Origin of the sequence: Bordetella sp. H567 (assembly GCF_001704295.1) — a bacterium.
In the GTDB taxonomy this organism is placed as follows: domain Bacteria; phylum Pseudomonadota; class Gammaproteobacteria; order Burkholderiales; family Burkholderiaceae_B; genus Bordetella_C.
In genome coordinates, this window is sequence record NZ_CP012334.1 from 5,193,376 (window position 1) to 5,249,860 (window position 56,485).

A 56,485-nucleotide genomic window follows, 5' to 3' on the forward strand; every position below is an offset into this window, starting at 1 on the left:
TGGCCAGTTCGAAATCGCCGCTCATGCCCATGGACAGCCGCGTCATGTCGACGCCTTCGATCGCTTCGTCGCGCAGCCGGTCGCGCCAGCCGCGCAGGGCGCGAAAGCAGGCGCGGACCGCTTCGGGATCGGCCGAATTGACCGCCAGCGTCATCAGGCCGCGTACGCGCAGGCCGGCATAGTCGCGCGCCAGGGTGCGGACGAAGGCCGGCAATCCGGCCGGATCCAGGCCGTATTTGCTGGGCTCGTCGGAGGTCTTGACCTGCACCAGCACATCCAGCGTCCGCCCCTCCTGCTGCAGGCGCCGGTCCAGCGCCTGCGCCAGGTCCAGGCGGTCCAGCGACTGCACTTCGGCGGCCAGCCGCGCGGCGTCCTTGGCTTTGTTGGTCTGCAGATGGCCGATCACCACCCAATCGATGGGGCAATCGGCCAGCGCGGCGGCCTTGTCGCGGATCTCCTGCATCTTGCTTTCGCCGAAGCGGCGCAGCCCCAGCCCGGCGGCCGCGCGGATGCGGTCGGCGCCGAACGTCTTGCTGACCGGCAGCAGGGCAACCTCGCCGGGGTCGCGGCTGGCACGGTCGCAGGCAGCGGCAATGCGGGATTGCAGCTCGGCCAGGCGCGTTGCGAAAGTGTCAGAGGTCGGCATGAGTGGAATCGGCAAGGTTGTTAACGATCATTAGCAGTTATCAAGGCGCTAGTTTAGAATCTTCCGGCATCCGGGCCGCCCCCAGGCGGCATCCCATTCCTGGACCAGCGCACACCACCATGTCGCCCCCTTCCGTGCCCGACTACGCGTTCGCGGCGCCCTTCCGTGTCCCCGCCACGTCCCCCATCCGCTCGCTGGCAGTCTACGCGAACCGCCCCGGCACGATCAGCATGTCGGGCGGCTATCCCGCCACGGAATTATTCGACGTGGAAGGCCTGAACGCCGCGTCGGCCAAGGTGGGCGCGCGGCTGTCCAGCTGCCTGCAGTACTCGAATATCGACGGCCAGGCGTCCTTGCGCGCGCAGCTGGCCCGGCTTTCGGAGGAACGCGGCATACGCTGCGATCCCGATACCGAACTGGCCGTGACCGGCGGTTCGCAGCAATCGTTGGCGCTGCTGGGCCGTGTGATGCTGCAGCCGGGCGATGCCGCCATCATCGAAAGCCCCTGCTTTCCGAATTCGCGCCAGGCCCTGCACTACACCGGCGCCACCCTGCACACGGCGCCGTCCGGACCGGACGGCGTGGACGTCGACGCGCTGGAGGAACTGGTCCAGCGGGTCAAGCCCAAGCTGGTCAGCGTGGTCGCCACCTTCTCCAATCCCTGCGGGGCCACCTTGAGTCTCGAACGGCGCCGGCGCCTGGTTGAACTGGCGGCACGGCATCGTTTCCTGCTGGTGGAGGACGACCCCTACGGCGAACTGCGCTTCGAAGGCGTAACCATTCCGCCGCTGCTGGCCCTGGCCGAGGGCGAGGCGCGCGATTGGGTGGTGTATATCTCCAGCATGTCCAAGACCATGGCGCCGGCGCTGCGCATCGGCTGGATGATCGCGCCGGCCGAGGTGCGACGGCGCTGCGTCAGCGCCAAGGCGTCCGACGATATGGCGTCGTCGGCGTGGATACAGGAAATCGTCGCGCAATACGTCGAGGACGGCCGCTATCACGTCCATGTGCCGCGCATCCGCGCCGCCTACGCCGCGCGTGCCGCCGCCCTGGCCCAGGCTCTGACGAAGGAACTGGGCGAGCAGGTGACCTTCCGCAAGCCGCAGGGCGGCATGTTCTGCTGGGCGCGCCTGAACGGCGACATCGACAGCACACGACTCCTGCCTTACGCCATCGAACACGAAGTGGTTTATGTTCCCGGCAAGGCGTTCTATATCGACCCCGCCCAGGCCGACATGCAGGCGATGCGGCTGTCCTTCGCCACGATGAACGAAGAACAGATCCGCACCGGCATCGTGCGTCTGCGCCAGGCGCTGCAAGCCTGTGCCGAGGGCAAGGCCGTGACAGTGGCCCTGCCGGCATAGCGAGGGCCGCAACCCGCAAGCGCGGCTTGCGCGCCCGCGCAAGCCGCGCGCGGGCACGCCGGCCTCAATGCCCCAATACCTGCAGATCCCAGGACAACAGGGAAGCCTGGTCGGCGCGAGGATCCCGGACATCGACGACCTGGAGCTTCCATTTGCCCTTGGCGTTCTCGTCCAGGAAGGCATTGGTGGCTACCCGGTTGATCGAAAAAAATTCCTTCACGTGGGACCCGTCGGTCGACTCGAAGTTGTGCGAGAAGCGCGTGAGTCCGGTCAGCGGCGGCAGGACGATGCTGCGCGTGCCCGAAGGAGATACCAGGGCGATACGGAGATTGCGCGGTGTTTTGTGGGTGGTCTGCAAGCGGATCTGCACCGCCTCCACGCGCATGTCGCGCTCGAAGCGCATCGCCGAATAGCCGGCGCTTTCATCGCGATAAGGGATGGGCACGGGCTTGCCGGTGGTGCGCTGCCAACCGGAATCGATGGCGGGCGCAAGCCCGCGGAAGTCGCGCGCGGCGTCCACGGCGCGCTTGGCGTCCACCAGGCCGAAGCCGTACCAGTTGCTGAACGGGCGCTTGGCGGCATTGACGACCCAGCCATCCTCCAGCGTCATGCCTTCCCACTGTATGGGTTGGCGTTCGGCGTCCACTTTGCGTGCCGTAATGGCCAGCAGGTACTTGATGTCGCGCCACGTCAGCGCGGGATTGACCTGCAGCATCAATGCCGCCACGCCGGTAACGGTGGGCGCGGCCGCGGATGTGCCATTGAACAGGCCCGTATAGCGGCAGTCGGGATTCAGCTCGGACGGCGCGCCGGTCGCCATCCCATTGATGAACCTGTCCGGTCCCGGGTTATCCGAGTATTCCCAGCCCCAGCTGCAGTCCGTGACATCCGGCGCGATGATCGCCGCCCCGTGGATTGCGTTGTCCGGCATGTGCTTGTCGTATCGCGAAACATAACCGCCCTTCTCCCGGCCGAACTCCCCGCCCAGTCCGGAGACCCAAAGCGAGGAGCCTGTCCGCGAGTAGGAGGACTTCCGGCCTTCCGCGTTCACCGCGCCCACGTTGACCACATTCCAGCGGGAAGCCCGGACGTCCGTGTTGGCGGACATGTACCCTACGTCGGGCCGGGCGTCGTTCGCGCCGGCCTTGGCGCGCCGTCCCGGGCCGCCTTCCATGAATTCGTTCCCCGCGGCTCGCACGATCAGGGAAGCATCCTGTTGGGCATCCTTGAAGACCTTACGCTTGCGATAGGGGTCGAACATATTCTGCTTGGCGCCGAAGCTCTCGTTGATCAGCGCTGGACGAGGATGCATCCGGGCTTCGAATCTTCCCAGGTCCAGGATCTTGGCCTCTGGCGCGACACCGCGGCCTCCTTTTCCATTGCCGCCTACCGCCGCGATGATGCCCGCGACGCTGGTCGCATGCGAGGACGGTTTCCAGTCTGATCCGGGCCGGTAATCACGGGCGGGCAGCACCATGTTGTCGGCCAGGTCTTCATGGCCGGCATGGATGGTCGCCATCCGGGGCTCGCTCACGCCCACGACGACGCCTTTACCGGTGACGCCGGTGCGGTGCAGGTTGCCGATGTTCAGGTCGACGCCGGGCGTGGGCCTGTCCCGCGCAATTGCGTGCTGGCCTCTGTTCTTCAAATGCCACTGATACCGATAGAGCGGATCGCGTCCCTTGAGCGGCGCATTGCCGATCGCATCCAGCGGCGGGTCGTCCGTCGACGGGGCGGACGGCACGTCCGGCCGGGACGCCTCCGCGTTCTCGAATTGCCGCGCGGCATGCGAGGCCGCGCCATCCAGGGCAAGCGCCGGGCCGTCTCGGCCATCCGAAACGGGCACCGATCCAGCGACGCCGTCGTTCGTCGCCACGGGGGAAAGTAGGGAGAAAGTCGCTTGCATGAGGCCTACCGGTGGAAGAGGCCGCGTAAGTGCGCGATGGCGGGCGATCGTCCCAAAAAAGGCGGGCAAACGGCCAAATATCGGACCAGTCCTACAAAACAGGCACGCAGGAAGAAAATCCGCCCGCGCGGGCGGCGTCATCCTGCGTCGGCGAGCAGCTCGACGAACAAACCGGGGGGCCCCATTTGCCCGCCTTTGAGCATCAATTCCACCTGATCGGCGGAATGCCCTGGCGCGTGGACGCGGCAGACGGCCACGCCAGGACTGGGCGCGTAGGCGAAGGTCAGCGCCCGCGCGCCCCAGGATTGCACCGCCAGGCTGGACGTATCTCCACCGGCAAAGCCGGCCCGCGCCAAGGGATGCCGTGCCAGCACGTCCGTCATCAGGCGGCCGCAGGCCTCGGCCAGCGCACGGGTAAAGCCCGGCCGCGAAGCGCCGCTGTCGTCGCTCGATGTGCTGTGCGCCACCACGCTGCGGCCCTCGCGCAGCGCCTGGACGATGCGGTTCGCCAGCGCCTGGGCGTAATCGCCATCGCGCCCGGCCATGGCCGCCGCATCCAGGACCAGGGAGACGAAACCGGCCTGCTCCGCCGCGGCGACCTGCCGGGCCGTGATGGGAGAGCGGCTGCCGGCGATGATGAAGGTCTGGCTTACCGGACGCCCGGCGGCCGGTAAGCCGCCGGGGGCCGAGGCGGCCGCCGGCGCGATGGACCCGTCCGACCCCGCGCCGGCCATGTCGGCCGTGTCGGCCGCCAGCAGGGCCTGCACCGCGCCTGTCGGCCCCACGGTCAGCAAGGGCCCCTGGCCCATGGCTTGCCGATGCCATAGCAAGGCGCCGATGCGCCGCAGGTCCGCCGTGCGCGCCACGTCGAACAGCACGGCCGGCGCGCCGGCGCCGATCAGCGCATCCAGTCGGGCCACGCGGGCCGACTCGTCCTGCGCCAGCATCTCCGTATCGAAGGACGCCACGCCCGCCAGCCCTTGCCGTGCCAGGTGCACGCGCAGGTCGGCTTCGTCCATGGGCGTGACGGGATGCCGGCTCATCGTGGGATGACGGTCCAGGCGATACACCTGTCCACCCTGGCCGGCGCGAGCGTACAGATTGGCGAAGATGCAGTAGCGCCCCAGGTTGGGCTGCCCGCCGACGATATAGGCCGGCCGCGTCCCGAGTTCACGCCAGGCGATGGCGACCGCATGGCCGATGCTGCCGATGTGGGGTGCGCTGTCGAAGGTCGAGCAGGTCTTGTAGTGGACGACATCCGCTCCCGTGGCCGCCAGGCCGCGCAAGACCCGCGGCAGCGCCTGGTCCATTTCGACGGGCGACATGGCGCGCGCCGTGCCGGCCACGCCGACGCAATCCAGGGGACCGAAACAGGCCAGGTCGTCGGCCGTGGGGACATCCAGGAACAGCGCCGCGCGCCAGCCGGCCGACACCACCGTCGCCAGCGTGTCGGTGGATCCGGTGAAGTCGTCTCCGTAATAGGCCAGCCGTACGCGCGGCGGCCTATCGCCGTGGTGCGCCGCCTCGCCTTTCGTCGTGCCTATCGGCATCCGCGCCATCCTTTTCCGCATCGCGGCCCGGCCCCGCAGGCGGACACCGCTTCAACCATAGAAAGCCAGGGCCCGCGCCAGCGCGGGGCGATCGCGCGCGAAGTCCGGCAGGGGCACGCCGGCACGCGCGGCGTCCCAGGCGTCGCGGATGCTCTGCACGCCCGCGGCGGCGCCGTCGGGATGGCCCAGGATACCGCCGCCCGACAGGAATATCAGGTCGTCGCTGCCCAGCCCGGCGAAGGTGGCCGGCACGGTGCCGGCCCACTGCCCCGAGGAAAACACCGGCATGACGGCATCGCCGCCCGCCATGGGCGCCAGGCAGGCGCGCGCAGATGCGATGACGCTCTCGTCGCTTTCGTAGAACTTGCCGCCCAGTCCGTTGACATGCAGCTGGTCCACGCCGGCCAGGCGCCACAGTGCCTGGTAGGCCGGAAAGGCGATGCCCAGCGCGGGATGCCGCGACATCATCGCCATGCCGTTGCGATGGCCGTGGATGGCCAGCGGCGTGGTGCGTCGCAAGGCCTGGATGGCGCTGTAGCCGCACCAGTTCAGGCTGGCCATGACACAGGTGCCGCCGGCGGCTTCCACGCGCGCGGCGTGGCCGCGCATGGCGTCCAGGTCGTCCGAGATATTGAAGGCGTACATGACCTTGCGCCCCGTGCGCTGGGCATGGTCGTTGATCACCCGCATGACGGCCTCTACTCGCCGCGCCAGCGGCGAATGCGGCGGGTTGGCCATGCATTCGTCGTCCTTGATGAAATCCACGCCGGCCTCGCACAGGCCGGCCACCACGCGGGCCGTTTCCTCGGGCGTCATGCCGACGTTGGGCTTGATGATGGTCCCCAGTATGGGACCATCCCGGCGGCCGGCCAGCGCCCGCGTTCCGTCCACCCCGTGGCGCGGTGCGTCGAACAGCCGGACGTAGTCCGCCGGCAGATCCAGCGCAAGCAGCTTGACGCCGGTCATCTCGCCCAGGTCGTAGATATTGCCGCCCACCGTGGCCGCCAGCGTCGGCAGGTTCGCGCCCACGTTGTCCACCGGAAAGGACACCGTGATGACAGCCTGCCGGAAGGGTCCCTGCACGCCACGCCGCGCCAGGAAGGCATTGGGCAGGCTGGGCGTATCGGCGACGCCGGTCTGCTCGATGGACTGGACGATGGCGCGCGAACGGCGGCGCAGGTCGTCGGTTTCGCCGGCCACCCGCACGAAGGTGCCGCTGGACTGCTCGCCCGCCAGGACCTCGGCGGCCTGTTCCAGCGGAAAGGGAGTTTCGATGAAATACGTGGCGCGGAAATCGCGCCGCTGGGTGTCCGTCATGGCGCGTCTACAGCGTGGAAAGATCAGGAAAGGGGCGCACGGGATCGCTGCCGTCCCAGCCGATGGACGCCTCGCGGATCATGCGGAACAGGCGGCCCTTGGGACCGGCGATTTCGGACAGTTCGATGACCGTGCCGGGATGGGTTTCGGTTTCGTAGTAGACGTAGCGGCCGCGTTCGCCGACCTCGCCGCTCATGCCGACCTTCAAGCCGTGCTGCGCCAGGCGGCGCACGTCCTCGTCGAAGTTTTCCGTCCAGTACGCCAGGTGCTGCAGGCCGGTGTGGCCGGCGTCCAGGAAGGCCTTGTACATGGACGGCGCGTCGTTGCGCTGCTGGATCAGCTCGATCTGCAGCGGCCCGGAATTCGCCAGCGCCACGGAGACCTCGATGGGCGAGGGCTGGCCGCGGTACATGAAATTCCTGACCGGCACGCGGTCGGCGTAGAACCACGGGCCGATGCCCAGCGTCTCGCTCCAATGCCGCATTTCCTTATGGATATCGCGCACGACGTATCCCGCCTGCCGCACTTCGCCGAACAACCGACTCATGGTTACACCTCGATCAGAGAAAGCCCGTGGAGATCCACGGAATGAATGCCACCAGCACCACCCCCGCCGCCAGCGCGGCCAGGTAGCCCCACATATACGGCATGGCCTCGTCCGGGCTGACCTTGCTGATGGCGCAGGCGCCGTAGTAGCCGACGCCGAACGGCGGCGCGAACAGGCCCAGCCCCATCGACAGGATGACGACCATGGCGTAGTGCACTTCGTTGACGCCGACGGCCCGGGCGATGGGGAACAGAAGCGGCCCGAACAGCACGATGGCCGGGATGCCTTCCAGCACGCTGCCCAGGATGACGAAAGCCACGATGGACACGACCAGGAAGCCGGCCGTGCCGCCCGGCATGCGGCGCATGAACTCGGCCAGGTCCTGCGAAAAGCCCGACTGCGTCAGGCCCCAGGCCATCGCGGTCGCGGCACCGACGATGAAGATGATGGCGCCCGACAGCGCCGCCGTATCCAGCAGCATCGAGGGGATGCGGCGCCAGTCGAAGCGGCGGTACAGCAGCAGGCCGGCCAGCACCGAATAGGCGATGCCGATGGTGGACACTTCCGTGGCGGTGGCCACGCCTTCGACCACCGCGGCGCGGATCAGGAAAGGCAGCAGCAACGCCGGCACGGAAACGCAGAACAGCCGGGCGATCTCGCGTCCGGGGGCGCGCCGCACGCCGGACAAATCCTCGCCGCGGCTGCGGCGCCAGACGATGACCGCCAGCGCCAGGCCCAGCGCGACGCCGGGCAGCATGCCGCCGGTGAACAACGCCGCGATCGATACCCCGGTCACCGAACCGATGGTGATCAGCACGATGCTGGGCGGTATGGTTTCGGTCTGCGCGCCGGTGCAGGACAGCAGCGCCGCCAGATTGCCCGGCCGCGCGCCGCGCTGCTGCATTTCCGGGAACAGGGCCGGCGCCACCGCGGCCATGTCGGCCACCTTGGAACCCGATATGCCGGACACCAGGTACATCGCGCCGATCAGCACGTACGACAGGCCGCCGCGCACATGCCCCAGCAGGCTGGCCAGGAAGCCGATCATGGCGCGCGCCATGCCGGTCATTTCGATGAGCAGGCCCAGCAGGATGAACATGGGCACGGCCAGCAGGATCAGGTGCGACATGCCCTCGTCCATGCGCCCCACCATGACCATCAGCGGCGTATGCGTGGTCAGCGCCAGGTAGCCGAAGGTGGCCAGGGCGAAGGAAAACGCGATGGGCACACCCAGGAAAACATTGGCCGCTACCAGCCCGACGAAGAAGACCAGCAGGTTCGCCTTGCCCAGCGTCGCCAGCACCGGCTGTGCCAGCAAGAACAACCCGGCGATGATGGCAACGGTGGCCACCGCGCCCGCCACCTGCCGCCATGAGCCCGCGCGCGCCAGGCGCAGCAGCGCGAAGGCCGTCATCAGGACGAAGCCCACCGGCAACGCCGCGGCGCGCCACGCGTTCGATATTTCGAGCGCGGGCGTGGTCACGACGGCTTCCTCGTTGGCGTATTCCCAGGCGTGCGGCAGCACCATCAGCATGAAGCATAGCGAGGCGGCGATGGCGGCCACGTCCAGCCAGGCCCGCGCGGCCGGCGAGGCGCGCGACACCAACGCCGTCATGCGCATATGTTCCCCGCGCCGCAGCGCCACCACCGCGCCCAGCATGGACAGCCACAAGAACAGGATGGACGCCAGTTCGTCGCCCCAGACCAGCGGCGAGTGAAAGACATAGCGCGCGATCACGCCCGCCAGCAGGACGACGATTTCGGCCAGCACCAGCAGCGCCGCGGGGACTTCGACCAGCCGTCCCAAGGCGCGGTCCAGCCCGTCCAGGCGACGGGCCGCCGCGCCGCCGGACGCCGCGGGCCGCGCGTCTTTCAACGCGTCCTTCGCATAGTAGCCAGCGTGTGTCTGCATATCGCCTCCGCCAGGGGCCGGCGCGGCAGGCCGTCCGGCCCGGCCGCGCCGCGGCCTGATTCATCTTCCCGTATTCGTATACGCGCGCCTCGGCGCCTTGCCGCGGCCCCTCCGGGCCGCCGGGCTGGCCGCATCAGGCCAGCTTGCCGACCGCGCCTTCGAGCAGGCCCCAGGCCTCGTCGCCGAACTTGCCACGCCATTCCTGGTAGAAGCCCGCCTGGCGCAGCCGCGCCTGGAAAGAATCGGCCTTGGGCCGGTTGAACTTCAGGCCCTTGGATTCCAGGTCGCTCTGGATGGACTGGTTCATCTTCTTCAAGTCTTCCCGCTGCAGCATGCCGGCGTCGTTGAACGCGGTTTCCCACAGCTTTTGCAGGTCCGGCGGCAGGCGGCGATAGGCGCGGCCGTTGGCGATGAACCAGTAGCCGTCCCAGATGTGGTTGGTCAGCGAGCAGTACTTCTGCACTTCGTACAGCTTGGCGGCCTGGATGATGGGCAGCGGATTTTCCTGGGCGTCGACGATGCGCGTCTGCAGCGCGGAATAGACTTCGCTGAACTGCAGGCTGGCCGGCGCGGCCGACAGGGCCTTGAACATCGAGATGGAGAGCGGGCTGACCGGCACGCGGATCTTGGTGCCGTCCAGGTCCTGCGCATCGGCGATGGGCTTGCTGCTGGTGGTGATCTGGCGAAAGCCGTTGTCCCACATCTTCTGGAAGGCGTACAGGTTGGCCTTGGCGATCTTGTCGCGCACGTGCGCGCCCAGCGCGCCGTCCATCGCCTTCCACACCTGGTCGTAATCGGAAAACGCGAAGCCCACCGCGTTGATGGCCGCCACCGGGACCACGGTGGCGATGACCAGGGCCGACGGCGTGAACAGCTCGATGCCGCCGCTGCGTACCTGCGACAGCATGTCCGTATCGCCCCCCAACTGGTTGTTGGGGAAGATGGTGATGTCCAGCCGGCCGCCGGATTCCTTGCGTATGCGGTCCACGGCTTCCTGCGCCCGCAGATGCAGCGGATGCGTCATGGGCAGGTTGTGGGCGTACTTGTAGGCGAATTCGGCCCCGGCGCGGGCCAGGCCGGGCACGCCCAGCGCGAGCGCGGGGCTGGCCGCCATGGCGCGCAGCAAGGTGCGGCGGGTCATCGTCGTCATGGTTGTCTCCTTGGCGCCGGTTAGGTGTTGTAGGTGCGGTCCGGCAACGCGCGGCGATCGTGTAGGTGACGCCACGCCCCGGACCGTTCACGCGCGCCGTTGCAACGGCGCGGCGGGGTCGAATGCCCGGAAACTGGCGGCGCACGCGGGCGGCTGGCCGGCCCGCAGCAGAAATGTAGCGTGGCGACTAGAATCGGAGAAGCCGAAAATTTGGATCGATTAAGCGATGAAAGAGATAAATCTCTCGACCCGCGACTTGCGCGCTTTCCTGGCGCTGGCGGAACAGCGCAGCTTCACCCGCGCCGCGCGGCAGTGCCATCTTTCGCAATCGGCCTTCAGTTCGCTGATCCGTACCATCGAAGAAACCCTGGGATATCGCCTGTTCGATCGCGATACCCGCAATGTGGAGCTGACCCCGCAGGGACGCTTGCTGGAAGCCTCCGCCCGGCGCGTGCTGGACGATTTCGACGGCATGATCGACGACTTCCGCGGCCACGCCATGCTGGACAAGGGGCGGGTGTCGGTGGCCGCGCTGCCGTCCATCGCATCGGGCTGGCTACCGGGGGTCTTCGCGGAATTCCGCCAGCGCCATCCCGGTATCGAACTGGAACTGGCAGATGTGCTGTCGGCGCCTTGCCTGGAACGGGTGCGGGCCGGCCGCGCGGACCTGGCGCTGGCGTCATCGGGCATCCCGGCGCAGGACCTGGACGCGCGCCTGCTGTGCAACGACCGCTTCCACCTGGTGTGCCGGGCCGACCATCCGTTGGCGCGGCAACGCGAAGTGGGCCTGCCGGACCTGTCGGCCGCCCCCTTCATCCACCTGGCCCGGTCGCACAGCGTACGCCTGCAGCTGGAGCGGGCCTTTCATCCGTATCCGATGAAGACGGTAATGGAAGTGGAGCAACTGGCGACGGTGACCGGCATGATCGCCGCCGGCATCGGCATCACGGTGGTGCCGGCGCTGACGCTGTACGAATTCGAGCGCCCCGACCTGGTCAGCCGGCCGCTGAAGATCGCGGGGCTGGTACGCCGCATCTACCTGATCACGCGGCGCGGCTTGAGCCTGCCGCCCGCGGCCGAACGGCTGCATGCCCTGATGCTGGAACGCCGTCCGGGACAGCGGCGGCGTGCCCGCACGGCCGCCTAGACGCGCGGCCCGCGCCTTCCGCCCCGCCGGCCACCGGCGGCAAGACCGGCCACGCCGGCAGGCGACACGGCTACCCCCTAAGCGACCCGGGTGCCGCCATCGCGCGCCCACTGCACGGCGTCTTCCACGCGATCGTTGCCCCAGAACATTTCATCGCCGGCGAACATCATGGGGGCACCGAAAATGCCCAGCGCCTGTGCCCGGTCGACCTGCGCGCGAAAGGCCTGCTTGATTTCATCGCTGCCCGCGCGGGCCAGCACCGCATCGGCATCCACGCCCAGGCCGCGCAGGCGATCCCGCACCACGTCGGGCTGGTTGATATCCACGTCATCGACGAAATTGGCGCGGAACATGGAAAGGCAGAACGCCTTGCCCCACTCCGCCTGGAGCCCGATCAGCGCGACCCGCGAGGGCAGCACGCCCACGCGCGGGAAAACCGTGGGACGCCGGTAGCGCACGCCGTACTTGCCGGCCAGCCGGGCCACCTCCCGCATCATGTATTCGCCCTTGTCCGGAAACAGGCGGAAGGGCGAGTCGTCCCAGCCCCGCGCCTTGAATATGGGGCCGAGCAGGAAGGGCCGGTAGTCCACGAGCACCCCCTGCGCCGCGGCGATCGGCTCGATACGCTCGATCGCCAGGAAGCTGTAGGGGCTGGCGAAGTCGAACCAGATGTCCAGCCGCTTCGTGCCATCGGATGCGCCGCTTGCTTGCGTCATGCTGTCTCCTTGCCGATGTATGCCGTATTCCTGGGCCGGCCGCCGCCTGCCGTACTCGTCGGCCCGCCGCCACCCGCCGTATTGCCGAGCCCGCCGCCGAGCGGTATTGCTCAGCCCGCCGCGACGTCGACGCCGGGGTCGCCCTGCACCATCCGGCCCACGACGGCGGCCTGCGTGAAGCCTTGTTCGGCCAGGACGGCCAGGACCCGCGGCGCGGTATCCGGATCGCAGGCCACCAGCAGGCCGCCGGAGGTCTGCGGGTCGGTCAGCAGCGCGCGCGATACGTCATCCACGCCGGGGGCCAGGGAGATCGCATCGCCATAGGACGCCCAGTTGCGGCCCGACGCACCGGTGATCATGCCGGCCTGCGCCATCTGCCGCACGCCGGGCAGCCATGGCAGCGCGGCCAGGTCGATGCGGGCACGCAGTCCCGCGCCGCGGCTCATCTCCAGCGCATGGCCCAGCAGGCCGAAGCCGGTGACGTCGGTCAGCGCATGCACGCCCGGCAGCGCGGCCAGCGCCGGGCCGGGGGTGTTCAGCCGCGTCGTGCTGGCGATCATGGCCTGGTAGCCCGCCGCGTCCAGCTGGTTCTTCTTGAGCGCGGCCGACAGGATGCCCACGCCCAGCGGCTTGCTGAGCACCAGCACGTCGCCCGCGCGCGCGTCGGCATTGCGCTTGACGCGGGCTGGGTGCACCAGGCCCATCGCCGCCAGGCCGTAGATGGGCTCGACCGAATCGATGGTGTGCCCGCCGGCCACCGGGATGCCGGCCTGCGCGCACACATCCTGGCCGCCGCGCAGGATTTCCGCGATGACTTCGCGCGGCAGCACATTGATCGGCATGCCGACGATGGCCAGCGCCATGATGGGCGTGCCCCCCATGGCGTAGACGTCCGACAGCGCATTGGTCGCGGCGATGCGGCCGAAGTCGTAGGGATCGTCCACGATAGGCATGAAGAAGTCGGTGGTGGCGATCAGCGCCTGCTCGTCGTTCAGGCGGTACACCGCGGCGTCATCGGCGGTTTCGGTACCCACCATCAAGCCGGGGAAGGCCTGCGTGGGCGCGAAGCGGGCCAGCAGGTCGGCCAGCACGCCGGGTGCGATCTTGCAGCCGCAGCCGCCGCCATGCGAAAGCGAAGTCAGGCGCGGGACCACGCCGGCGCTCGCGTCTTGGGTCATGAGAGTCTCCAGGGAAGCCGGAAAAGGATAGCACCGCCGCGACCCCGCGCGGATCCCGCGCGCCCGGCACACGCCGGCCCCACCCCTACTAAGAGTCATCAAAACGGCCTACTATCATGGTCCTTCCATGCCTATAAGCGCGCATCCGCGCCTGGACCCGAACCGCCATGGCCACTCTGCTTGCCGACTGCCCGCTCTGCCAGACGCATGGCGGCACCCTGCTGTGGCAGGGTACGCACATGCGCGTGGTGGAGGTCGAGGACCCGGACTATCCGGGCTACACCCGGGTCATCTGGAATGCGCACATTCCGGAGATGACCAGCCTGTCGCGCCATGGCCGGGAACTGATGATGGAAGCCGTCTGGCGCATCGAGGAAACCCAGCGCGAGATCCTGCGTCCGGACAAGGTCAATGTCGCGTCACTGGGCAATATGGTGCCGCACCTGCATTGGCACATCATCCCGCGCTGGCGCGGCGACCGGCATTTTCCGGATGCCGTCTGGGCGCCGGCGCGCATCCCGCGCGGCCAGGAACCGCCGGAATGGGCGCCGCGCATGGCGGCGATCCAGGCCGTCATGCAGCGCTATCGCAACCGCCTGCTCGACACCTTGAACGCCCTGCCCCGCCATTGATCCGTCGCCGTCGAATTGATGATTACGCGTGCCATGAACCCTCGCTTTTCGGCCACCCCTTTGACGCGGCTGGCCGCCGCCCTGGGCCTGGTGGCGGTCGCACCCGCCTGCCTGGCGGCCCGGCCCGTCACGACCCCCTGCCCCGCCACGCTGCAGATCTCGCAGACGTCGGTGAGTACGCCCGGCGGATGGTCCGTGATGCCCGACCCGCGCCGTGATGCCGACCATCGCCTGCAGGGCATCACCTTCTTTTCGGGCGATCCCCGCAACATGGTCGCGTTGGCGCCCGACACGGAAAAGCGGTCCACGCACGGCTATGCGTCGACCTGGCACTTCCAGCCCGGCGACCAGGGCTACTGGATCGGATGCAGCTACACGGATACGAACCTGCTGGCCGTGCGCAAGCTGGCGGACAACATCAGCCAGTGCGACATGATGCAATACCTGGCCGATCGCCGCCGGCCCGGCGGCGCGGTCGAAGTGGTCTGCTACTGAATGGAAAACCGTCTCCGTACCCCCTTGTCCGTATTGGCTTCCCAACTGCCGCCGGAGTGGGCGCCTGCCCTGGCCACCCCCGCCGCCGCGCGGGCATTGCCGGAAATCTGCGGCCACGTCGACCGCCGGGTCGAGGCTGGCATCACCGTCTATCCCTGCGCGCCCTTCCGGGTGCTGGAGCTGCTACGGCCGCGCGACGTCAAGGTGGTGATCCTGGGCCAGGACCCCTATCACGGCCCCGGCCAGGCCCAGGGACTGGCGTTTTCCGTCCCGGACGGCTGCAAGCGGCCGCCCAGCCTGCGCAATATCTTCAAGGAAATCGCCGCGGAGTACCCGGACAAGGGCATACCGGCGGGCAACGACCTCACGCCCTGGGTAGAGCAAGGCGTGCTGCTGCTGAATACCTCGCTCACGGTAGAGGACGGACAGCCCGCCTCGCACGCCAAGCGCGGCTGGGAGGCCATCACCGACGCCCTGATTTCGCTGGTGGCCCGCCAGCCACAGCCCAAGGTGTTCATGCTGTGGGGCGCGCACGCCCAGTCCAAGCGCGCACTGTTGCCACAGGACCACAACACGCTGGTGCTGATGGCCAACCATCCGTCGCCCCTGTCCGCATCGCGTCCACCCGCGCCGTTCCTGGGCTGCGGCCATTTCCGCCAGGCCAATGAGTGGCTTCTGACGCGCGGACAGGAAATTGTCGATTGGGGTTTGCCCCAGAAAACGCTGGCGCCGCAGCTTCAGTTCGGGTTATGATTTGCGCGCTGCACAAAAAGAACGGCATTTTTCCGCATTACTGTTAGTCCGCCGCCAGCCTCGCTGACGGCCTCGAAACAAGTCACGGTGTCCGCAGCCTACCCGGGTAAAACAAGCCCGGCGATGCCGGTCTTCATCGCTTCCTGACCCCTTTCCTTTCGCCAGCGCCCCAACATGGGGACGCGACATGCGCATGGTTGATCCGGTCGGCGTCGATGCTCCATCAACCAGCGCTGGATCCGGCACACACACCCCGGCCCGGCTCGATATGTGCCGCCAAAAGCGGCAAGGATAAGTCATGTCTTTCGAATCCCTGGGACTCGCTCCCACCCTGTTGTCCGCTGTGCAAGAAGCGGGCTTCGATACCCCCACCTCCGTCCAGGCCGCCGCGATCCCGCAAGCCATCGCCGGCCATGACCTGATGGTCTCGTCGCAGACGGGCAGCGGCAAGACCGCCGCCTTCATGCTGCCGGCGCTGAACCGCATCGCGCAGATGCCGGCCAACAAGGGCACGGGGGTGCAGGTGCTGGTGCTGACGCCGACGCGCGAACTGGCCCTGCAGGTCAACGACGCCACGCGTCTGTACGGCAAGAACCTGCGCGACCTGCGCACCGCCACCGTGGTCGGCGGCATGCCCTACGGCGCGCAGCTGAAGGCGCTGTCGCGCCGCGTCGATGTGCTGGTCGCCACGCCGGGCCGCCTGATCGACCATCTGCAGGCCGGCCGCGTCAAACTGAACACCGTGCACACGCTGGTGCTGGACGAAGCCGACCGCATGCTGGACATGGGCTTCATCGAGGATATCGAGACCATCATCAGCCGCCTGCCGGCCGAACGCCAGACGCTGCTGTTTTCCGCGACGCTGGACGGCACGGTGGCCAGGCTGGCCGCGAAGATGATGCGCGACCCCCAGCGTATCGAGATCGCGGGAAGCAAGGAAAAGCATTCCAACATCACGCAAAGCCTGCTGTACGCCGACGACGCCACGCACAAGATGCAGCTGCTGGACCACGTGCTGCGCGACACGGCGCTCGATCAGGCCATCGTCTTTACCGCCACCAAGCGCGGCGCGGACGATCTGGCCGGTCGCCTGAGCGACCAGGGCTTTGCCGCCGCGGCTTTGCATGGCGACATGAATCAGCGCCAGCGCACGCGCACCCTGGGCATGCTGCAGCGCCGGCAATTGAAGGTGCTGGTGGCCACCGACGTGGCCGCGCGCGGCATCGACGTGCAGGGCATCAGCCACGCCGTGAACTTCGACCTGCCCATGCAGGCCGAGGACTACGTGCACCGCATCGGCCGTACGGGCCGGGCGGGCCGCAACGGCCTGGCCTTCACGCTGGCCACGCACGCGGAACGCCACAAGATACGCCGCATCGAGCATTTCATCGGCCAGACGCTGACCCCGCAGATCATCGCCGGCCTGGAGCCCAAGCGCACCGCGCGCCCTGCCTACGAACGCACAGGCAAGCCGGGCTTCGGCAAGCGGCCGTCGTTCAACCGTGACAACCGCGGCGGCTTCGGCGGCGCGCGTCCCTTCGAAGACCGTCCCCGCCGCGATGCCCGCGACGGCGCGGCCACGCCCCATCGCGACCCGGCGGCGGGCGACCGTCCGCAAGGCGACCGCCCCTTCCGCGCCGACGGTGAATTCCGCGGCGCCGAGCGTGGCTTCCGTCCCGAAGGCGGATATCGCAAGCCGGGACAAGGCTTCCGTCCGGAAGGCGGTTTCCGCAAGCCCGAGGGCGCGCCGCGTCATGCGGAAGGCGGTTTCCGTCCGGCCGAACGCGGCTTCCGTCCCGAAGGCGCGGCCCGTCCCGAGCGCGGCTTCACCCATGGCGACCGCCCGCAGCAGACCGAAGGTGCTTTCCGCGCCGCGCGTTCCGAAAGCGGCGTGCGCGCGGACAAGGTCGCCCGTGAAGGGAACGCCCCTGGCAGCCGTTCCACCGAAGGCTATGCCCGTCCGGCCGGCAGGCCGTCTTTCGACAAGCGGCCCAGCCGCCCGGGCAAGCCGTTCAAGCCTGCCTACGCGGGCCCCCGGGATTGATCTGCATACGCATGGCGGGGTAACCCGCCGGCATGGCGGGCACTGACGTGACCCGCACATAGAACACGGCGCGGGCTGACCGCGCCGTGTTCGTTTCCGCTCTTCGTGATGAGAAGCGCACGGGCCGCGCTTTCGCCTTTTCACCGGAGACCGTATTGCACATCGTCGCCCTTCTGATCCTGCTTGCGGCCATGCCGGCCAGCGTTGCGGCCCATGCGGCCATCACGCTGCAAAACGCGCTGTGGACCATCGAACTGCGCCCTGACACGCTGGCCATCAAGGCCACGCCTGCCCCGGACGGGCCGGCCCTGTCCCATGTGCCGGACGGCGGACCCGGCACGGAAGGCAGCAGCCACCACGGCGCATCGCCGCAAGCGAATGCCGCTGCGGCCCTCCGCGCCCCGGCCGGCGTCGACGTGTCGCGAGGCGGCCCGGCCCATCGGACACAGGATGTGCGCGCCACGGCAACCCAGGCCGCATGGCAATGGGATCAAGGCAAATACCGCGTGACGGCGCGGCTGGACGGCCGCGACCTGGCGCTTTCCATACAGGCCCGGGATGCTGGCCCGCTGGCCATCCTGCGCCAGCCGGCCGCCGCGATGGGCCGGGCGCTGGCGCTGCCGCTGGCCGAGGGCCACTACATAGCCGGCGACAGCACGCACTGGCGCGACTTCCTGCCACGGGAGCTGGCCGCATTCGACACGTCCGCGGACATCAGCCTGCCCCTGTGGACCATGGATCACGGGGCCTACACGCTGTCGTGGATCCTGGAGAACCGCTACAACAATACGGCCGGTTTCCAGCGCGACGGCGGCGGGCTGGCGATGTCGCTGGACCACCTGTTCACGCCGCTCGACCGGCAGCCGGATAGCGCCCTGCCCGATACGGGCACGCGCGGTACGCCCGACACCGCGCCGTTGACGCCCATGTCACTGATCCTGCACCTGGGCGGCCCGGACCCGCTGGCGGGCGCCAAGCGGTATCGCGCTAGGCTGATCGAGCAAGGCCGCTACCGCCGGCTGGAAGAAAAGATACGCGCCGTCCCGCTGGCGGGGCGGCTGCCTGGGGCCACCCACCTTTATCTTTGGGGCAATGGCCTGCTCGCGGACAAGGACGTCAGGGACTGGCCAGGCTTGCTGTCGCGCCTGCAGGGCGACGGCGGCTTGTCCGCGGCGCTGCGCGCGCGCATGGACCAGGACATGAAAGCCGCCATCCGGAACGCGGCGGACAACCCCGTGCCAGCCCACCGGCAGTGGGCGATGCGGGCCATCAACACGGCCTTCGATGCGCTGGCACGGGAGGCCTGGCAAACCGCGGCGCCCGACATGCACGTGCTGTCGAGGCGGTATGGCGAACTTCGCCGTGAAGCGGCACAGGCCTTCGGCGCGACGCTGTCCGCGGATCCCGCCCGCTGGGGAGCGGGCGTGTCCATCGATACCATCGAAGCCCTGCGCCGGGCTGGCCTGCAACGCCTGTGGATAGGATTGGGCGAAGGTTGGGAAGGCGGCCTGTGGCATCCGGAAGCGATAGGCGCCGGCGCCGATGCGGGCTATCTGCTTGCGCCCTACGACTCCTACGAAACGGCGCTGCCGCCGGGCCAGCAGCCCAGCTGGGCCTCGGCCCAACTTGGCTTGGCGGCATACCGCGATTGCGGCATCACCCGCCTGGATGGACGCCTGCAAGCCGGCTTCCAGGGTGCCGGGCACTACACCGATCCGGCCTGCGTCAGGCCCTTGCTGCAAGCCCGCGTGCGCGCCATCCTGCGGGCCGTGCCGTTCAACAGCTGGTTCCTGGATGTCTATGCGACCGGCATGGCGTTCGACAACCATGCTCCACACCGCGCGCTGCCGCAGGCGCGCTACGTCGCCGAAAGCGCAGCCAGCCTGGCCTGGATGACCGACACGCTCCATCTGCCGGCCGGATCGGAGGGCGGCAACGCCGCGGCCGACGGCATTCTGTTCGCGCACGGCATGCAGACGCCCGTGATCGGATGGACGGACCCGGACCTGCAACGCAATGCAGGGTCCCCCTACTTCCTGGGCGCCTGGTATCCGGAAGACGAGCCGGCCAGGTTCTTCAAGCCCGTCGCCGCGAAACCCCGCCATGCCGCGATCCATTTCGATCCGGCCGCGCGCCTGCCGCTGTACCAGGCCGTTTATCACGGCGCCGTCATCACCACGCATCACTGGCTGTTCGACAACCTGAAGCTGCGCAACGTGGGCCGGGAGAACACGCTGGTCCAGCTGCTGTACAACGTGCCGCCGCTGTTTCATCTGAGCGCCGGGACGCTGCCGCGCCGGCTGCCGGAAATCGTGCGCCACGACGCGTTTTTCCGGCCACTGCACGAGCGCCTGGCGACCCAGGCACTGGTGGAATTTTCCTGGTTGACGGCCGATCGGCGGGTGCAACGGACGGTCTTCGAGGACGGCACCCGCCTGGTCGCCAATTTCCGCACGACGGACTTTTGCCTGGCGGATGCCTGCATACCCGCCGGGTCGATCGCGGCATTTCTTCCTGGCGTCCCCCTGCCCACCGTCTATCGCGCCGAGCCGGCGCGGCACGGATTTCCGGACGGCTGGATTTCCTGAAACAATGGCGGTTCCCTTCCGCTTTCCGCCCTGGCTTCATGTCGCAGACCTTCCCCCCGCCCCTGGATGCCGCATCCCGCGCCCATGCCGAGCGCACGGCCGCGCATCTGCGATCGGCGATCGCCCAGGCGGGCGGGTGGCTGTCCTTCGAACACTGGATGGCCGAGGCCCTGTACGCGCCCGGCCTGGGCTACTACGCCGCCGGCAGCGCCAAGCTGGCGGAATCGGCCGGCGACCCGCAGCTGGCAGGGGACTTCATCACCGCGCCCGAGCTGACGCCGCTGTTCGGCCAGGTACTGGCCGCGCAGGCCGCCCAGGTGCTGCGGCAGACCGGCACGTTGAACGTACTGGAGTTCGGCGCCGGCACCGGCGCGCTGGCCGAACAGGTGCTGGCCAGCCTGGACGCCGAAGGACTGCACGTGCGCTATTGCATCGTCGAGGTCTCGGCCGACCTGCGCGCACGCCAGCAGGCGCGGCTGGCGGCGCATGGCGAACGGGTCGCCTGGCTGGACCGGCTGCCGGATGCATTCGAAGGCTGCGTGCTGGCCAACGAAGTGCTGGACGCCATGCCGGTACAGGTGTTCCGTTGGGACGATACGGGCGCGCTGCTGGAACGCGGGGTCGTGGCAACGCCGGAAGGCGGCTTTGCCTGGTCGGACCGCCCGGCGCCGCCGCGCCTGGCCCAGGTCATGGCCGAGCGCATGCCACCCCTGGAAGGCTATGTCTCCGAAGTCAATCTGCGGGGCGAAGCCTGGGTGCGCGGCATGGGCCAATGGCTGCGGCGCGGCGCCGCGCTGCTCATCGATTATGGTTTTCCGCGCCATGAGTACTACCACCCGCAGCGCGCCGCCGGCACGCTGATGTGCCACCTGCGCCATCATGCGCATGCCGATCCCTTCCTGGCGCCCGGCCTGCAGGACATCACCGCGCACGTGGATTTCACCGCCATGGCCGACGCCGCGCTGGCAGGCGGACTGGACGTGCTGGGCTATCTGTCCCAGGCCAAGTTCCTGGTGAACGCGGGCCTGATGGAACGCATGGCGCAGCTGGATCCCAACGATGCCGCCACCTATGCGCGCGCCATCGCGCCCGTGCAGAAGCTGCTGTCCGAAGCCGAAATGGGCGAGCTGTTCAAGGTACTGGCCGTGGGCCGTGACGTGACACCGCCGCTGGCCGGCTTCCGGCGCGGCGACCGGCGCGCGATGCTGTAGCGCCCATCGCCAGGCGCGCGGTGGCTATTCCAGGACTTCGCGCACGGCTCGCAGGCGCGCCTCGCGCAGCGCCTCCTTGATGCAATCCGGCTGCTTGGGGTACTGGCGCGCGATGGCGCCGGCATCGACGCCGCGCATGGCCTGCAAGGCGGCTTGCCAGGCCGCCGGGTCCACCGCCGTCCGCACGCCGGCCGTACGCAGCAGCTCGATGAAGCGGTCAGGCTTGCGCAAGGCGTCGCAGCGTTCCATCAGCGCCAGGCGCCGGGCGGCGTCATGGGGGACGCCCGGCCCGGCCGCCAGGGCATCCAGGCCGTCCAGCACCACGGGCAGCAGCCGCGCGTGGTCCGCGCATTCCGTGGGGACGCGCAGCCGCGCGGAGAGCTCCGCTCCTTGCGGCGACGCCCGGCACAGCAGGGCGTAGCGCCCCGGCAGGGGCAGATCGCGGCGCGCGGCTTCGTCCAGGTCGGCCTTGACCGCATCGTCCACGCGCAAGCCGGGCAGGATACGCGGCAAGGCCTGGGCCTGCGCCAGCACGTCCATCATGCGCGAGGGCTGCGCGGCCATCAGGCCACGCGACAGCTCTTTCCATACGCGCTCCGGCACCAGCGCGTCGGCCTCCCCGGCATCGACCATGGCACGGCACAACGCCAGCGTTTCCGGCGCCACGCTGAAATCCCCGAAACGCGCGGCGAAGCGCGCCAGCCGCAGGATGCGCACGGGATCCTCGGCGAAGGCCTCGCCGACATGGCGCAAGACGCGGGCGTGGATATCGCGCACGCCACCGAGCGGATCGATGAGGCGGCCGTCGGCGTCGCGCGCGATGGCGTTGACGGTCAGGTCGCGCCGCGCCAGGTCTTCCTCCAGCGTCACGTCGCTGCCGGTGTAGAACGTAAAGCCCTTGTAGCCGCGCCCGGATTTGCGTTCGGTGCGCGCCAGGGCATATTCCTCGTGTGTCCGGGGATGCAGGAATACGGGGAAATCGCCGCCCACGGGCACGAAACCGCGGCGGGTCATGGCTTCGGGTGTCGCGCCCACCACCACCCAATCGCGGTCGCCCGCCGGCAGCCCAAGCAGCTCGTCGCGCACGGCACCGCCCACGATATAGGCACGCAGGCCGTCCAGCACCGGATCGGTCACCAGGACACCCGCGAGTGGTGGCGGCCGCCCCGTTTCACGGCAGGTCCGTCCGTTCCGGCGGCTGCGGCGCGATCTGCCCCAGCCGCTGCTTGAGCGATTGCGGCTGGCCGGTGAACATCGCCGCGTAATACGTGGCGTTGGCCATGACGTTCTTTACGTAGGTACGCGTTTCGGTGAAGGGTATGGTCTCCGCGAAGATCGCGCCTTCGACTGGATGGGTCAGCGTCGCGCGCCAGCGGATGGAGCGACGCGGACCGGCGTTGTAGCCGGCGCTGGCGAGGACCTGCGAACCGTCCAGGTCCTGCAGCACCATGCTCAGGTAGGAGGTGCCCAGCAAGGTGTTGGTGTCGAAGTCGTTGACCTGCCCGGGCGTGAAGTTGCTCAAGCCGATCTTGTTGGCCACCCATTTGGCCGTGCCCGGCATCAGCTGCATCAGCCCGGATGCACCCACGGAGGATCGCGCGTCCATGATGAAGCGCGATTCCTGGCGGATCAGCCCGTAGACCCAGGCGGGATCCAGCGCCACCTGGCTGGCCTTGGCGGCGACGCGGCCTTCGAAGGGAGCGATGTAGCGCTGCGTGAAGTCGAACTGCTTTTCGGTTCGATCCGAGGTGTTCACCACACGGTCGTAGATGCTTTCCCGGCGCGCCAGTTCAGCCGCGGCCAGCAACTGGCGGTCGTCCATGCCGCGCAGGGCGTAATTCCATTCGGGCACGGCTTCGCCGCGCCAGCCCAGGTGAAAGAGCGCCACCGCGCGCTGCAGACCCGCATTGGCGCGCGCCTGCGCCATTTCCTGCGGCGTCGGCGGGGCGGCGCGCGGCGGCACGGTGATGGTGCGGCCCAGTTCCTCGGCCGCCAGCTGGCCATAGAAGGTGAACTGGCCGGCGATGCGCTCGTATTCCCGCTGCGCCTCTTCGCGCCGGCCGATGGACGCCAGGCCCCGCGCGTGCCAGTAGATCCACGCGGGTTCGTCGCGCGCCTCCGGCGACATGGCATCGATGGACGCGATCACGCCTTTCCAATCGATGCGGGGCTGCCGCAGCGCGGCGCGGATCTTCCATTCCTCGTTGTACTGCGTCAGGCGGATATGGCCGGCCTCGACGTACCAGTCGTGCGCGCGCGGATCCTGGTTCAACACCGCCACCAGCGCCAGCTGCGCCCGCACCCATGCCAGATCCTGCCGCGGCAGCGCGCTGGCCCATTCGCGCCGCACATAGGAATCGGCCACGTCCAGATTGCCGCGCGCCAGGCGTGCCAGCGCGAGGGTGACCAGCTCGGTCTCGGCCTGCGTGCGCGGCGTTTTGGGCTGGCGCACCAGCCACTTCATCGGGTCCTTGATCATCGCGTCGTAGGCTTTCTGTTCGGGGGGTTCGAACAGATAACCCGCATACCGGCGCGCGTCGGCCAGCTTGTTGTCCTCGATCGCATCGCGCAGCCGGGGCTGCAGGTCGTTCCAGCCCAGAACATGATTGGCGACCAGGTCATCGTACAGGGACCAGCACCAGACCCCTGGGGCGAAGGCGCGCATGGCTTCCGCGCCGCTGACTTTCCTGCCCGTCATGTAACGGGCTTCCAGCGTGGCGCAATCGGTCTGCGCGTTGCCGTTCTTGACCGGCGCGAGCTTGTTGACGGTGTCATAGTCGCCCGAACGCGCGGCGGCCAACAGCCAGTCGGCGCGCAGCTTGTCAGCCAGGTAGGCGTCGGGATTGCGCTCGATGAAGCGCCGCAGCTGGTCCAACGGCCATTGCGCGCGCGGCATGTTCCACACCTGATAGCGCAGCAGCCAGTATTCCGGGTAGATGCCCAGGATGTCCTCGCGTGCCTGCGGCACGACGACGGCCAGGGCCGACCATTGCTTGCGCGTCATGGCGTCGCGCGCGGTGACCACGGCCTGACGCGCCGGGGTCAGCGGCTCGGTGGCCAGCAGCGACACGTCTTCGGGCCGCGCGCTGGCGGACGGATCGTTGGCCAGGGTGGTGACCGGAACGGCAGGAGCGACCGCGGCGGCGGGGGCATTGCCGGCGGCCGGCAGCGCGGGGGAATCCTGGCCCGCGCGCTGCTGGGCGTCCACCGGCGCGCACGCGGAGGTCAGCAGCACCAGCAGCGGCAATGCGCGACGCAACAGCCGCCCGGCGTCGGCCGCGGGCGATTTCTGATAACGTCCCGATTCCCCCCTACGCATCAGTTCTCCTTAACACCTGCACCGAATGATCACGAAAAATACGCTGAAGGATAACGCAGTACCGCTGCGCAAGCGATTGCGGGAGGCCCGTGCATCGTTGAACGATGCGCAGCGCCAACGCGGCGGCCTGCTCATGCGTGGCCGGCTGTTTACCTGGGTGGCGCTTGCGCGCGATGCCGCGCGCAAGGCCGGCCGCCCGGAACTGTCCGCCATCGCGGCGTACTGGCCGCTGCAGGACGAGCCGGATCTGCGGCCGCTGCTCAGCCAGTGGGTGGAAGAGGGAATCACCGTGGCGCTGCCCGCCGTGCGGGCCCCCGGCCAGCCGCTGGAGTTCCGCCCCTGGACGCCGGACGCGCCCATGCAGGAAGGCGCCTACGGCATCCCGGAGCCGCTGGCCGGCCCCACCGTGACGCCGGGGCTTATCCTGGTCCCCACGCTGGGCTACACCGCCCAGGCCGACCGAGTCGGCTATGGCGGCGGCTACTACGACCGTACGCTGGCGGCGCTGAAGGACGCGGGACACGCGTTCACCGCGATCGGCGTCGCCTGGACGGTCGGGCGCCTGGAGGACACGCATGTTCCCGAGCCGCACGACGTGCGGCTGGACGCCATCCTCACACCGGACGGCTGGGTGCCCAAGGCGCCCTGAAGTTTTCGGGACGGATCCCGGGCTGCCCTTTTTGCCCGGGTTTATTAAAATGCCAGGATTAACCCCTACCCAGCATCCATGACTTATTGCGTCGCGGCCCATTTGCACGCCGGCTTGGTGTTCCTGGCGGATTCACGCACCAACGCGGGCGTGGATCAGATCAGCGTATTCCGCAAACTGAACGTGTTCGAGCGTCCGGGCGAACGGGTCATGGTGCTGATGACCTCCGGCAACCTCGCAATCAGCCAGTCCGTCGTGAACACGCTGTCGATGCACGACAGCGCCGACCCGGGCTCGATCTGGAGCGCGCCGAATATGTTCGAGGCCACGCGCATCGTAGGGGACGCCATACGGGAAGTGCATCGCCGCGATGCCCGCGCCCTGCACGAACAAGGCGTGGAATTCAATATCACGCTGATCTTCGGCGGCCAGATCGGCCGCGAGCGCTGCCGCCTGTTCCAGGTCTACGCGGCCGGCAACTTCATCGAGGCGCACGCCGAATGCCCTTATTTCCAGATCGGCGAAGCCAAGTACGGCAAGCCCATCCTGGATCGGGTGCTGGAGCCCGACACGTCGCTGGACGAAGCGGCCAAGTGCGCACTGATTTCCATGGACTCCACCCTGCGTTCGAATATCTCGGTGGGGCTGCCGCTGGACCTGCTCGTCTACGAAACCGACGCCTTGCGGGTGACCCGCTTCGCGAACATCGACGAGAACAACGCCTACTTCCAGATGATCCGCAATCGCTGGGGTGAAAAGCTGCGCCAGGTATTCGCGGAAATCGATGCCCCGGTCTGGACCAACCCCTGCTCGCCGGACACCCTGGTGCCTCCCGGGCGCACGCACCAACCCGTGCGGGTGCGGCCCGGCAGCACCGAGCCGACGGATGTCGTGCCGGCGCAGGCGCTGGCCGAGGGACGCGATACGTCGCAGCAGGAATGATGCGGGGCTGGCGCCCCGGCAGGCGCTACCTTCCCGACCGCGCGGCCACGCCGCCTCGCCCGATGGCGCAACTATCGTCCAGCAGTTCTTCGGACGCGCCGTGGTTGCCGGCAGCCGTACCGTGCCCCTGCCGGACGTCCTGATCCGCTTCGCTATCCAGGAACGCAAAACCCTGCCGGCCGTCCGGCAGGGTCACGGGCGCCATGAACAGCGTGTGCGGCAGCATGGACCCGCGCGGATACACGTCGCCCGCCAGCAGGCGAACCGGATCCGTGCGCGCCAGCGCGGCGTCGTCCGTCAACAGGGCTCGATAGCGGTACGACTTGCCCGCCATCGGCGGGAGCCAGGTCCAGTGCCTGTCGCTCAGCGTGCCGATATGGTCGGCCAGCGTGGCGGCCACGTCGGGCCGGATGCAGCTGATGTGGATATGCAACTGGTCCTGGGTGCGGCCGTAGATGGAATTGGCCGCGAAACCGACCTGGGTGCGGCGCAGCGGTCGCTTCAGCACCTTTTCGACGTACCGCCAGTTCGCGTAGGCGGCACGCCAATAGTTGGTGCCGCCGGTCACCCACAGCCGGGAGTCCTCGATACCCGTCACCCGGTCGGTGGGCAACAGCAGGAAGGCGTACGGCTTGGCCGGGCTGTGGTCCTTCAGGACGACATAGCCCGCTTGCGGATCCACGCGCGCGCACGCGTTGGGCCGCGATACTTCATCGGTTCCGTCTGGCGGACCGCCGCCCTGGGCGCCCCGGGCCGGCGCGTTCGCCACGCACTGGCGGACCACCGTCCACAGGACGCCGCGCCGGTCCATGACGGCCCAGCCCGGGCCCGGCACGGGACGCGAGGCGGCGCCCGGCTCGGATTCTTCCGCCACGGCGGCCGCCATGGCCAGCGCCCCGCCCAGCGCCAGCGGCAGCGCCCATGCCAGCGGCGCGGCCACTGCCCATACGCGCGTTATCGAAACACCACTCGGTCTCGCGATCCATCCCATCGACATTGCCCATCATCCGCATATGGATGCCCGGGGCCATGCTATCGAAGGGAAATGACAATCACGTGCTGGTCAGGTTCTTCCAGATCGCCATCGGGGCTTCCGCGCTGTTCAGCGTGTAGAAGTGCAGGCCAGGTGCGCCGCCATCCAGCAGCTTGCGGCACAGGTCGGTGACCACGTCGACGCCGAAGGCGCGGATGGATGCCTTGTCGTCGCCGAATTCGGCCAGGCGCAGGCGAATCCAGCGCGGGATCTCCGCACCGCACATCTGCGAAAACCGCGCCAGCTGGGTATGGTTGGTGATCGGCATGATGCCCGGCACCACCGGCACCGAGACCCCCTTGGCCGCCGCCCGTTCGACGAAATCGAAATAGGCGTCCGGATTGAAGAAATACTGTGTGATCGCGCTGTTGGCGCCCGCGCGCACTTTGTCCACGAAATGATCAAGATCGCTGGACGGGTTGTCCGCCTGCGGATGCATTTCGGGATAAGCGGCGACCTCGATGTGGAACCAGTCGCCGGTTTCCTGGCGGATGAAGGCCACGAGGTCGCGCGCGTATTTCAATTCGCCGGCATCGCCGCCCATGCCCGACGGCATGTCGCCGCGCAGGGCGACCACCTGGCGCACCCCTTCGTCGCGATAGGACGCCAGGATGGCGCGCAGGTCCTCGCGCGTGGCGCCGACGCAGGAAAGGTGCGGGGCCGCGTCCACGCCCAGATTGCGCAGCATGCGCACGGTGCCGGCGGTGCCCTCGCGGGTGGAGCCGCCCGCGCCGAAGGTCACGCTGACATAGCGCGGGTGGATGGCCAGCATCTGCTTGGCCGCCCGCAGCAGGCGTTCCTGCGCGGCGATATCGCGCGGCGGGAAAAATTCCAGGCTGTAGGCCGGCGTAGTGGTATCGGTCATGAGACGAGCAGCGTGGAGAGCAGGCCGGAGATGATGCTGTACAAGATCGCACCGATCACCGCCCACCAGAAGCCGTTGACCTGGAAGCCTTTCAGGATGGACCCGGCGAACCAGAACAACAGCGCGTTCAGGACGATCAGGAACAGACCCAGCGTGACGATGGTGATCGGCAGCGTCAGCAGAACGAGCACCGGCTTGACCAGCATGTTCAACAAGCCCAGCACCAGCGCGGCGATCAACGCCGACCCAAAGCTGGCCACGGCAATCCCGGGCAGCAGATACGCGACCACCAGCAGGGCCACCGCGTTCAGGATCCAGACGAGGATCAAGGTCATGTTCGAATCTCCCGCATCGTATGGTTGAAAAGGACGGCGCCGTCCGCTGGACGATGCCGTCCCCACAAGACTACACCATCAATAGCGGTAGTGATTGCTCTTGAAGGGGCCGTCCACCGGCACGCCGATGTAGGAGGCCTGGTCCGGACGCAGCGTGGTCAGGTTGGCGCCCAGCTTCTTCAGGTGCAGGCGAGCCACCTTTTCGTCCAGCTGCTTGGGCAGCACGTAGACCTGGCCCTTCTCGTAGGCGTCGTTGCGCGTGTAGAGTTCGATCTGCGCGATGGTCTGGTTGGTGAAGGACGAGGACATCACGAAGGAAGGATGGCCCGTGGCGCAGCCCAGGTTCACCAGGCGGCCCTTGGCCAGCAGGATGATGCGCTTGCCGTCCGGGAAGATCACGTGATCGACCTGCGGCTTGATCTCTTCCCACTTGCAGCCGTCCAGCGACGCGACATCGATTTCGTTATCGAAGTGGCCGATGTTGCAAACGATGGCCTGGTCCTTCATGCGGTCCATGTGGGCGCGCGTAATGACGTTGTAGTTGCCGGTGGCGGTGACGAAGATGTCGGCCTTGTCCACGGCTTCTTCCATGGTCACGACCTTGTAGCCTTCCATCGCGGCCTGCAGGGCGCAGATGGGGTCGATTTCCGTGACCCAGACCTGGGCGCGCAGCGCCTGCAGGGCCTGCGCGCAACCCTTGCCGACGTCGCCGTAGCCGGCCACGACAGCAACCTTGCCGGCGACCATCACGTCGGTGGCGCGCTTGATGCCATCCACCAGCGATTCGCGGCAGCCGTACAGGTTGTCGAACTTGGACTTGGTCACCGAGTCGTTCACGTTGATGGCGGCGAAGGCCAATTCGCCACGCTGCGACATCTGGTACAGGCGATGCACGCCGGTGGTGGTTTCCTCGGTCACGCCGCGGATCTGCGCCAGGCGGGTCGAATACCACTTGGGATCGCGCGCCAGGGTGGCCTTGATGGCGGCGAACAGCACGCGCTCTTCCTCGCTGCTCGGCTTGGCCAGCACGGAGAGATCGGACTCCGCCTTCGCGCCCAGGTGCAGCAGCAGCGTGGCATCGCCGCCGTCGTCCAGGATCATGTTGGCATGCTGGCCATTGGGCCATTCGAAGATCTTGTGGGTGTAGTCCCAGTATTCGGTCAGGGTTTCGCCCTTGACGGCGAAGACCGGCGTACCGCCTTCGGCGATGGCGGCGGCGGCGTGGTCCTGCGTCGAGAAGATATTGCAGGAAGCCCAGCGCACATCCGCGCCTAGCGCCTTCAGCGTTTCGATCAGCACGGCGGTCTGGATGGTCATGTGCAGGCTGCCGGCGATGCGCGCGCCCTTCAGCGGCTGGGCGGCGGCGTACTCTTCACGCGTGGCCATCAGGCCGGGCATTTCGGTTTCGGCGATGGCGATTTCGCGGCGGCCCCAGCCGGCCAGGCCGATATCGGCGACGATGTAGTCGGAAACGGATTTTTCGGAAACGGTGTTCATGGGTTGGCTCCACGTATAAACGGACGGCGCCACACCGCGGCCCGAAACGTGCGCAACGCCCCGGCCTGTTTCGGGCCGGGATGACACCAGATAGCTTGGCGCGCCCGCCTCTGCCACGCATGCGACAAAGGTGAGCGCCGTTGCATGCCGCCACGCGATGCATGGACAGCCGAACTTGAGCCTGAGCCTGGCGGGGGACACACACCGTGCATGCTTGCCATGCACATTGCCGCGCGCATGGTCCTGCGCATCGGCCTGGCTGCGGCCTTCCCCGTCGCAACGCTCCTCAGGCGTGGGCGATATTGTAGCGGGTCGCCGAAGTCAGCGGAACCAGCGCGTTGAGCAGGTCCGTGGCGATGGCATCCCAGGTCCGTGTCAACGCATGCTGGCGCACGACGTCACGGTCCAGCGAGTGGGCCTGCAGACAGGCCTGGCGCAGGTCGTCGCGCAGGCAGCCCGTCACGCCGTCCTCCAGGACCGCCATCGGCGCATCGGTGCGGAAGGTGGCTACCGGCGTACCGCAAGCCAGCGCTTCCAGCATCACCAGGCCGAAGGTATCCGTCAGGCTGGGAAAGACGAACACGTCCGCAGCGGCGTAGTACCGGGGCAACACATCGTCGGCCTGCATGCCGGTGAAGCGGACATTGGGGTACTTGCGACGCAGGCGCTCCTCATCCGGTCCACCGCCCACGACGACCTTGCTGCCGGGCAGGTCCAGGGACAGGAAAGCGTCCAGGTTCTTCTCGCGCGCCACCCGGCCCACGCTCAGGAAGACCGGCCGGGGCAGGTCCCCGAACGCGTCGCGCGCGCCGGGCTGGAAGCGTTCGGCGTCCACGCCGCGCGACCATACCTGCAGGTTCTTCAGGCCATGGCGCGCCACGGTGTCGCGCACCGTGGGCGTCGGTACCAGCACCCGCTGCGAGGGCTTGTGAAACCACTGCATGTAGCGCCAGGGCAGCCACGCGGGGATGCCCATCCGTGCCTGCAGGTAGTCGGGAAACATGGTGTGGAAGGAAGTCGTGAAGCGCCAGCCGCGCCGCAGCGCCATGCGCCGCGCGGCCAGGCCCAGCGGGCCCTCCGTGGCGATGTGCAGCGCATCCGGCACCACGTCGCCCAGCAGCCGCTTCAATTGCTTGGCGGGCTGGATGCACAGGCGCAGGTCGGGCTCGGACGGCGCGGGGACCGTGCGGCTGCCTTCCGGGCTGATGACGATCACCTCGTGGCCCCAGCCGGCCAGGATCTTCAGCATGGTCGTCCAGGTACGGACGACGCCGTTCACTTGCGGATGCCAGGCATCCGTAACCAGCGCGATGAGCATGGGCTTTTCTAGGGATAACCGGAAAGCCCTTATTTGGCGCCGGGTTTATGACATCGTTGAGACAGTCATGACGAACGGCGGGGATATCCCTGCGCCTTGATGCGGCGCCAGACCGCCTGCTTTTCCTCGTCGCTCATGGACACCCAGTTCGCGACTTCCATGGCGGTACGGCCGCAGCCGCGGCAGACCTCGTCGAACAGGGTGGAACACACGGCCACGCAGGGGGAATCCGTGGCGGTAAAGACGCGTTCAGGGTCCTTGGCGGACGGCGGGCAAAGATCGGGAATAGGGTCTGGCATGCCGCAAGAATAGCACCGGGCCGGAACCGCCCTGGCAGGGCCCTGGACACGGCCAAGTGGTCTTGTCCGGCTATCCGGCCCGCCAGCCTCTAGCCAAAAAAGCGCAGCGCCTCTTCGCTGATCTGCTCGGGCAGTTCTTCGGCCAGGTAGTGGGCGCCGTCGACGGCATGGCCCTGGACGTCCTGCGCGACGTTGCGCCACAGGGCCAGGACGTCGAAATTGCGGCCGACCGCGCCGCGGGCGCCCCACAGGACGCGCAGGGGACAGCGCACGCCGCGGCCATCGGCGCGGTCCTGGCGATCGTGCTCCAGGTCTATCGTCGCCGAAGCGCGGTAGTCCTCGCAGATGCCCACGGGCAAGCCCGGGAGCACGGCGCAGCGCTCATATTCAGCCAGCGCGCGCGGATCGAAAATCGCCAGGCCGCCGGGACGTCCCCCCATGATCGAACGCACGTAGAACACCGGGTCGCGGCCTATCATGGTTTCCGGCATCGGCGGCGGCTGGATCAGCCAGAACCAGTGGTAGTAGGCCTGCGCGAAGGCGCGCGTGGTGTTCTCGTACATGTCCAGCGTCGGGGCGATATCCAGCAGCATCAGGCGTTGCACGCGCTCTGCGTGATCCACCGCCAGCCGGTGCGCGACCCGCGCGCCGCGGTCGTGCGCGAGCACGTTGAAGGTCTCATGGCCCAGCGCCCGCATCACCGCCGCCATATCGGCGGCCATGGCGCGCTTGGAATGCGCCGCATGGTCCGGCGCCGCGGCGGGCTTGCCGCTATCGCCATAGCCGCGCAGGTCCGCCGCGATGCAGGTGTAGCGCGCCGTCAGCGCCGGCCACACGCGATGCCACATCGCGCTGGTCTGCGGGTGGCCGTGCAGCAAGAGCAATGGCGGCCCATCGCCCGCGATACGGGTGGCGATATGTGTGCCCTGTCCGTCGAACCGGCGCACCGGCAAGTCGAAAAACGATGTCATGGATGAACCTCCCGATACTGCGGACCGAGCTTACCCTGCCTTTTCCCGGAGATCACGGCGAGGCGGCGGACAAGCAAAAAAAAGCCGCGGACGTTGCCGTCGCGGCTTGGGGTGGATACGGCAGCCGGATGGAATACCCTCCGGCGCCGGTATCGATCAGGCGGCTTTCTTCAGCGCCTGCACCTTGTCGGTGGCTTCCCAGGTGAACTCGGGTTCCGAACGGCCGAAGTGGCCATAGGCGGCCGTCTTCGAGTAGATCGGACGCAGGAGGTCCAGCATGTTGACGATGCCCTTGGGCCGCAGGTCGAAGTGCTCGCGCACCAGCCTGGCCAGTTGCTCGTCCGGAATGACGCCGGTACCGGCGGTGTACACCGTGATGTTGATGGGATCGGCCACGCCGATGGCATAGCTGACCTGGACTTCGCACTGGCGGGCCAGACCGGCCGCGACGATGTTCTTGGCCACGTAGCGCGCGCCATAGGCGGCGGAACGGTCGACCTTGGACGGATCCTTGCCGGAGAACGCGCCGCCGCCATGGCGGCAGGCGCCGCCGTAGGTGTCGACGATGATCTTGCGGCCGGTCAGGCCGCAATCGCCCTGCGGGCCGCCGATGACGAAACGGCCCGTGGGGTTGACCAGGAAGCGCGTCTTGGTGGTGATCAGGCCGGCCGGGAAGCAGGGCTTGATGATGTCTTCGATGACGGCTTCGCGGATGGTTTCCTGGGACACTTCAGGCGCGTGCTGGGTCGACAGCACCACCGTATCGACTTCGACGGGACGACCGTCGACATAGCGGAATGTCACCTGCGACTTGGCGTCCGGACGCAGCCACGGCAGGCGGCCATCCTTGCGCAGTTCGCTCTGGCGCTGCACCAGGCGGTGCGAATACCAGATCGGCGCGGGCATCAGGTCCGGCGTTTCGTCGCAGGCGTAGCCGAACATCAGGCCCTGGTCGCCGGCGCCCTGGTTCAGATAGTCTTCCGAGGTGCGGTCCACGCCCTGGGCGATATCGGGAGACTGCTTGTCGTACGCGACGAGGACGGCGCAGCCTTTGTAGTCGATGCCGTATTCCGTGTTGTCGTAGCCGATGCGGCGGATCGTATCGCGTGCGACCTGGATGTAGTCGACGCTGGCGGACGTGCTGATTTCACCGGCCAGGACGACCAGGCCGGTATTGCACAGGGTTTCCGCGGCCACGCGGGCGTTGGGATCCTGCGTGAAGATGGCATCCAGGACCGCGTCGGAGATCTGGTCCGCGACCTTGTCCGGATGGCCTTCGGAAACGGATTCGGAAGTGAAGAGGTAATCGCTATGTGCCACGGTTTAGCTTCCTTGCTGGACCGGCGGGACGCGAGCGACCCGCGGCCGGATTGACGAAAGGTGCGTTGCACCTGGGATCGCAATCAGCAAGACCTTGACCATGGCGCGACGCTTTAGCGGATTTTGCGTGCGCGGTGCCGTCGGCATGCAATCCCGTCGGACCCGGCGCGCGTCGCCCCGCAAGTTGTCGGTTAACTCGGCGACCTTTCGTATTTTAAGCGAAAATGACGGCTTTCATCCGTCCCCATCGCATGCTGCTCGTCGCCCTGTTCCGCCTGCTGGCCCGCCTGCCGCTCTCCGTGCTGCATGGCATGGGGCGCTTCTTCGGCATATTGGCCTATCTCTGCCCGGGAAAATACCGGGAGCGCCTGCGCGCCAATGCCGCGCAGGCGGGCTATCCGGACGCGGCCTTCGCCCGGGAAGCCGCGGCACAGGCCGGCGCCATGATTTTCGAGATGCCCAAGGTCTGGTTCCAGACCGACCAGTGCCTCGCACGCGTGTACTCGGACGACGAAGCCGTCGTGGAGGCCGCGCGCGCAGAAAACCGCGGCGTCGTCTTCATGACGCCCCATCTGGGATGCTTCGAGATCACGGCCCGGCACCTGACCCGCCAGCTGCCGCTGACGGTCATGTTCCGCCCGCCGCGCCAATCCGCCATCGCGCCCCTGCTGGACGCCGCCCGTAACACGTCCACGCTGCGCGCGGTACCCGCCACGATGCAGGGCGTACGGGAATTCGTGCGCGCCCTGCGTCGCGGCGAAGGCGTGGGCATGCTGCCGGACCAGGCGCCCAAGGAAGGAGACGGCGTGTGGGCGCCCTTCTTCGGCCGCATGGCCTATACCGTGACACTGCCAGGCAAGCTGGCCGCCCCACACGACGTCCCGGTCGTTCTGACGGCGGGCGAACGGCTCCCCCGCGGCCGCGGCTGGCATGTCCACTATATCCGCGTGCCGGGCCCCCTGCCCGATACGGCCGAAGCGCAAGCCGCCCTTTTCAATGCCGCCATGGAAACCCTGATCCGCCGCTTTCCGGAGCAATACCTGTGGAGCTACAACCGCTACAAGGCGCCACGCGGCGCGCCGCCGGCACCCGATGCCGTCGCCCGGTCAGCCGCGAGCCCCGGCGAAGGTAGCCGCAACGGCGACACCGCCGCCGTTGCCACCCGCGAGACCGGCGCGACCGCGGGCTCGGGCGGTAACGCCAGCAGTGGCACGCCCGCGTCGCACAGCCGCCCCCCGGCCGCTGGTTCGGACGGCGCACCGGGAGACGGCTCACGATGAGCCGCCTGAAGCATCGCGCCCTGGTCGCCCTGTTCTCCTGGTTCGGCCGGGCCCGCCCCGCCACACGGCTGCGCGCCGGCGCCATCCTGACCTGGTTCACGCTCGTATTCGCCCGCCGCCGCCGACGCATCGTGCGCATCAACCTGGACCTGTGCTTTCCCGAGGAAAGCCGGGAAACACGCGAGCGCTGGCTGCGGGAACATTTCCGCGCGCTGTGCCAGTCGGTGGTGGACCGGGGCGTGCTCTGGTACGGCACGCCGCAGGCCATCCGCGACATGGTCACCGTGTCCGGCCACGAGGAATTCCTGCGCCTGGGCCGCGAGAAGCAGCCACTGATCCTGCTCGCCCCCCACTTCATCGGCCTGGACGTGGCGGCCACCCGCCTGACGATGGAATCCCCCACCGGCGCGACCATGTACACGCCGCAACGCGACCCGGACGTCGACGCCATCGTGCGGGCAGGACGCACGCGGTTCAATGAAGTCCATCTGGTCAGCCGCAAGGAGGGCGTACGCGGGCTGATCCGCCATCTGCGGGAGGCCCGGCCGGTCTATTACCTGCCGGACATGGACTTCGGACGCGACGGCGCCATCTTCGTGCCCTTCTTCGGCGTACAGGCGGCCACCATTCCGGCGACGGCCCAGATCGCCCGCAAATGGAATACCCCCGTCATTCCCGTCATCGAGTTCTGGGATCCGGCAAGCGGCCGCTATCACGTGGATGTCCTGCCCGCCTTGGAGAATTTCCCCGGCGACGACACGCTGGAGGAAGCGACCGCGCGGCTGAACCGGGAACTGGAACTATGGGTGCGCCGCTGCCCCAGCCAATACTATTGGGTGCATCGCCGGTTCAAGACACGGCCGCCGGGAGAAAGGAAGTTCTACTAGGGCCGTGCCGCACGCCAGCGCGGCACGGCGCCGGGCCCGCCGGGCAGCCGTAACGGACGCGGCGGATTGGGCGATAATGGCGCGATGATCTGGCACTTCACCAAAATGCACGGCGCCGGCAACGACTTCGTCGTCCTTGACGGCGTGCGGCAATCCATCGACATGACGCCCGAGCGCGCCCGGGCGCTGGGCGATCGTCACTTCGGCATCGGCGCGGACCAGATCCTGCTGGTCGAGCCCGCGACGGTACCCGACGCGGATTTCCGCTATCGCATCTTCAATTCCGACGGCAGCGAAGTCGAACACTGCGGCAACGGCGCACGCTGCTTCGTGCGCTTCGTCCACGAAACCGGCTTGTCCGACCGCAACCCCCTGCGCGCCCAGATCGCCACGGGCGTCCTGCTCCTGGACGAAGGGGACGACGAACAAGTCACCGTGGACATGGGGCGCACCCGCTTCAGCCCCATCGACCTGCCCTTCGATGCCGCCGGATTGGCGTCGCGCAAGGAAGGCCTGGACACGCTCTACACCCTGCCGCTGGCCGCCGCGCCCGATGCGCCGGCCGCCCTGCCGGCCAGTGTGGAGATCGCCGTGGTGGCCATCTCCAACCCGCACGCGGTGATGCTGGTGGACGACGTCGACCACGTGCCGGTGCATGCCATCGGCCCGGCCGTCGAATCGCATCCGCGCTTTCCGCGCCGAGTGAACGCGGGCTTCATGCAAATCGTCGACCGCCACGACATCCGCCTGCGCGTGTACGAACGCGGCGCGGGCGAAACACTGGCCTGCGGCACCGGCGCCTGCGCGGCGGTCGCCGCCGGCATACGCCGCGGCCTGCTGGACACGCCGGTGCGCGTGCAGGCGCGCGGCGGCATCCTGACGGTCGACTGGGACGGCCAGGCCCTGCGCATGAGCGGGCCGGCCACCTCCGTCTATACCGGCACGGTCGATATCGACAAGCTCGTCTTTTCCATGGCCCTGAACCGTTAAGCGGACCGTACCCCACTCATGACCGATCACGCCCTCAGCCCGCAGCAGGTCGCCGATTTCCTGCGGGACAATCCGGATTTTTTCACGTCGCACGCCGACGTTTTCGCCGCCATGCACGTGCCGCATCCCCACGGCATCGGCACGATATCGCTGGGCGAACGGCAGATCCTGATGCTGCGCGAGCGCAATCGCGAACAGGAATGGCGCCTGAACGAACTGATCCACAACGCCAACACCAACGAGGGCATCAGCACGCGGCTGGCGCAATGGTGCGCGCGCCTGCTGGCGGAAACCCAGGTCGACCGCATACCGGCCGAGATCGCGCTGGGCCTGGCCCGGGAATTCGAGCTGAACGAAGTCGGCCTGCGCCTGTGGCGCCTGCCTAGCGTGACGGAAAGCGGCTACGGGGAGCCCGTATCCGAAGACGTGCGCACCTTTGCCGATAGCCTGAAATCGCCCTACTGCGGCACCGATACGGAATTCGAGGCCGCCAGCTGGCTCAGCGCCAAGCCGCGTTCGCTGGCCCTGATCCCGCTGCGTCCCGGCGCGGAAGCGCCGACCGTGGGCCTGCTGGTGCTGGGATCCAACGACCCCGAGCGCTTCGCCCCGGACATGTCCACGACCTTCCTGGACACCGTCGGCAAGCTGGCCTCGGCGGCGCTGCGCCGGCTGGCCTGAACGACCGCGGCACGCACGCCATGGACCGCCCGCTGCCCGCCCCGATGCAAGCGTGGCTGGCGCATTTGGCCGCGCATCGCCGCTATTCGGCACACACGCTGGACGGCTACGGGCGCGATCTGCGGCACCTGGCGCAGCTGGCGGGCGACATTCCACTCGAACGCCTGGCCAACGGCCATATCCGCCAGTTCGTGGCGCGCCTGCACGCGCAGGCGCTCGGGCCGCGCAGCCTGGCGCGCGCCCTGGCGGCATGGCGCGGCTTCTACCAATGGTGGGCGCCGCAGGCCGGCCTGCCGGGCAATCCCGTCGCGGGCGTGCGCGCGCCCAAGGCGCCGCGCCCGTTGCCCAAGGCGCTGTCCGTCGAACAGGCGCAGGCCTTGCTGGACCGACCCGCCGCGGATGGCGGCCACGACCCCGTGGCCCTGCGCGACCAGGCCATGGTGGAACTGCTGTACTCCAGCGGGCTGCGCCTGTCCGAACTCACCAGCCTGGACTGGCGGTATGAACGCGGGCCCGACCATACCTCGGCCAGCTGGCTGAACCTGGACGAAAGAGAAGTCGTGGTACTGGGCAAGGGCGGCAAGCAACGCGCCGTGCCGGTCGGCGGCGCGGCGGTGAAGGCGCTGCAGGCCTGGCTGCCGGCCCGCGCCGCGCTGCTGGGGCCGCGCTCCACGCCGGCCGATGCCGCCGCCCTGTTCCTGGGCGCACGCGGCCATCGCATCTCGCCGCGCGTGGTGCAGGCGCAGCTGGCCAAACTGGCCCGCACCGCGGGCTTGCCGGTACACGTGCACCCCCACGTGCTGCGCCACAGCTTCGCCAGCCACGTGCTGCAATCCGCGCAGGACCTGCGCGCCGTGCAGGAAATGCTGGGACACGCGAACATCTCCACCACGCAGATCTACACCCGGCTGGACTTCCAGCATCTGGCCCAGGTGTACGACAAGGCCCATCCGCGCGCCGGCCGCAAATCCTGAAATGTCGCGGGCCGTGGGATCACGGCACGCCGCGATCGCGATGCGCGGCTTCAAGGCCTCAAGGCTTCAATGCCGCCATGAACGCCGACAGGTTCCATTCGAACATGCCCAGGTAGGTCGCGGCCGGCAGCCCTGGCTTGGCCAGGGCATCGGAGTACAGCGTACCGCCCAGCCTGGCGCCGGTTTCGTGCGCGATACGCTGGCCCAGCCGTGGATTGCTGACGTTTTCCAGGAATACGGCGGGCACTTTTTCGCGTTTCACCTGGTCGATGATGCGCGCCACATCGGCGGCCGAAGGTTCGGCGTCCGTGGAAACGCCCATGGTGGAAATGAATGTGACGCCATACGCCTGGCCGAAATAACCGAAAGCGTCATGGGACGTCACCACGCGCCGGCGCTCGGGCGGCAGTCCCGCGAATGCCTGCCGGACGCGCTGGTCCAGGGCCTGCATGCGGGCAACGTAGGCATCCGTGCGCTGGCGATAGGCGTCGGCATGGGGCGGATCCGCCTCGGCCAGCGCCGCGCCGATATTGCGCGCGTACAGCACGCCGTTGGCCAGGTCCTGCCACGCATGGGGATCGACCCGGGCGGCGCGGGCGCCATGACCGGCATCGCCGCCGGCCTGTCCGCCGATGTCGTCGCCGCCGAAGTCGCGCGGCCGCACGCCCTCCGATGCCACCACCGTGACGCCCCTGAAATTGGCCGTCTTCACCAGGTGGCTCATCCAGGTCTCGAAGTTCAGCCCATTGACCACCAGCAGCTGTGCCGCGCTCAAGGCGCGGGCGTCGGCCGGCGTCGGCTCGTATTCGTGTGCGTCGCCATCCGGCCCGACCAGCGTATCGACCTTTACGTCGCCGCCGCCGATCTGCCTGACCATATCGCCCAGGATGGAGAAACTGGCCACGACGTGCAGGGGAGCGGCGTCCGGCGCGGCGTCCGGCGCGTCCGCGGCGCGTGCGAGCGGCGCGCACAGGACCAGCGACAAGGCGCCCAGCCATGCCGCCAGCCGCGCCCACCGTTGGCGTGGTGTATTGCCGATTGCCATATCCGTACCTCCCGACTGCTTAATGCACCCTGCCGCGCGCCCGGCGCGACAGATCCAGCAAGCCGCCCTGCGGGCCGCATGCCACCGAAAACAGGTAGACGACGCCCGCGCTCAGGATAATGGCCGGCGAAGCCGGCACGTTGGCGTGGAACGAAACCAGCAATCCCGCCAGCGACGAGGCGGCGCCCATTAGCGCGGCCAGGGGAATCTGCCCGGCGGCGCTCCGCGACCAGAACCGCGCCGCCGCGGCCGGCAGCATCATGATGCCCACGACCATCAGTGTCCCCAGCACCTGAAAGCCGGACACCAGGTTGAATACCACCAGCATCAGGAACGCCATGTGCACCCGCGAGCCACCGCCACCGGCGGCGCGCAGGAAACCCGGATCCATGCACTCGGCCACCAACAGGCGATACAGGGCAGCCAACGACAGCAGGGTGATGGTGGCGCAGGCGGTCACCAGCAGCAGCGCGTCGTCATCCAGGCCCAGCACCGTGCCGAACAGCACATGCAGCAGATCCATATTGGAGCCGCGCAGCGATACCAGCAGCACGCCTAGCCCCAGGGAGATCAGATAGAAGGCGGCGAAACTGGCGTCCTCGCGCAAGGGCGTCAGGCGCGACACCAGCCCGGCCAGCAGCGCCACGGCCAGGCCGGTGACGATGCCGCCCAGCAGCATCGCGGTCAGCGACAATCCCGACAACAGGAAGCCCGCGGCCACACCAGGCAAGATGGCGTGCGACATGGCGTCGCCCATCAGGCTCATGCGGCGCAGGACCAGGAAAACCCCCAGCGGCGCCGCCCCGAACGACAGCGCAAACGCGCCGGCCAGCGCCCGGCGCATGAACCCGTAATCCATAAAGGGCGACACCACCCAATCCATGATGCTCATGGGTGTGTGACTCCCCCGTCGCTGCGGATCAGTGCGTTCATGCGAGTTCCCGGTCGCGGAGTTGGCGGGCGGTGTGCAGGTTGGCGTCGGTCAGCACGGCCGAGGTGTCGCCCCAGGCCACGACGTGGCCGGACAGCAGCAGGGTTTGCGGAAAGTGCGCACGTACCAGCTCCAGGTCGTGCAGCACCGCGACGACCGTGCGGCCCTCGGCATGGCATCGGCGCAACAGGCGCATCAGGTCGTCGACCGTATGGGTGTCCACCGCGGCGAAGGGCTCGTCCAGCAGCAGCACGTTCGCATCCTGCAGCAGCAGGCGCGCGAACAGCGCACGCTGCAATTGCCCGCCGGACAGCGTGCCGACGATGCGATCGCCCGCGCCGTCCAGTCCCACCGCCGCCAGGGCCTGCGCCACGCGTGCGCGTTCCGCCTCGCTGAAACGGCGCCATGGGCCGACCCGGCGCCAGGCGCCCATCGCCACCAATTCATGCACGGTGATGGGAAAGCCGCGGTCCAGTTCCGCCGCCTGCGGCAGCCACGCCAGATCGCGGCGGCCCGCGCCGTCCAGCGCCACCCGGCCCGACATGGGTCGCAGCACGCCCATCACACCCTTGATCAAGGTCGACTTGCCGGCACCGTTCGGGCCGACGATCGCCGTCATCGAACCCGGCAGGAAGGCGCCGCTGACCTCGTTGACCGCACGGCGGCCGCGCCAGCCGAACGATGCCCGTTCCAAGGAGATGCGCGCGGGCCCGCGCCGTGCGTCTACCACCATCCCATGGCCCACGCGGTCATCGCCCACAGCGCCACGCTGATCAGCGCGGCAACCCCCAAGCGCTGCACCGCGGATGCCAGCAACCATGAGCCCCGTCCGGCACGATGCCGCTGCGCGTCCGGACGCGCGCGCGCGGAATCGCCATGCCCGGCGGTGGACGGTGCCATGGGCGCGCCGTCCGGGTCGGACGAATGGGCGTGGACGGGATCGGAACTCATAAATAAAGGATGAAAAACAGCGTAAGTCACCGCGGGCAGGCCTGGCGGGCGGGAACGCCGCCCTGCGGACGCCCCTGGCGGAGACACCGGGACGGCCGCAGGTGAGCGCGGGCCGCCTGGCGTGGAAGCGAGGGCGGCTACGCGGCGGCCGTCTGCGCAGTGTTATATCATAACAAAAGCAGGAACCAGGCCGCGGCTGCATTCCCGGCCATCATGCGGTGCCAGGTCTGGAAAACGGGCGCGCTCACGGCGACCGGCCGGCCCAAGGCGCCTTGTCGGGTATTCTCTCTCCCATCATCGTCCGGCTTGCGCCGGCCCCGCTCTCGCTATGCCCTCTTCCACCCGCCCGACCCACCCCGACAGCATCGGCGCCCAATTGGACGTCGCCGAAACGCTGTGCGCGCAACGCGGTCGCCGGCTCACGCCCATACGGCGCAAGGTGCTGGAACTGCTGCTGCGGCATGGCCGCAGCGTGAAGGCCTACGATCTGCTCGAAGCCATGCGCGCCGTCCATCCCGGTGCGGCGCCGCCCACGGTGTACCGGGCGCTGGACTTCCTGATGGATGAAGGACTGATCCATCGCCTGGACGCGGTCAATGCCTGGATCGCCTGTCACGATGCAGGCGGCGCGCGGCATGACCTGCTGGTGGTGTGCACCGGCTGCGGCGCGGTCGCCGAACTCAGCGATCCGGCGATGAGCCGTCAATTGGAAGAACGCGTCGCGCGCACAGGCTTCGCCTTGAATTCGCACGAAACGGAAATCCGCGCGCTATGTCCCGCCTGCCAGCAAAAGCGCGCCGCCAACGATCCCAGCGATGAGGAGCGCGGCGGCCACCCGCGGCACGGCGCGCACGGACACCCGCATACGCACTAGTGCGTATGACGGAATATTCCGATCCCAGTATTGAAATCCCCGTATCTGCCCCCATTTGGCGGCAATCTTCCCCTTAAACAAGGGTAGGCCCGGGGTTTGCCCGGCGTCGCCGACTGTGCTGTAATCCTGCGTCCGGGCGGGAACGCAGCCCTTGCGACGGCGGCCCGAGACATCCCCGTGCCCTCCGCGCTTCGCGCAACGCCCAGGCAACCCGCCAGGGCATTTCGCCGAGGCATTTATTCGGCAGTCATTATGAATACCTTGCGCAGTCTGGACGAAATGGTCCCCGTCACGATCCTCACCGGCTTTCTCGGTGCGGGCAAGACTACACTGCTCAAACGCGTCCTATCCGAATACCATGGCCGCCGCGTGGCAGTCATCGAAAACGAATTCGGCCCCGAGAGCATCGACAACGACCTGCTGGTGCAGGACAGCGATGAAGAAATCGTTGAACTGAGCAACGGCTGCGTCTGCTGCACCGTGCGTGGCGACCTGATGCGCACGCTGAGCGAGCTCAAGGCCAAGCGCCAGGCCGGCGATCTGAAGTTCGAGCGCGTCATCCTCGAAACCACCGGCATGGCCAACCCCGGCCCGGTGTGCCAGACCTTCTTCATGGACGACGACATTGCCGAATACTATCGGCTGGACGCCGTCATCACGGTCGTGGACGCCAAGCACGGCATGGCCACGCTGGACGCGCAGGAAGAATCGCAGAAGCAGATCGGCTTCGCCGACCGCATCCTGATTTCCAAGCGCGACCTGGTGAACGAAGCCGACTACGAAGCGCTGCGCGCCCGCATCGTGCGCATCAATCCGCGCGCGCCCATCACGCCGGTCAACTTCGGTGAAGTCGACCTGAAGTCCATCATCGACATCAGCGGCTTCAACCTGAATTCGATCCTGGACATCGATCCGGACTTCCTGGCCGACGAGCATCCCGACGCACGTCACGATCACGATCATGACCACGGTCACGATCATGACCACGACCATGATCACGACGGCGACTGCGGGCCGGAATGCGGCCACGGCCATCACCATCATCATGCGCACCACGACGACGAGATCGGCGCCTTCGTGTTCCGGTCCAACAAGCCGTTCGACCCCGTCCGCCTGGAGGAATTCCTGGGCGGCGTGGTGCAGGTCTACGGCCCCGACCTGTTGCGCTACAAAGGCATCCTCTACATGAAGGGGGTAAACCGGCGCATGCTCTTCCAGGGCGTGCACATGATGATGGGCGCCGAGCCGGGCAAACCATGGACGGCCAGCGAAAAACCGGCCACCAAAATGGTCTTCATCGGCCGCAAACTGCCCCAGGAAATATTCACCCGGGGACTGGAGCAGTGCCTGGTGGGCGCGTCCTGAAACGCCGGACGCCCACCGCCAGGTCCGATTCATAGTGTGGAGTACTTTCATGGCTACCAAGGCAGCAACGAAAAAATCAAGCAAGTCGACGAACGAGACGCCGGTTGATCTGCCCAGCGAACAAGAATTGCTGGCCATGCCCGAATCCGACTACATGAATGAACGCCAGCTGGCGTTCTTCAAGGATCGGTTGAAGCAGCTGGAGCAGGACATCCTGAACAACGCGGGGGAAACAACGGAACACCTGCGCGAAACGCAGTTCGTTCCCGATCCCGCCGATCGCGCCACGATCGAAGAAGAACACGCGCTGGAACTGCGCACCCGCGACCGCGAGCGCAAGCTGCTCAAGAAAGTGCAGCAATCCATCGCGCGCATCGACAGCGGCGAATACGGCTGGTGCGAGGAAACGGGCGAACCCATCGGCATTCCGCGTCTGCTGGCCCGGCCCACGGCCACCCTGTCGCTGGAAGCGCAGGAACGCCGTGAAATGCGCCAAAAGCTCTACGGCGACTGAAACGTCCCCACGGGCGCAAGGGCTGGATCCGCAAGGGTCCGGCCCTTTTTTATTTTCGCGGCACGCCGACTTCTTGAATCTCCGCCGCCTCGCCCCCATATGCCAGCGTTACAGGCCCCCGAACGGGAGCTGCCCGCGTCGGCGCGAAGGAAAGCAATCATGGATCAATATCACGGCACCACCATCATCAGCGTACGGCGCGGCAACCGCGTCGCGCTCGGGGGCGATGGTCAGGTCACCCTAGGCAACATCGTCATCAAGGGCACGGCCCGCAAAATCCGCCGCCTGTATCACGACAAGATACTGGCCGGCTTTGCCGGCGCCACGGCCGACGCCTTCACCCTGCAGGAACGCTTCGAAGCCAAGCTGGAAAAACACCAGGGCCACCTGATGCGCGCTGCCGTCGAGCTGACCCGGGACTGGCGCACCGACCGCGTGCTGCGCCGCCTGGAAGCCATGCTGATCGTGGCCGATCGGGACCATACGCTGGTGCTCACCGGCAACGGCGACGTCCTGGAACCCGAATACGGCCTGGCCGCCATCGGCTCGGGGGGCGCCTATGCGCAGTCGGCGGCCCGCGCCCTGCTGGAGCACACCGATATGGCGCCGGAAGAGGTCGTGAAGAAGTCGCTGGAAATCGCCGGCGACCTGTGCATCTATACCAACCAGAACCACCTGATCGAAACGCTGGGCGAATAAGCCGCGGGCGCCCCGTGCGCCGCGCACCGTCCCCAGCATCCGCGTGTCCAAGGATCCCAGCATGTCCGCATCCACCATGACCCCCCGGGAAATCGTCTCCGAACTCGACAAATACATCGTCGGCCAGAACCGCGCCAAGCGATCCGTCGCGGTCGCCTTGCGCAACCGCTGGCGCCGCCAGCAAGTCGCCGAACCGCTGCGCAACGAGATCCACCCCAAGAACATCCTGATGATCGGGCCCACGGGCGTGGGCAAGACCGAAATCGCACGGCGCCTGGCCAAGCTGGTCAATGCGCCTTTCATCAAGATCGAAGCCACCAAGTTCACCGAGGTCGGCTATGTCGGTCGCGACGTCGACACCATCATTCGCGACCTGACCGAATATTCCATCAAGCAGACGCGCGAACTGGAAATGCGCCGCGTGCGCTCGCAGGCCGAGGACGCGGCGGAAGACCGCATCCTCGATGCGCTCGTGCCGCCGCCGCGCACCGCCAGCGGAGACCCGGACCGCAACGACGAAAGCAGCGCGCGCCAGACTTTCCGCAAGCGCCTGCGCGAAGGAAAGATCGACGATCTGGAAATCGAAATCGAAGTCGCCCAGCCCGCGCCGCAGATGGACATCATGGGCCCGCCCGGCATGGAGGAAATGACCGAGCAGCTGCGCGGCATGTTCGCCGGCCTGAGCCGCGAGAAGAAGAAATCGCGCAAGCTCAAGGTCAAGGAAGCCTTCAAGCTGCTGGTCGAGGAAGAAGCCGCCAAGCGCGTCAACGAAGACGATCTGCGCAGCGCTGCCATCGCCAACGTCGAACAGAACGGCATCGTGTTCCTGGACGAAATCGACAAGATCGCCGCGCGCCAGGAAACCGGCGGGGCGGAAGTCTCCCGGCAAGGCGTGCAGCGCGACCTGCTGCCGCTCGTCGAAGGCACCACGGTCAATACGCGCTACGGCATGGTTCGCACCGACCATATCCTGTTCATCGCCTCGGGTGCTTTCCACCTGGCCAAGCCTTCCGACCTGATCCCGGAACTGCAGGGGCGCTTCCCCATCCGGGTGGAACTCGATTCCCTGTCGGCCGCGGATTTCGTGCGCATCCTGTCGGATACGGACGCGTCGCTCACCAAGCAGTACACCGCCTTGATGTCCACGGAAAATGTGCAGCTGGAATTCACCGACGAAGGCATCAACCGGCTGGCGGAACTGGCGTTCACGGTGAACGAGAAAACGGAAAACATTGGCGCGCGGCGGCTGTACACCGTCATGGAAAAGCTGCTGGAAGACCTGTCCTTCGACGCCGCGGCCAGTTCCGGCGATGTGGTACACATCGACGCCGCCTATGTGAACGACAAGCTCGCGGAAGTGGCCGGCAGCCAGGATCTGGCGCGCTACGTGCTGTGACCGTTGGCGACGCTAGGGCAACACGCTCTTGTCGATCGCCGTCACCACATACCCGCCGTCCTGCCGGGTGGCGGTGAACCGCACCTTGTCGCCCGGCCGGATGTCCCGCAGCAGCGCTGGCGCGGCGTGATACACCAGCGTCGCGGCCGGCAGGCCCAGATCCTTGATTTCGCCGTGGCGCAATGCCACCGTTCCCTGCTGGGCATCGACACGCCGGACTTCGCCCGTGGCGCTGGCCTGTGGATTCCGTGCCGGCGCTGGGCCGGCGGCGGCGACCGCCCCCGCGACCGCGATGCCCGCCAGGGCGACAATCCATACCGCCGCACGCCTGCGGCCCTGGCGCCCGGGCTGCCACCCCTCCTTCGGGACCGAAGCCGCCCCGCCCCTGTCTTCCGACATTGCTACTCCTTGCGGCCGCCGCGGCCTGCAACTAGCATAGCGCCACTCTTTCCACGGAAGACGATCTTGTCCGCTACCACCCCCTACATCATCCGCCCGGCGACTCCGCAAGACGTCCCCGGCATCCTGGCGCTGATGCGCGAGCTGGCCGAATACGAAAAACTCACGGCGATATTCGCGGCCACCGAGGATAGCCTGCGGGCCTCGCTGTTCGGGCGCACCCCGGCCGCCGAATGCATGGTGGCGCAGCGCACCGATGGGGGGCAAGCCGCCCTGCTCGCGTACGCGGTGTGGTTCCACAACTATTCGACCTTCCTGTGCCGGCGCGGCCTGTACCTGGAGGACGTCTATGTGCGCGCCGACCAGCGCGGCCAGGGCGTCGGCCGCGCGCTGCTGCGGCAGCTGGCTGCCATCGCCGTCGAACGCGGTTGCGGGCGCTTCGAATGGACGGTGCTGGACTGGAACCAGCCCGCCATCGACTTCTATGAAAGCCTGGGCGCCGAGGTGCTGCCCGAATGGCGCATCGTCCGCGTCACCGGCGCCGCGCTGGACAAGATGGGCAGGGCTTCCCTCCCGGCAAAGGCGGAGGCTGGCCAGCATGGCTAACCGGCTGACGGTCGTTGCCACGCGTGCCGGAGACGACGGCACCACAGGGCTGGGCGACGGCAGCCGCGTCGCCAAGGACAGCGCGCGCGTGGCCGCGCTGGGCGACGTCGACGAATTGAACAGCACCTTGGGCGTCGTGCTGGCCGAAGCACAGCTGGACGCGGAAGTCGCGGCCGACCTGCGCGACGTTCAGCACGCGCTGTTCGATATGGGCGCCGAACTCTGCATACCCGGGTACACCAAGCTGGACGGCAACCACGTCAGCCACCTGGACGGACGCCTGGCGCACTACAACGGCACGCTGCCACCGCTGCGCGAGTTCATCCTGCCCGGCGGTTCGCGACCCGGGGCGCTGCTGCACGTCGCCCGCACGGTGTGCCGGCGCGCGGAACGCGCGGTGGTCGCCTTGCAGCGCATGGAGACGGTCAACAAGCCCGTCCTGCAGTACCTGAACCGGCTTTCCGACCTGCTCTTCGTCATGGCGCGAGTGGCCAACCGCGCCTTGGGCGTGGGGGATGTGTACTGGCGCAATCCACCCAAAGGCGATGGCGCCTGAAGGCTGGAAGCCACGGCCTGCTCAACCGTGGCAGGGTGCGCCGCCGCTACAAGCCCCTCGGCCGTGGCAGCTTGCTCGGCCAGGGAAACTTGCTCAACAGTAAGGACACGATCGCGTCGGCAGGGTGCTGCCACGCCAAGGCGGGCGCGCAAATTGCTCTTGCTTGGACGACGCCACACGGCGCACTACCAAGGAGAATCCATATGACCGCACGCTTTATCACCGGCGGCGTTCTCACCGCCGCCGCACTGGCGCTGGGCACCGGCGCCTGGGCTCAACCTGCTCCCAGGTCTACGGCACCGAGCCAGAGCACGCAACCGCGCAGCACGCTGGCCAGCGCCGACAAGGACTTTCTGGAGAATGCCGCGCAGGGCGGCCATGCCGAGATCGAAGGCAGCCAGATGGCCGCGACCAAGAGCAGCAATGCCGACGTCAAGCAGTTCGCGACCCAGATGGTCCAGGACCACACCAAGGCGAACGAGGAACTGATGGCGCTGGCCATGAAGAAGGGCTACACGCCTCCGGATAAACCGTCCATGATGCAGCGCACCGAGCTGAAGGCATTGAGCGCCACCAGCGGCAGCAGCTTCGACAAGATGTACGTGAGCCGGATCGGCGTCGCCGCGCACGAGGACACGGTGAAACTGTTCCGGAAGGCTGCGGACAATGCCAAGGACCCCGACATCAAGGCCTGGGCCGCCCAGACGCTGCCGACGCTGCAGCACCACCTGGACATGGCCAACGCGCTGCACCAGAAGGTCGACGGCGACAGCAAGGCCAAGAAGTAAGCCGGGAGGATAACGGTGCTTGAAGCGCCACGGCCAGCCGGCCGTGGCGTTTTGCGTTTGTCAGGTCAGTTCACGCCTGCCGCGTGCGCCTGCTGGTCCGCATGGTAGGAAGAACGCACCATCGCGCCCACGGCCGCGTGCGAGAAGCCCATGTCATAGGCTTCGCGTTCGAACATGGCGAAGGTGTCGGGATGCACGTAGCGCAGCACCGGCAAATGGTGCTCGGAGGGCTGCAGATACTGCCCGATGGTCAACATGTCCACGCCATGTTCGCGCATGTCGCGCATCACCTGCAGGATCTCCTCGTCGGTTTCCCCCAGGCCCAGCATCAGGCCGGACTTGGTGGGAACGTCCGGGTGCAGGCGCTTGAACTCCTGCAGCAGTTTCAGCGAATGCGCGTAGTCGGAACCGGGGCGCGCCTGCTTGTACAGGCGGGGCACGGTTTCCAGGTTGTGGTTCATGACATCCGGAGGACCGGCGTTCAGGATGTCCAGCGCACGGTCCAGGCGGCCGCGGAAGTCCGGCACCAGGACCTCGATGCGGGTGGATGGCGACTGCTCGCGCACCTGGCGGATGCATTCGACGAAGTGGCCCGCGCCGCCGTCGCGCAGATCGTCGCGATCCACGGATGTGATGACCACATACGAAAGCTTCAGCGCGGCGATCGTACGCGCCAGGTTGCGCGGTTCTTCGGCATCCAGCGGATCCGGCCGCCCGTGCCCCACGTCGCAGAACGGGCAGCGGCGCGTGCACTTGTCCCCCATGATCATGAAGGTGGCGGTGCCCTTGCCGAAGCACTCGCCGATGTTGGGACAAGAGGCCTCTTCGCAAACGGTATGCAGGTTGTGCTCGCGCAGGATGCGCTTGATGTCATGGAAGCGCGATCCCGGCGCAGCGGCCCGCACGCGTATCCATTCCGGTTTCTTTAGCCGCTCGGCCTGCACGACCTTGATGGGGATGCGGGCAGTCTTGGCCTGCGATTTCTGCTTGGCCGTGGGATCGTAGGGCTTGGCGGACTCGGCGACCGCGGCGTCGGAGACGGCAGTCACGGGTTGGGAATGGGGGGCGTCGGCCCCGGCGGGCGCGGCGAAGGAACGATCTGCGGGCGTGGACATGAGTCGGCTACGCGCGGCGCCCGGGGCGCCGCCTTCGGGAAAAACCCCAGTTTACTCCCCGGGGGCGGGACAGCCCGGGGAAGACCCTGCGGCCAGGAAGCCCGGGCCGCCGCCCTGCCCCAGCCGGGCGATGCGTTGCGCCAGGCGCCCGCCCACGTCCTGCAGCGTGGCGCGCACGCCGCAGGCGGCCATGTCTATCGTGGCCAGGTCTTCATACCCGCAGGGATTGATGCCCAGGAAAGGCCCCAGGTCCATATCGACGTTCAAGGCCACCCCGTGATACGCACAGCCCGAGCGGATCTTGATGCCCAGCGCGGCGATCTTCGCCAGCTCGCCGCCGGCGGCCGGGACGGGCACATAGACGCCGGGCGCGCCCGGCTTGCGGCATCCCTGGACACCGTAGTCGGCCAGGGTGGCGATCACGGCGTCTTCCAGGAAGGCCACGTATTCCTTCACGTACACGCCCGCGCGGCGCAAGTCGACCAGCGCGTAGGCCACGACCTGGCCGGGGCCGTGGTAGGTGACTTGGCCACCGCGATCCGTGCGCACGACGGGGATGCCGCCGGGATTCCGCACATGCTCGGGCTTGCCCGCCTGCCCCAGGGTATAGACGGGCCCATGCTCGCAGAGCCAGATTTCGTCGGCCGTGGCGGCCGTGCGCGCCGCCGTGAAGGCCTGCATCGCCTGCCACACGGCCGCGTAGTCGGCGGGCCGGTCCAACCACTTGATCATGCGCTGATGCCTTATCCGATGGAAGGAATGGGCCGCCTAGAGGACGACGGAGACCAGGGGATGGCCGTGCAGCGCACGGTAGAGTGCGTCCAGCTGTTCGCGCGAGGTAGCGCGTACGGTGAAAGTCAGGCCGATGTAATTGCCGCCCTTGCTGGGCCGCATTTCGACCGTGGCGGGATCGAAGCCGGGGTCGAACTGCAACACGACTTCGGTCAGGACCTGGGCGAAATCCGGATGGCGCTTGCCCATCACCTTGATGGGGAAATCGCTGGGATATTCGATCAGGGATTGCTCGGGCGGGATATTCATCATGCTTACTACATGGAGGCGCTGCCGGGTTTTCCAAGAAGCGCCGCGATACGGGCATCATACCCCTGCCGCAGGCGGCCATACACCGGGCCGGCGCGGCCCGCCCCCACCGGCCTGCCGTCCAGCTTCAGCGCGGGCAGGATCTCGCGCGTGGCGGAAGACACCATCAATTCATCGGCATTTTCCACTTCGTCCCGCGTGATGGGGCGCATCTCGAAGGGAATGCCGGCTTCGGCGGCCAGCTCGGCCATCAGCCCGTAGCGTATGCCTTCCAGCACCAGGTGGTTCTTGGGGGGCGCCAGCAGCTTGCCGCCCGCGGCCACCCAGACGTTGCACGTCGCGCCCTCGCTCAGCATGCCGTCGCGGAACTGCACGACCTCGTCGGCGCCCTGGTCCGCCGCACGCTGCTTGGCCAGCACGTTGCCCAGCAGCGATACCGACTTGATATCGCAATGCAGCCAGCGTTCGTCGGGTATCGAAACCAGCGACACGCCCTGCTCGCGCACGTCGGCGCCGGGGCGCGTGAAGGGGGACGTCATGCCGAATACGGTGGGCGCCACGCGTTCGGTTGGAAATCCATGGTCGCGCTTGGCCACGCCGCGCGTCACCTGCAGGTAGACCACGCAGGAAGCCGTCAGCGAGCGATCTATCAGGCCCTGGACGACGCCATGCCAGCCCGCGCGGTCGAAGGGGGATTCGATGCGGATGGCGGCCAGGCTGCGCTCCAGCCGGGCCAGGTGTTCGGCCATGCGGAAGGGATGGCCTTCGTACACCGGGACGACTTCATAGACGCCATCGCCGAAGATGAAGCCACGGTCCAGGACCGAGATTTTCGCGTCCTGCAGCCGCAGGAATTCGCCGTTCAGATACGCCTGGCTATCGCCCGGCACGCCCGGAATCATGTGTGCTCCTCGCAAGGGAAAGACGGGGGCGCGGCCTGCCGGCATGGCCGGCCGCGCGGCAACGAAAAAGGCGGACTTCCGTCCGCCCCAGTGTCGTGTGCGTGGCGGCCGTCCGCGCGATGGCCGCCAGCTTACACCGCCTGGCCGGCCTACTGCAGCCAGCGCTTGACCATATCGACCATGCGGCCGAAGAAGCCCGCGCGTTCGACCGGTTCGCGCACGACCAGCGGTTCGGTGCGCAGCGTCTTGCCGTCCAGCGTCAGGCGCAGCGTGCCGACGCGCTGGCCTTTCTCCAGCGGCGCGACCAGCGGGTCGGTGCGCTCGGCGACGGGCTTGACGTCCGCGGCCTTGCCGCGCGGCACGGCGATCCATACGGGCGCCGGGGGACCGAGCTTGGCGACTTCCGTCTTGCCCTCCCACACCCGTGCATCGAGCGGCGGCTGGTTGTTGTCGAACAGCTTGACGGTGTCGAAGTTCTGGAAGCTCCAGTTCAGCAGCTTCAGGCTTTCTTCCGCCCGCGTGGATTCGCTGTCGGCCCCGACCATGACGGTCAGCACGCGCCGGTCGCCGCGTAGCGCCGTGGCCACCAGGCAGTAGCCCGCGGATTCGGTGTGGCCGGTCTTCATGCCGTCTACCGACGGATCGGCCCACAGCAGGCGGTTGCGGTTGGGCTGGTTGATCTTGTTGTAGGCGAAGCTGCGCTGCTTGTAGTAATGGAAGTAATCCGGGTGGTCGGTGATCAGGTGCGTGGCGATGGTGGCCAGGTCGCGCACCGTGGTGGTGTGCTGCGGGTCGGGCAGCCCCGTGGCATTCATGAAGTGCGAGCCCTTCATGCCCAGCCGTTCGGCTTCCTGGTTCATCATGGACGCGAAGGCGGACTCGCTGCCGCCCACGGCTTCGGAAAGCGCCACCGAGGCATCGTTGCCGGACTGGACGATCACACCCTGGAGCAATTCATCGACCGTGACCGGCTTGCGCGGTTCGATGAACATGCGCGAACCGCCCGTGCGCCATGCGTGTTCGGACACCGGTACCTGCTGATCCAGCGTCAAGCGCTTTTCATCCAGCGCATCGAAGACCACATAGGCGGTCATGATCTTCGTCAGCGAGGCGGGCTCGACCTGTTGGTCCGGGTTGGATGCGGCCAGCACCTGGCCGCTGTTGACATCCACGGCGATCCACGCGCGGGCGGCGATCGCGGGCGCCGGGATGGGTGACACGGCGACGACGGGCGAAATGCCCTTGGCATCCGCATCCGCGACCTGCGAGGGGGAGGCGCCCGATGGGGTGGTTGCCGCCTGGGTGGGATTGGTAGCGGGCGCGGGGGCGGGCGCGGACGCCGCGGGCTTCGCCGCCGGCTTGACCGCTGTCTGGGACCACACTGCCGGCGCTCCCATCGCCAGCACCGCGATCAACGTACCGGCGGCGACGCGCCGTCCAAGAATTGAAGGAATAAAACGGGGCAAACGCGAATTCGTCATCAGCGGAATCGGGGGGCGGGGGATCTGGGAGGGGGCGTACGAGCCGCCACAATTATAGGCAGGCGGCGTCAGCGCCGGGCCCCGGTATGCCGCCCTGCACACGGCCGAACATGCAACGCTATGCAACCTTCAACACGAATATTTACATACGGAAGCCTAACAGTACGATTGCCCTGCTCATCGGCGCGCGACACTCCGGAGAGGGCTACGAAGTGTCGCATGCAGGAAACGCCCCGCCGCTAGGAAGCCGGACCTTGTATTGGATCAGATACATTCTTGTTACTATGCTGAGCCATCCGGCCCAAGCCGTTTCGCCAGCCGGCCGACCTCGGCCTCCGTGCAGTCTCCTACTCTGCAGTCGACCATCATGAGCGGCACCTATCTCGCCGGGACTGTCCTCCTGTCCCTTATCGTCGTGGCGCTGGCCGCGTATATCGCGGTTCTGGCCGCGCGTTATGCGGCGTCGCGGCGTTCCCTGGACGGCTCCCTGCGCGAGGTCAGTTCCGCCTTGCAGCGCCTGGCCACCACGGACATGCTGACCGAGCTGCCCAACCGCACCGCGCTGGCCGGGGCCACCGACATGGCGATCACCCGCGCGCGCCACACCGGCAACGAATTCGCGGTGCTGCTGATGGACCTGGACGGTTTCAAGCACATCAACGATTCCCTGGGCCACAGCATCGGCGACGGCATGCTCCAGTCCTTCGCGCGGCGGCTGCGCGGCTGCGTGCGCGGCGAGGACACCGTCGCGCGCCTGGGCGGCGATGAATTCGTGGTGCTGGTCGAAGGCCTGAACAGCCGCGAGGGCGCAGCCCGCGTCGCACAGGCCGTCAATACGGCCATGCGGGACGACCTGATGTTCCAGGGCATGACGCTGCGGCTCACCGCCAGCATCGGCATCGCCATGTTCCCGCACGACGGCGAGGACGTCGAAACGCTGATGAAGAACGCCGACATCGCGATGTACGGCGCCAAGGAGCATGGCCGCAACGGCTTCCGCTTCTATGAACCCCACATGGGGGAAAGCTACCGGCGCATGCTGATGATGCAGCAGGGGCTCAGCGACGCGCTGGTGCGCGAAGAGCTCAGCCTGGATTACCAGCCCGAGTTCGCCGACGGCGGCCACCGCGTGACCGCCGCCGAAGCCCTCCTGCGTTGGAGCCATCCCCGCCTGGGCGCGGTGCCCCCTGGAGAATTCATTCCGGTCGCGGAGCGGTCGGGGCAGATCATCGAGATCGGTTTCTGGGTCATGCGCACGGTATGCCGGCACATGAAACGCTGGGATGCGCGCGGCCTGCCCACCTTGAAGGTATCGATAAACCTGTCGACCAAGCAACTGTCGCATCCGGATTTCGTCGAACGCATGGTGGCCATCGCGCACGAAGAAGGCGTGACGCCGACCCGACTGGTATTTGAAATCACCGAATCGGTCGCCATGCAGGATGCGGAACTCAGCTCGCGCGTCATTCGCGCCTTCCGCGCGCATGGCTTCGGCATCGCGATCGACGATTTCGGCACGGGCTATTCCAGCCTGGCGTATCTGCAGCAATTCCGCGCACAGCAATTGAAGATCGACCGCTTCTTCACGCAAGGCCTGGATACGCACGGCGAAGAAGGTCGCGCCATCGTGGCCGCTATCCTGGCCATGGCGCACACCTTGAATATGGAGGTCGTGGCGGAAGGCGTGGAGACCACGACCCAGCTGAATGCGTTGCGAGCGCTTTCCTGCGACCAGATGCAGGGTTACCTGCTGAAGCGCCCCATGCCGCTGGCGGCTTTTGAATATTTCCTGGAAAGCCTGCGCGGTCCCGCGCAGGCGGCGGACACATCGCTGGAAGACGGTCTGCCCGCCTGCCCGTAAGGGCGCGGCGCGGGCACGGCCATGCGCCCCTTCCCCTGCCCGCGTTGCTGATGATGGACGCGCTCCTGCCCGACGACGCTGCGGGTTTGTCCTGAAAGGACGCTGAAGGGATTTGTTTGTACGATTGCGCAGACAAGGATGCATAACCCACCGGGACCTGACCGAGGAGGGGCCCTATGGACGCGTACGAGGTGCAGGAAACCGTCGATCGTTGGACGATACCGAACCTGTCGGGCCAATCCCGCTGGCCATTGCGTCCCGCCATCGCGCACGCACAGGGGCCGATCGTCCACGACACGGACGGCGGCCGCTACCTGGACTTCGGCGCCAACCCCACGGGCGCGATCCTGGGCCACAACCATCCCCGCTATGTCGAAGCGGTCAGGCGCCGGCTGCATGCCATAGGCCAGGACAGCTTCCTGGATCCCGACGCCTTGCAGCTGCATTGCCGGTTCGGCGAAATCCTGACTGCACCGCTGCAGAAATCGATGTTCGTATCGCAGGGCGAGGCCCCGCGTGTCGCCGCCGGCATTGCACGCGCGGTCACGGGGGGCGCCGATGTACTCACCGTATCGGCCACGCATGACGGCACGCTGTGCTTCCAGTATCTGGCGGCGGCCGCATCGGGGCAAGGCGCGGCGCTCATCACGAGGAACGCCGCGAACAGCGGGGATCGCGATTGCCCCGATCCTTCGCATTGCTCCTGTGGCGCGCAGGAGTGCGGCCAGCCCTGCCCGTGGGCCGCCTTCGAAGCCGCGCTGCGCGCGTGCGAACAGCGGCCCGCCGCCCTGCTCATGACGCCGTCTGCCGGTGGCGCCTTCGGCCCCGGCGCAGGCTGGACCCGCGCGATGCGCCGGCTTTGCCACCAGTACGGCATGTTGCTGATCATCGATGAAAGCGCGACGGGGTACGGCAAGACAGGACGCATGTGGGGCTACCAGCATGACGACGTCGTGCCGGACATCCTTATCGTATCGGCGCGCTTCGGCGCCGGCCAGTCCATCGATGCGGTATGTACCGCGCCGGACATCGCGGATCAGGCGTCGGCCGCAAACTGCCGGCTGCCGTCCGTCGAATGGCACGACCCCGTGGCGTGCACCGCGGCCCTGACCACCATCGATATCGTGCGGGAAGAAGAACTGGTCTCGCGCGCCGCGGCAATGGGCGAATACCTGAACATGCGGTTGGGCGCGATGGCGGCCGACACACCGCTGATCGGCGCTGTCCACGGCCGTGGCGCGATGTACGCCATCGAATTGTCGCCCGAAGGGGCGGGAAACATTCCCGCGCGCGGCCTTAGCCAGGCCCTCGTGCATGCATGCCGCCACAAGGGCCTGCTGCTGCAGGATCCCACCCGCGACGCATCGGGCCGCATCATACGCGTGGCCCCTCCCATGGTCAGCACCGAAACGCAGGTCGATGAAGGCATGGACATCCTTGACCGCGTG

At 67.7% G+C, this 56,485-nt stretch carries 53 protein-coding genes, 1 pseudogene and 1 riboswitch (2 of these 55 running past the window's edge); of the genes and pseudogenes, 25 read left to right on the forward strand and 29 right to left on the reverse strand.

Annotated elements, in window-relative coordinates; translation table 11 throughout:
- Nucleotides 1–646, reverse strand: the 5' portion of a protein-coding gene (locus AKI39_RS23275) for a YggS family pyridoxal phosphate-dependent enzyme (protein WP_066641367.1). 77 nt of this gene lie to the left of the window's left edge; only the first 646 of its 723 coding nucleotides appear in the window; its start codon is at nt 644–646; its stop codon lies beyond the left edge, outside the window.
- 119 nt (nt 647–765) lie between these two features.
- On the opposite strand from AKI39_RS23275, the gene AKI39_RS23280 reads away from it, so the two are divergent.
- Nucleotides 766–2,010: an aminotransferase-like domain-containing protein gene (locus tag AKI39_RS23280; RefSeq protein ID WP_066641369.1), complete on the forward strand. Its 1,245-nt coding sequence runs from the start codon at nt 766–768 to the stop codon at nt 2,008–2,010.
- 64 nt (nt 2,011–2,074) lie between these two features.
- On the opposite strand, the gene AKI39_RS23285 is transcribed toward AKI39_RS23280, so the two are convergent.
- From AKI39_RS23285 to AKI39_RS23310, 6 genes are all read right to left on the reverse strand, one after another.
- A complete protein-coding gene (locus AKI39_RS23285; protein WP_158515207.1) occupies nt 2,075–3,916 on the reverse strand; it encodes a S8 family serine peptidase in 1,842 nt (613 codons plus the stop codon).
- 137 nt (nt 3,917–4,053) lie between these two features.
- On the reverse strand, nt 4,054–5,466 hold the full coding sequence (locus AKI39_RS23290; RefSeq protein WP_083229156.1) for a four-carbon acid sugar kinase family protein: 1,413 nt from the start codon (nt 5,464–5,466) through the stop codon (nt 4,054–4,056).
- A gap of 51 nt (nt 5,467–5,517) precedes the next feature.
- Nucleotides 5,518–6,783: a ribulose-bisphosphate carboxylase large subunit family protein gene (locus AKI39_RS23295; RefSeq protein ID WP_066641376.1), complete on the reverse strand. Its 1,266-nt coding sequence runs from the start codon at nt 6,781–6,783 to the stop codon at nt 5,518–5,520.
- A gap of 7 nt (nt 6,784–6,790) precedes the next feature.
- Nucleotides 6,791–7,330 carry a VOC family protein gene (locus tag AKI39_RS23300; protein ID WP_066641377.1) on the reverse strand — a complete coding sequence of 180 codons (540 nt, stop codon included), beginning with the start codon at nt 7,328–7,330 and terminating at the stop codon, nt 6,791–6,793.
- 13 nt (nt 7,331–7,343) lie between these two features.
- The gene (locus AKI39_RS23305) at nt 7,344–9,242 is read right to left on the reverse strand and encodes a TRAP transporter large permease (protein ID WP_083229015.1); all 1,899 of its coding nucleotides are present in this window, start codon (nt 9,240–9,242) and stop codon (nt 7,344–7,346) included.
- Between the two features lie 133 nt (nt 9,243–9,375).
- Nucleotides 9,376–10,392, reverse strand: coding sequence for a TRAP transporter substrate-binding protein (locus tag AKI39_RS23310; protein WP_066641379.1), 1,017 nt, complete (start codon nt 10,390–10,392; stop codon nt 9,376–9,378).
- Nucleotides 10,393–10,618: 226 nt separating this feature from the next.
- Here AKI39_RS23310 and AKI39_RS23315 point away from each other — a divergent pair, with 226 nt between their 5' ends.
- Complete coding sequence (locus tag AKI39_RS23315) at nt 10,619–11,539, forward strand: LysR family transcriptional regulator (RefSeq protein ID WP_066641381.1); 921 nt, start codon at nt 10,619–10,621, stop codon at nt 11,537–11,539.
- A 77-nt stretch (nt 11,540–11,616) separates the two neighbouring features.
- On the opposite strand, the gene AKI39_RS23320 is transcribed toward AKI39_RS23315, so the two are convergent.
- Together AKI39_RS23320 and selD are read right to left on the reverse strand one after the other, a co-directional pair.
- On the reverse strand, nt 11,617–12,255 hold the full coding sequence (locus AKI39_RS23320) for a 2-hydroxychromene-2-carboxylate isomerase (RefSeq protein ID WP_066641383.1): 639 nt from the start codon (nt 12,253–12,255) through the stop codon (nt 11,617–11,619).
- Between the two features lie 110 nt (nt 12,256–12,365).
- Nucleotides 12,366–13,433 (reverse strand): selenide, water dikinase SelD, encoded by a 1,068-nt coding sequence (selD, locus tag AKI39_RS23325; protein WP_066641389.1) that lies wholly within the window; start codon nt 13,431–13,433, stop codon nt 12,366–12,368.
- Between the two features lie 167 nt (nt 13,434–13,600).
- On the opposite strand from selD, the gene AKI39_RS23330 reads away from it, so the two are divergent.
- From AKI39_RS23330 to AKI39_RS23355, 6 genes are all read left to right on the forward strand, one after another.
- On the forward strand, nt 13,601–14,065 hold the full coding sequence (locus AKI39_RS23330; protein ID WP_066641391.1) for an HIT family protein: 465 nt from the start codon (nt 13,601–13,603) through the stop codon (nt 14,063–14,065).
- Between the two features lie 33 nt (nt 14,066–14,098).
- Nucleotides 14,099–14,560, forward strand: coding sequence for an STY0301 family protein (locus AKI39_RS25665; protein WP_066641392.1), 462 nt, complete (start codon nt 14,099–14,101; stop codon nt 14,558–14,560).
- Complete coding sequence (locus AKI39_RS23340; RefSeq protein ID WP_066641394.1) at nt 14,561–15,313, forward strand: uracil-DNA glycosylase; 753 nt, start codon at nt 14,561–14,563, stop codon at nt 15,311–15,313.
- 298 nt (nt 15,314–15,611) lie between these two features.
- Nucleotides 15,612–17,357, forward strand: a complete 1,746-nt coding sequence (locus AKI39_RS23345) for a DEAD/DEAH box helicase (RefSeq protein WP_066641396.1) — start codon at nt 15,612–15,614, stop codon at nt 17,355–17,357.
- Between the two features lie 155 nt (nt 17,358–17,512).
- Nucleotides 17,513–19,945 (forward strand): glycoside hydrolase, encoded by a 2,433-nt coding sequence (locus tag AKI39_RS23350; RefSeq protein WP_066641397.1) that lies wholly within the window; start codon nt 17,513–17,515, stop codon nt 19,943–19,945.
- A gap of 38 nt (nt 19,946–19,983) precedes the next feature.
- On the forward strand, nt 19,984–21,156 hold the full coding sequence (locus AKI39_RS23355; protein ID WP_066641398.1) for a class I SAM-dependent methyltransferase: 1,173 nt from the start codon (nt 19,984–19,986) through the stop codon (nt 21,154–21,156).
- Nucleotides 21,157–21,180: 24 nt separating this feature from the next.
- Here AKI39_RS23355 and AKI39_RS23360 read toward each other — a convergent pair whose 3' ends face one another.
- Both AKI39_RS23360 and AKI39_RS23365 read right to left on the reverse strand, forming a co-directional pair.
- On the reverse strand, nt 21,181–22,296 hold the full coding sequence (locus tag AKI39_RS23360) for a tRNA CCA-pyrophosphorylase (protein WP_066641403.1): 1,116 nt from the start codon (nt 22,294–22,296) through the stop codon (nt 21,181–21,183).
- Nucleotides 22,297–22,327: 31 nt separating this feature from the next.
- Nucleotides 22,328–24,475: a lytic transglycosylase domain-containing protein gene (locus AKI39_RS23365; protein ID WP_083229018.1), complete on the reverse strand. Its 2,148-nt coding sequence runs from the start codon at nt 24,473–24,475 to the stop codon at nt 22,328–22,330.
- 25 nt (nt 24,476–24,500) lie between these two features.
- On the opposite strand from AKI39_RS23365, the gene AKI39_RS23370 reads away from it, so the two are divergent.
- Together AKI39_RS23370 and AKI39_RS23375 are read left to right on the forward strand one after the other, a co-directional pair.
- A complete protein-coding gene (locus tag AKI39_RS23370) occupies nt 24,501–25,124 on the forward strand; it encodes a 5-formyltetrahydrofolate cyclo-ligase (protein WP_066641409.1) in 624 nt (207 codons plus the stop codon).
- Between the two features lie 78 nt (nt 25,125–25,202).
- Complete coding sequence (locus AKI39_RS23375) at nt 25,203–26,066, forward strand: proteasome-type protease (protein WP_066641410.1); 864 nt, start codon at nt 25,203–25,205, stop codon at nt 26,064–26,066.
- Nucleotides 26,067–26,091: 25 nt separating this feature from the next.
- Here AKI39_RS23375 and AKI39_RS23380 read toward each other — a convergent pair whose 3' ends face one another.
- From AKI39_RS23380 to metK, 8 genes are all read right to left on the reverse strand, one after another.
- On the reverse strand, nt 26,092–27,006 hold the full coding sequence (locus AKI39_RS23380) for a CDP-diacylglycerol diphosphatase (RefSeq protein WP_066641412.1): 915 nt from the start codon (nt 27,004–27,006) through the stop codon (nt 26,092–26,094).
- Between the two features lie 112 nt (nt 27,007–27,118).
- A complete protein-coding gene (metF, locus tag AKI39_RS23385; RefSeq protein WP_066641414.1) occupies nt 27,119–27,964 on the reverse strand; it encodes a methylenetetrahydrofolate reductase [NAD(P)H] in 846 nt (281 codons plus the stop codon).
- A complete protein-coding gene (locus AKI39_RS23390; protein WP_066641421.1) occupies nt 27,961–28,299 on the reverse strand; it encodes a phage holin family protein in 339 nt (112 codons plus the stop codon). The genes metF and AKI39_RS23390 overlap by 4 nt, the downstream gene beginning before the upstream one ends.
- A gap of 78 nt (nt 28,300–28,377) precedes the next feature.
- Nucleotides 28,378–29,796: an adenosylhomocysteinase gene (gene ahcY / locus AKI39_RS23395; protein WP_066641422.1), complete on the reverse strand. Its 1,419-nt coding sequence runs from the start codon at nt 29,794–29,796 to the stop codon at nt 28,378–28,380.
- A 125-nt stretch (nt 29,797–29,921) separates the two neighbouring features.
- Nucleotides 29,922–30,090, reverse strand: a riboswitch (S-adenosyl-L-homocysteine riboswitch).
- Nucleotides 30,083–31,114, reverse strand: a complete 1,032-nt coding sequence (locus AKI39_RS23400) for a glycosyltransferase family 4 protein (RefSeq protein ID WP_066641423.1) — start codon at nt 31,112–31,114, stop codon at nt 30,083–30,085. It overlaps the preceding riboswitch by 8 nt.
- Before the next feature lie 65 nt (nt 31,115–31,179).
- Entirely contained in the window at nt 31,180–31,413 is a 234-nt protein-coding gene (locus tag AKI39_RS23405) for a DUF1289 domain-containing protein (protein ID WP_066641424.1), read from the reverse strand.
- A gap of 89 nt (nt 31,414–31,502) precedes the next feature.
- On the reverse strand, nt 31,503–32,384 hold the full coding sequence (locus AKI39_RS23410; protein ID WP_066641426.1) for an alpha/beta fold hydrolase: 882 nt from the start codon (nt 32,382–32,384) through the stop codon (nt 31,503–31,505).
- A gap of 156 nt (nt 32,385–32,540) precedes the next feature.
- Nucleotides 32,541–33,704: a methionine adenosyltransferase gene (gene metK / locus AKI39_RS23415; protein ID WP_066641428.1), complete on the reverse strand. Its 1,164-nt coding sequence runs from the start codon at nt 33,702–33,704 to the stop codon at nt 32,541–32,543.
- A 254-nt stretch (nt 33,705–33,958) separates the two neighbouring features.
- Here metK and AKI39_RS23420 point away from each other — a divergent pair.
- From AKI39_RS23420 to xerC, 5 genes and pseudogenes are all read left to right on the forward strand, one after another.
- Nucleotides 33,959–34,801 (forward strand): annotated as a pseudogene (locus tag AKI39_RS23420) (lysophospholipid acyltransferase family protein); the annotation flags it as partial.
- Between the two features lie 179 nt (nt 34,802–34,980).
- On the forward strand, nt 34,981–35,871 hold the full coding sequence (locus tag AKI39_RS23425) for a lysophospholipid acyltransferase family protein (RefSeq protein ID WP_066641430.1): 891 nt from the start codon (nt 34,981–34,983) through the stop codon (nt 35,869–35,871).
- 66 nt (nt 35,872–35,937) lie between these two features.
- The gene (dapF, locus tag AKI39_RS23430; protein WP_066641432.1) at nt 35,938–36,861 is read left to right on the forward strand and encodes a diaminopimelate epimerase; all 924 of its coding nucleotides are present in this window, start codon (nt 35,938–35,940) and stop codon (nt 36,859–36,861) included.
- A gap of 18 nt (nt 36,862–36,879) precedes the next feature.
- Nucleotides 36,880–37,539: a DUF484 family protein gene (locus tag AKI39_RS23435; protein ID WP_066641434.1), complete on the forward strand. Its 660-nt coding sequence runs from the start codon at nt 36,880–36,882 to the stop codon at nt 37,537–37,539.
- Nucleotides 37,540–37,559: 20 nt separating this feature from the next.
- Nucleotides 37,560–38,513 carry a tyrosine recombinase XerC gene (gene xerC / locus AKI39_RS23440; protein ID WP_066641435.1) on the forward strand — a complete coding sequence of 318 codons (954 nt, stop codon included), beginning with the start codon at nt 37,560–37,562 and terminating at the stop codon, nt 38,511–38,513.
- A gap of 58 nt (nt 38,514–38,571) precedes the next feature.
- On the opposite strand, the gene AKI39_RS23445 is transcribed toward xerC, so the two are convergent.
- From AKI39_RS23445 to AKI39_RS25925, 4 genes are read right to left on the reverse strand one after another with little or no spacing between them, the layout of a single operon-like run.
- Nucleotides 38,572–39,558: a metal ABC transporter substrate-binding protein gene (locus tag AKI39_RS23445; protein WP_083229020.1), complete on the reverse strand. Its 987-nt coding sequence runs from the start codon at nt 39,556–39,558 to the stop codon at nt 38,572–38,574.
- Nucleotides 39,559–39,577: 19 nt separating this feature from the next.
- Entirely contained in the window at nt 39,578–40,450 is an 873-nt protein-coding gene (locus AKI39_RS23450; RefSeq protein WP_066641437.1) for a metal ABC transporter permease, read from the reverse strand.
- Nucleotides 40,451–40,487: 37 nt separating this feature from the next.
- Nucleotides 40,488–41,222: a zinc ABC transporter ATP-binding protein AztA gene (gene aztA, locus AKI39_RS23455; RefSeq protein WP_066641439.1), complete on the reverse strand. Its 735-nt coding sequence runs from the start codon at nt 41,220–41,222 to the stop codon at nt 40,488–40,490.
- A complete protein-coding gene (locus AKI39_RS25925; protein ID WP_201258528.1) occupies nt 41,213–41,389 on the reverse strand; it encodes a hypothetical protein in 177 nt (58 codons plus the stop codon). Before AKI39_RS25925 ends, aztA begins: the two co-directional genes overlap by 10 nt.
- 379 nt (nt 41,390–41,768) lie before the next feature.
- Between AKI39_RS25925 and AKI39_RS23465 the strand changes: the two genes are divergently transcribed.
- The 5 genes from AKI39_RS23465 (at nt 41,769) to hslU (ending at nt 46,288) form a co-directional block, all read left to right on the forward strand.
- The gene (locus AKI39_RS23465) at nt 41,769–42,314 is read left to right on the forward strand and encodes a Fur family transcriptional regulator (RefSeq protein WP_066641443.1); all 546 of its coding nucleotides are present in this window, start codon (nt 41,769–41,771) and stop codon (nt 42,312–42,314) included.
- Between the two features lie 252 nt (nt 42,315–42,566).
- Nucleotides 42,567–43,679 (forward strand): CobW family GTP-binding protein, encoded by a 1,113-nt coding sequence (locus AKI39_RS23470; protein ID WP_066641445.1) that lies wholly within the window; start codon nt 42,567–42,569, stop codon nt 43,677–43,679.
- Nucleotides 43,680–43,728: 49 nt separating this feature from the next.
- Nucleotides 43,729–44,193 (forward strand): RNA polymerase-binding protein DksA, encoded by a 465-nt coding sequence (dksA, locus tag AKI39_RS23475; RefSeq protein ID WP_066641447.1) that lies wholly within the window; start codon nt 43,729–43,731, stop codon nt 44,191–44,193.
- Nucleotides 44,194–44,352: 159 nt separating this feature from the next.
- Entirely contained in the window at nt 44,353–44,892 is a 540-nt protein-coding gene (gene hslV, locus AKI39_RS23480; protein WP_066641449.1) for an ATP-dependent protease subunit HslV, read from the forward strand.
- A 61-nt stretch (nt 44,893–44,953) separates the two neighbouring features.
- Complete coding sequence (gene hslU / locus AKI39_RS23485) at nt 44,954–46,288, forward strand: ATP-dependent protease ATPase subunit HslU (RefSeq protein ID WP_066641451.1); 1,335 nt, start codon at nt 44,954–44,956, stop codon at nt 46,286–46,288.
- 12 nt (nt 46,289–46,300) lie between these two features.
- Here the strand turns inward: hslU and AKI39_RS23490 are convergent, their stop codons facing one another.
- Entirely contained in the window at nt 46,301–46,687 is a 387-nt protein-coding gene (locus tag AKI39_RS23490) for a copper-binding protein (protein ID WP_083229021.1), read from the reverse strand.
- A gap of 135 nt (nt 46,688–46,822) precedes the next feature.
- Between AKI39_RS23490 and AKI39_RS23495 the strand changes: the two genes are divergently transcribed.
- From AKI39_RS23495 to AKI39_RS23505, 3 genes are all read left to right on the forward strand, one after another.
- On the forward strand, nt 46,823–47,293 hold the full coding sequence (locus AKI39_RS23495; protein ID WP_083229159.1) for a GNAT family N-acetyltransferase: 471 nt from the start codon (nt 46,823–46,825) through the stop codon (nt 47,291–47,293).
- Nucleotides 47,286–47,849 carry a cob(I)yrinic acid a,c-diamide adenosyltransferase gene (locus tag AKI39_RS23500; RefSeq protein WP_066641455.1) on the forward strand — a complete coding sequence of 188 codons (564 nt, stop codon included), beginning with the start codon at nt 47,286–47,288 and terminating at the stop codon, nt 47,847–47,849. Before AKI39_RS23495 ends, AKI39_RS23500 begins: the two co-directional genes overlap by 8 nt.
- Before the next feature lie 203 nt (nt 47,850–48,052).
- Entirely contained in the window at nt 48,053–48,637 is a 585-nt protein-coding gene (locus AKI39_RS23505) for a DUF4142 domain-containing protein (protein ID WP_066641457.1), read from the forward strand.
- Between the two features lie 65 nt (nt 48,638–48,702).
- Here AKI39_RS23505 and lipA read toward each other — a convergent pair whose 3' ends face one another.
- The 5 genes from lipA to AKI39_RS23530 all read right to left on the reverse strand — a co-directional run bounded on the left by lipA (nt 48,703) and on the right by AKI39_RS23530 (nt 53,176).
- A complete protein-coding gene (lipA, locus tag AKI39_RS23510) occupies nt 48,703–49,752 on the reverse strand; it encodes a lipoyl synthase (protein WP_235610702.1) in 1,050 nt (349 codons plus the stop codon).
- Nucleotides 49,753–49,803: 51 nt separating this feature from the next.
- Nucleotides 49,804–50,484, reverse strand: a complete 681-nt coding sequence (gene lipB, locus AKI39_RS23515) for a lipoyl(octanoyl) transferase LipB (protein ID WP_083229022.1) — start codon at nt 50,482–50,484, stop codon at nt 49,804–49,806.
- A gap of 36 nt (nt 50,485–50,520) precedes the next feature.
- Nucleotides 50,521–50,796 carry a YbeD family protein gene (locus AKI39_RS23520; protein ID WP_066641459.1) on the reverse strand — a complete coding sequence of 92 codons (276 nt, stop codon included), beginning with the start codon at nt 50,794–50,796 and terminating at the stop codon, nt 50,521–50,523.
- A 5-nt stretch (nt 50,797–50,801) separates the two neighbouring features.
- A complete protein-coding gene (locus AKI39_RS23525) occupies nt 50,802–51,695 on the reverse strand; it encodes a D-amino acid aminotransferase (RefSeq protein ID WP_066641461.1) in 894 nt (297 codons plus the stop codon).
- 149 nt (nt 51,696–51,844) lie between these two features.
- The gene (locus AKI39_RS23530; protein ID WP_083229023.1) at nt 51,845–53,176 is read right to left on the reverse strand and encodes a D-alanyl-D-alanine carboxypeptidase family protein; all 1,332 of its coding nucleotides are present in this window, start codon (nt 53,174–53,176) and stop codon (nt 51,845–51,847) included.
- Between the two features lie 367 nt (nt 53,177–53,543).
- Between AKI39_RS23530 and AKI39_RS23535 the strand changes: the two genes are divergently transcribed.
- Both AKI39_RS23535 and AKI39_RS23540 read left to right on the forward strand, forming a co-directional pair.
- The gene (locus AKI39_RS23535; protein WP_066641463.1) at nt 53,544–55,037 is read left to right on the forward strand and encodes a putative bifunctional diguanylate cyclase/phosphodiesterase; all 1,494 of its coding nucleotides are present in this window, start codon (nt 53,544–53,546) and stop codon (nt 55,035–55,037) included.
- A 176-nt stretch (nt 55,038–55,213) separates the two neighbouring features.
- Nucleotides 55,214–56,485 carry the 5' portion of an aminotransferase class III-fold pyridoxal phosphate-dependent enzyme gene (locus AKI39_RS23540; protein ID WP_066641465.1) on the forward strand. The gene runs 87 nt beyond the window's last position, so only the first 1,272 of its 1,359 coding nucleotides appear in the window; its start codon is at nt 55,214–55,216; the stop codon falls past the right edge of the window.

Bases quoted from the DNA above. Each gene is read 5' to 3' on its own strand.
- AKI39_RS23280 (WP_066641369.1), top strand. From the start codon at position 766: ATGTCGCCCCCTTCCGTGCCCGACTACGCGTTCGCGGCGCCCTTCCGT.
- AKI39_RS23285 (WP_158515207.1), bottom strand. From the start codon at position 3,916: ATGCAAGCGACTTTCTCCCTACTTTCCCCCGTGGCGACGAACGACGGC.
- AKI39_RS23290 (WP_083229156.1), bottom strand. From the start codon at position 5,466: ATGCCGATAGGCACGACGAAAGGCGAGGCGGCGCACCACGGCGATAGG.
- AKI39_RS23295 (WP_066641376.1), bottom strand. From the start codon at position 6,783: ATGACGGACACCCAGCGGCGCGATTTCCGCGCCACGTATTTCATCGAA.
- AKI39_RS23300 (WP_066641377.1), bottom strand. From the start codon at position 7,330: ATGAGTCGGTTGTTCGGCGAAGTGCGGCAGGCGGGATACGTCGTGCGC.
- AKI39_RS23305 (WP_083229015.1), bottom strand. From the start codon at position 9,242: ATGCAGACACACGCTGGCTACTATGCGAAGGACGCGTTGAAAGACGCG.
- AKI39_RS23310 (WP_066641379.1), bottom strand. From the start codon at position 10,392: ATGACGACGATGACCCGCCGCACCTTGCTGCGCGCCATGGCGGCCAGC.
- AKI39_RS23315 (WP_066641381.1), top strand. From the start codon at position 10,619: ATGAAAGAGATAAATCTCTCGACCCGCGACTTGCGCGCTTTCCTGGCG.
- AKI39_RS23320 (WP_066641383.1), bottom strand. From the start codon at position 12,255: ATGACGCAAGCAAGCGGCGCATCCGATGGCACGAAGCGGCTGGACATC.
- selD (WP_066641389.1), bottom strand. From the start codon at position 13,433: ATGACCCAAGACGCGAGCGCCGGCGTGGTCCCGCGCCTGACTTCGCTT.
- AKI39_RS23330 (WP_066641391.1), top strand. From the start codon at position 13,601: ATGGCCACTCTGCTTGCCGACTGCCCGCTCTGCCAGACGCATGGCGGC.
- AKI39_RS25665 (WP_066641392.1), top strand. From the start codon at position 14,099: ATGAACCCTCGCTTTTCGGCCACCCCTTTGACGCGGCTGGCCGCCGCC.
- AKI39_RS23340 (WP_066641394.1), top strand. From the start codon at position 14,561: ATGGAAAACCGTCTCCGTACCCCCTTGTCCGTATTGGCTTCCCAACTG.
- AKI39_RS23345 (WP_066641396.1), top strand. From the start codon at position 15,612: ATGTCTTTCGAATCCCTGGGACTCGCTCCCACCCTGTTGTCCGCTGTG.
- AKI39_RS23355 (WP_066641398.1), top strand. From the start codon at position 19,984: ATGTCGCAGACCTTCCCCCCGCCCCTGGATGCCGCATCCCGCGCCCAT.
- AKI39_RS23365 (WP_083229018.1), bottom strand. From the start codon at position 24,475: ATGCGTAGGGGGGAATCGGGACGTTATCAGAAATCGCCCGCGGCCGAC.
- AKI39_RS23370 (WP_066641409.1), top strand. From the start codon at position 24,501: ATGATCACGAAAAATACGCTGAAGGATAACGCAGTACCGCTGCGCAAG.
- AKI39_RS23375 (WP_066641410.1), top strand. From the start codon at position 25,203: ATGACTTATTGCGTCGCGGCCCATTTGCACGCCGGCTTGGTGTTCCTG.
- metF (WP_066641414.1), bottom strand. From the start codon at position 27,964: ATGACCGATACCACTACGCCGGCCTACAGCCTGGAATTTTTCCCGCCG.
- AKI39_RS23390 (WP_066641421.1), bottom strand. From the start codon at position 28,299: ATGACCTTGATCCTCGTCTGGATCCTGAACGCGGTGGCCCTGCTGGTG.
- ahcY (WP_066641422.1), bottom strand. From the start codon at position 29,796: ATGAACACCGTTTCCGAAAAATCCGTTTCCGACTACATCGTCGCCGAT.
- AKI39_RS23400 (WP_066641423.1), bottom strand. From the start codon at position 31,114: ATGCTCATCGCGCTGGTTACGGATGCCTGGCATCCGCAAGTGAACGGC.
- AKI39_RS23405 (WP_066641424.1), bottom strand. From the start codon at position 31,413: ATGCCAGACCCTATTCCCGATCTTTGCCCGCCGTCCGCCAAGGACCCT.
- AKI39_RS23410 (WP_066641426.1), bottom strand. From the start codon at position 32,384: ATGACATCGTTTTTCGACTTGCCGGTGCGCCGGTTCGACGGACAGGGC.
- AKI39_RS23425 (WP_066641430.1), top strand. From the start codon at position 34,981: ATGAGCCGCCTGAAGCATCGCGCCCTGGTCGCCCTGTTCTCCTGGTTC.
- AKI39_RS23435 (WP_066641434.1), top strand. From the start codon at position 36,880: ATGACCGATCACGCCCTCAGCCCGCAGCAGGTCGCCGATTTCCTGCGG.
- xerC (WP_066641435.1), top strand. From the start codon at position 37,560: ATGGACCGCCCGCTGCCCGCCCCGATGCAAGCGTGGCTGGCGCATTTG.
- AKI39_RS23445 (WP_083229020.1), bottom strand. From the start codon at position 39,558: ATGGCAATCGGCAATACACCACGCCAACGGTGGGCGCGGCTGGCGGCA.
- AKI39_RS23450 (WP_066641437.1), bottom strand. From the start codon at position 40,450: ATGAGCATCATGGATTGGGTGGTGTCGCCCTTTATGGATTACGGGTTC.
- aztA (WP_066641439.1), bottom strand. From the start codon at position 41,222: ATGGTGGTAGACGCACGGCGCGGGCCCGCGCGCATCTCCTTGGAACGG.
- AKI39_RS25925 (WP_201258528.1), bottom strand. From the start codon at position 41,389: ATGGCACCGTCCACCGCCGGGCATGGCGATTCCGCGCGCGCGCGTCCG.
- AKI39_RS23465 (WP_066641443.1), top strand. From the start codon at position 41,769: ATGCCCTCTTCCACCCGCCCGACCCACCCCGACAGCATCGGCGCCCAA.
- AKI39_RS23470 (WP_066641445.1), top strand. From the start codon at position 42,567: ATGAATACCTTGCGCAGTCTGGACGAAATGGTCCCCGTCACGATCCTC.
- dksA (WP_066641447.1), top strand. From the start codon at position 43,729: ATGGCTACCAAGGCAGCAACGAAAAAATCAAGCAAGTCGACGAACGAG.
- hslV (WP_066641449.1), top strand. From the start codon at position 44,353: ATGGATCAATATCACGGCACCACCATCATCAGCGTACGGCGCGGCAAC.
- hslU (WP_066641451.1), top strand. From the start codon at position 44,954: ATGTCCGCATCCACCATGACCCCCCGGGAAATCGTCTCCGAACTCGAC.
- AKI39_RS23490 (WP_083229021.1), bottom strand. From the start codon at position 46,687: ATGTCGGAAGACAGGGGCGGGGCGGCTTCGGTCCCGAAGGAGGGGTGG.
- AKI39_RS23495 (WP_083229159.1), top strand. From the start codon at position 46,823: ATGCGCGAGCTGGCCGAATACGAAAAACTCACGGCGATATTCGCGGCC.
- AKI39_RS23500 (WP_066641455.1), top strand. From the start codon at position 47,286: ATGGCTAACCGGCTGACGGTCGTTGCCACGCGTGCCGGAGACGACGGC.
- AKI39_RS23505 (WP_066641457.1), top strand. From the start codon at position 48,053: ATGACCGCACGCTTTATCACCGGCGGCGTTCTCACCGCCGCCGCACTG.
- lipA (WP_235610702.1), bottom strand. From the start codon at position 49,752: ATGTCCACGCCCGCAGATCGTTCCTTCGCCGCGCCCGCCGGGGCCGAC.
- lipB (WP_083229022.1), bottom strand. From the start codon at position 50,484: ATGATCAAGTGGTTGGACCGGCCCGCCGACTACGCGGCCGTGTGGCAG.
- AKI39_RS23520 (WP_066641459.1), bottom strand. From the start codon at position 50,796: ATGATGAATATCCCGCCCGAGCAATCCCTGATCGAATATCCCAGCGAT.
- AKI39_RS23525 (WP_066641461.1), bottom strand. From the start codon at position 51,695: ATGATTCCGGGCGTGCCGGGCGATAGCCAGGCGTATCTGAACGGCGAA.
- AKI39_RS23530 (WP_083229023.1), bottom strand. From the start codon at position 53,176: ATGACGAATTCGCGTTTGCCCCGTTTTATTCCTTCAATTCTTGGACGG.
- AKI39_RS23535 (WP_066641463.1), top strand. From the start codon at position 53,544: ATGAGCGGCACCTATCTCGCCGGGACTGTCCTCCTGTCCCTTATCGTC.